48 protein-coding genes and 2 pseudogenes (1 of these 50 running past the window's edge) are annotated in these 57,671 nt (G+C 68.3%); 19 read left to right on the top strand and 31 right to left on the bottom strand.

Annotated features, from left to right (window positions below; genetic code table 11):
• Window positions 1-237: 237 nt before the first annotated feature.
• Window positions 238-693, bottom strand: coding sequence for a DUF6228 family protein (locus ACIQOE_RS07065; RefSeq protein ID WP_401410138.1), 456 nt, complete (start codon window positions 691-693; stop codon window positions 238-240).
• 745 nt (window positions 694-1,438) lie between these two features.
• Window positions 1,439-2,302, bottom strand: coding sequence for a helix-turn-helix transcriptional regulator (locus ACIQOE_RS07070; protein WP_401410140.1), 864 nt, complete (start codon window positions 2,300-2,302; stop codon window positions 1,439-1,441).
• 1,417 nt (window positions 2,303-3,719) lie between these two features.
• On the opposite strand from ACIQOE_RS07070, the gene ACIQOE_RS07075 reads away from it, so the two are divergent.
• The 6 genes from ACIQOE_RS07075 to ACIQOE_RS07100 all read left to right on the top strand — a co-directional run bounded on the left by ACIQOE_RS07075 (window position 3,720) and on the right by ACIQOE_RS07100 (window position 8,882).
• Window positions 3,720-4,616 (top strand): helix-turn-helix domain-containing protein, encoded by an 897-nt coding sequence (locus ACIQOE_RS07075; protein WP_351938801.1) that lies wholly within the window; start codon window positions 3,720-3,722, stop codon window positions 4,614-4,616.
• Window positions 4,617-4,618: 2 nt separating this feature from the next.
• Window positions 4,619-5,335, top strand: a complete 717-nt coding sequence (locus ACIQOE_RS07080) for a hypothetical protein (RefSeq protein ID WP_401410142.1) — start codon at window positions 4,619-4,621, stop codon at window positions 5,333-5,335.
• 162 nt (window positions 5,336-5,497) lie between these two features.
• Complete coding sequence (locus ACIQOE_RS07085; RefSeq protein WP_401410144.1) at window positions 5,498-6,139, top strand: WhiB family transcriptional regulator; 642 nt, start codon at window positions 5,498-5,500, stop codon at window positions 6,137-6,139.
• The gene (locus tag ACIQOE_RS07090; RefSeq protein ID WP_401410146.1) at window positions 6,136-7,743 is read left to right on the top strand and encodes a hypothetical protein; all 1,608 of its coding nucleotides are present in this window, start codon (window positions 6,136-6,138) and stop codon (window positions 7,741-7,743) included. The genes ACIQOE_RS07085 and ACIQOE_RS07090 overlap by 4 nt, the downstream gene beginning before the upstream one ends.
• A complete protein-coding gene (locus tag ACIQOE_RS07095; RefSeq protein WP_401410148.1) occupies window positions 7,740-7,931 on the top strand; it encodes a hypothetical protein in 192 nt (63 codons plus the stop codon). The genes ACIQOE_RS07090 and ACIQOE_RS07095 overlap by 4 nt, the downstream gene beginning before the upstream one ends.
• Before the next feature lie 480 nt (window positions 7,932-8,411).
• On the top strand, window positions 8,412-8,882 hold the full coding sequence (locus ACIQOE_RS07100) for a plasmid mobilization protein (protein WP_401410150.1): 471 nt from the start codon (window positions 8,412-8,414) through the stop codon (window positions 8,880-8,882).
• Window positions 8,883-8,891: 9 nt separating this feature from the next.
• Here ACIQOE_RS07100 and ACIQOE_RS07105 read toward each other — a convergent pair whose 3' ends face one another.
• Window positions 8,892-9,377: a hypothetical protein gene (locus ACIQOE_RS07105; RefSeq protein ID WP_401410152.1), complete on the bottom strand. Its 486-nt coding sequence runs from the start codon at window positions 9,375-9,377 to the stop codon at window positions 8,892-8,894.
• 84 nt (window positions 9,378-9,461) lie between these two features.
• Here ACIQOE_RS07105 and ACIQOE_RS07110 point away from each other — a divergent pair, with 84 nt between their 5' ends.
• Window positions 9,462-11,204 (top strand): mobilization protein, encoded by a 1,743-nt coding sequence (locus tag ACIQOE_RS07110; RefSeq protein WP_401410154.1) that lies wholly within the window; start codon window positions 9,462-9,464, stop codon window positions 11,202-11,204.
• Between the two features lie 279 nt (window positions 11,205-11,483).
• Here the strand turns inward: ACIQOE_RS07110 and ACIQOE_RS07115 are convergent, their stop codons facing one another.
• Window positions 11,484-11,684: a hypothetical protein gene (locus ACIQOE_RS07115; RefSeq protein WP_401410156.1), complete on the bottom strand. Its 201-nt coding sequence runs from the start codon at window positions 11,682-11,684 to the stop codon at window positions 11,484-11,486.
• Between the two features lie 435 nt (window positions 11,685-12,119).
• Here ACIQOE_RS07115 and ACIQOE_RS07120 point away from each other — a divergent pair, with 435 nt between their 5' ends.
• On the top strand, window positions 12,120-12,563 hold the full coding sequence (locus ACIQOE_RS07120; RefSeq protein ID WP_401410158.1) for a hypothetical protein: 444 nt from the start codon (window positions 12,120-12,122) through the stop codon (window positions 12,561-12,563).
• A gap of 79 nt (window positions 12,564-12,642) precedes the next feature.
• Window positions 12,643-13,338 (top strand): hypothetical protein, encoded by a 696-nt coding sequence (locus ACIQOE_RS07125; protein WP_401410160.1) that lies wholly within the window; start codon window positions 12,643-12,645, stop codon window positions 13,336-13,338.
• Between the two features lie 546 nt (window positions 13,339-13,884).
• Here ACIQOE_RS07125 and ACIQOE_RS07130 read toward each other — a convergent pair.
• The 4 genes from ACIQOE_RS07130 to ACIQOE_RS07145 all read right to left on the bottom strand — a co-directional run bounded on the left by ACIQOE_RS07130 (window position 13,885) and on the right by ACIQOE_RS07145 (window position 16,344).
• Complete coding sequence (locus tag ACIQOE_RS07130) at window positions 13,885-14,703, bottom strand: DUF317 domain-containing protein (RefSeq protein WP_399010146.1); 819 nt, start codon at window positions 14,701-14,703, stop codon at window positions 13,885-13,887.
• A 15-nt stretch (window positions 14,704-14,718) separates the two neighbouring features.
• Window positions 14,719-15,009 (bottom strand): hypothetical protein, encoded by a 291-nt coding sequence (locus ACIQOE_RS07135; RefSeq protein WP_401410162.1) that lies wholly within the window; start codon window positions 15,007-15,009, stop codon window positions 14,719-14,721.
• A 68-nt stretch (window positions 15,010-15,077) separates the two neighbouring features.
• Window positions 15,078-15,467, bottom strand: coding sequence for a DUF317 domain-containing protein (locus tag ACIQOE_RS07140; RefSeq protein ID WP_401410164.1), 390 nt, complete (start codon window positions 15,465-15,467; stop codon window positions 15,078-15,080).
• Window positions 15,468-16,017: 550 nt separating this feature from the next.
• On the bottom strand, window positions 16,018-16,344 hold the full coding sequence (locus ACIQOE_RS07145; protein WP_401410166.1) for a helix-turn-helix domain-containing protein: 327 nt from the start codon (window positions 16,342-16,344) through the stop codon (window positions 16,018-16,020).
• An 866-nt stretch (window positions 16,345-17,210) separates the two neighbouring features.
• On the opposite strand from ACIQOE_RS07145, the gene ACIQOE_RS07150 reads away from it, so the two are divergent.
• Together ACIQOE_RS07150 and ACIQOE_RS07155 are read left to right on the top strand one after the other, a co-directional pair.
• Complete coding sequence (locus ACIQOE_RS07150; RefSeq protein WP_401411513.1) at window positions 17,211-17,387, top strand: DUF397 domain-containing protein; 177 nt, start codon at window positions 17,211-17,213, stop codon at window positions 17,385-17,387.
• A gap of 247 nt (window positions 17,388-17,634) precedes the next feature.
• The gene (locus ACIQOE_RS07155) at window positions 17,635-18,477 is read left to right on the top strand and encodes an SAM-dependent methyltransferase (protein ID WP_401411515.1); all 843 of its coding nucleotides are present in this window, start codon (window positions 17,635-17,637) and stop codon (window positions 18,475-18,477) included.
• Window positions 18,478-18,499: 22 nt separating this feature from the next.
• Here the strand turns inward: ACIQOE_RS07155 and ACIQOE_RS07160 are convergent, their stop codons facing one another.
• The 6 genes from ACIQOE_RS07160 to ACIQOE_RS07185 all read right to left on the bottom strand — a co-directional run bounded on the left by ACIQOE_RS07160 (window position 18,500) and on the right by ACIQOE_RS07185 (window position 23,824).
• Window positions 18,500-19,447 (bottom strand): helix-turn-helix transcriptional regulator, encoded by a 948-nt coding sequence (locus ACIQOE_RS07160; protein WP_351940335.1) that lies wholly within the window; start codon window positions 19,445-19,447, stop codon window positions 18,500-18,502.
• Between the two features lie 269 nt (window positions 19,448-19,716).
• Complete coding sequence (locus ACIQOE_RS07165) at window positions 19,717-20,238, bottom strand: hypothetical protein (RefSeq protein ID WP_401410168.1); 522 nt, start codon at window positions 20,236-20,238, stop codon at window positions 19,717-19,719.
• A 471-nt stretch (window positions 20,239-20,709) separates the two neighbouring features.
• On the bottom strand, window positions 20,710-20,991 hold the full coding sequence (locus ACIQOE_RS07170; RefSeq protein WP_401410170.1) for a hypothetical protein: 282 nt from the start codon (window positions 20,989-20,991) through the stop codon (window positions 20,710-20,712).
• Window positions 20,988-21,677: an HNH endonuclease family protein gene (locus tag ACIQOE_RS07175; protein WP_401410172.1), complete on the bottom strand. Its 690-nt coding sequence runs from the start codon at window positions 21,675-21,677 to the stop codon at window positions 20,988-20,990. The genes ACIQOE_RS07170 and ACIQOE_RS07175 overlap by 4 nt, the downstream gene beginning before the upstream one ends.
• Window positions 21,678-21,945: 268 nt before the next feature.
• A complete protein-coding gene (locus ACIQOE_RS07180) occupies window positions 21,946-22,956 on the bottom strand; it encodes a SpaA isopeptide-forming pilin-related protein (RefSeq protein ID WP_401410174.1) in 1,011 nt (336 codons plus the stop codon).
• A gap of 37 nt (window positions 22,957-22,993) precedes the next feature.
• A complete protein-coding gene (locus ACIQOE_RS07185) occupies window positions 22,994-23,824 on the bottom strand; it encodes a DUF317 domain-containing protein (protein ID WP_401410176.1) in 831 nt (276 codons plus the stop codon).
• Between ACIQOE_RS07185 and ACIQOE_RS07190 the strand changes: the two genes are divergently transcribed.
• The 4 genes from ACIQOE_RS07190 (at window position 23,784) to ACIQOE_RS07205 (ending at window position 29,708) form a co-directional block, all read left to right on the top strand.
• On the top strand, window positions 23,784-25,244 hold the full coding sequence (locus ACIQOE_RS07190; RefSeq protein WP_401411590.1) for an integrase: 1,461 nt from the start codon (window positions 23,784-23,786) through the stop codon (window positions 25,242-25,244). The two genes, ACIQOE_RS07185 and ACIQOE_RS07190, sit on opposite strands and share 41 nt — an antisense overlap.
• A 140-nt stretch (window positions 25,245-25,384) precedes the next feature.
• The gene (locus ACIQOE_RS07195) at window positions 25,385-27,037 is read left to right on the top strand and encodes a hypothetical protein (protein WP_401410178.1); all 1,653 of its coding nucleotides are present in this window, start codon (window positions 25,385-25,387) and stop codon (window positions 27,035-27,037) included.
• Window positions 27,034-29,208, top strand: a complete 2,175-nt coding sequence (locus ACIQOE_RS07200; protein ID WP_401410180.1) for a hypothetical protein — start codon at window positions 27,034-27,036, stop codon at window positions 29,206-29,208. The genes ACIQOE_RS07195 and ACIQOE_RS07200 overlap by 4 nt, the downstream gene beginning before the upstream one ends.
• On the top strand, window positions 29,205-29,708 hold the full coding sequence (locus ACIQOE_RS07205; RefSeq protein ID WP_401410182.1) for a hypothetical protein: 504 nt from the start codon (window positions 29,205-29,207) through the stop codon (window positions 29,706-29,708). Before ACIQOE_RS07200 ends, ACIQOE_RS07205 begins: the two co-directional genes overlap by 4 nt.
• 419 nt (window positions 29,709-30,127) lie before the next feature.
• Here ACIQOE_RS07205 and ACIQOE_RS07210 read toward each other — a convergent pair whose 3' ends face one another.
• The 4 genes and pseudogenes from ACIQOE_RS07210 to ACIQOE_RS07225 form a co-directional block, all read right to left on the bottom strand.
• Window positions 30,128-30,520 (bottom strand): hypothetical protein, encoded by a 393-nt coding sequence (locus ACIQOE_RS07210; RefSeq protein ID WP_401410184.1) that lies wholly within the window; start codon window positions 30,518-30,520, stop codon window positions 30,128-30,130.
• A 51-nt stretch (window positions 30,521-30,571) separates the two neighbouring features.
• Window positions 30,572-38,293 carry a DUF6531 domain-containing protein gene (locus tag ACIQOE_RS07215; protein ID WP_401410186.1) on the bottom strand — a complete coding sequence of 2,574 codons (7,722 nt, stop codon included), beginning with the start codon at window positions 38,291-38,293 and terminating at the stop codon, window positions 30,572-30,574.
• Between the two features lie 842 nt (window positions 38,294-39,135).
• Window positions 39,136-39,624 carry a hypothetical protein gene (locus ACIQOE_RS07220; protein WP_401410188.1) on the bottom strand — a complete coding sequence of 163 codons (489 nt, stop codon included), beginning with the start codon at window positions 39,622-39,624 and terminating at the stop codon, window positions 39,136-39,138.
• A gap of 30 nt (window positions 39,625-39,654) precedes the next feature.
• Window positions 39,655-40,357, bottom strand: a pseudogene (locus tag ACIQOE_RS07225) (DUF317 domain-containing protein); the annotation flags it as partial.
• Between the two features lie 402 nt (window positions 40,358-40,759).
• On the opposite strand from ACIQOE_RS07225, the pseudogene ACIQOE_RS07230 reads away from it, so the two are divergent.
• Window positions 40,760-41,995, top strand: a pseudogene (locus tag ACIQOE_RS07230) (IS110 family transposase).
• A gap of 23 nt (window positions 41,996-42,018) precedes the next feature.
• On the opposite strand, the gene ACIQOE_RS07235 reads toward ACIQOE_RS07230, so the two are convergent.
• Window positions 42,019-42,741 carry an SMI1/KNR4 family protein gene (locus ACIQOE_RS07235; protein WP_401410190.1) on the bottom strand — a complete coding sequence of 241 codons (723 nt, stop codon included), beginning with the start codon at window positions 42,739-42,741 and terminating at the stop codon, window positions 42,019-42,021.
• A gap of 1,034 nt (window positions 42,742-43,775) precedes the next feature.
• Between ACIQOE_RS07235 and ACIQOE_RS07240 the strand changes: the two genes are divergently transcribed.
• The 3 genes from ACIQOE_RS07240 (at window position 43,776) to ACIQOE_RS07250 (ending at window position 48,234) form a co-directional block, all read left to right on the top strand.
• Window positions 43,776-47,030 (top strand): hypothetical protein, encoded by a 3,255-nt coding sequence (locus ACIQOE_RS07240; protein ID WP_401410192.1) that lies wholly within the window; start codon window positions 43,776-43,778, stop codon window positions 47,028-47,030.
• 205 nt (window positions 47,031-47,235) lie between these two features.
• On the top strand, window positions 47,236-47,652 hold the full coding sequence (locus tag ACIQOE_RS07245; RefSeq protein WP_401410194.1) for a hypothetical protein: 417 nt from the start codon (window positions 47,236-47,238) through the stop codon (window positions 47,650-47,652).
• A gap of 288 nt (window positions 47,653-47,940) precedes the next feature.
• Complete coding sequence (locus tag ACIQOE_RS07250; protein ID WP_401410196.1) at window positions 47,941-48,234, top strand: winged helix-turn-helix domain-containing protein; 294 nt, start codon at window positions 47,941-47,943, stop codon at window positions 48,232-48,234.
• Window position 48,235: 1 nt separating this feature from the next.
• On the opposite strand, the gene ACIQOE_RS07255 is transcribed toward ACIQOE_RS07250, so the two are convergent.
• From ACIQOE_RS07255 to ACIQOE_RS07310, 12 genes are all read right to left on the bottom strand, one after another.
• Window positions 48,236-48,781, bottom strand: a complete 546-nt coding sequence (locus ACIQOE_RS07255) for a hypothetical protein (RefSeq protein WP_401410198.1) — start codon at window positions 48,779-48,781, stop codon at window positions 48,236-48,238.
• A 14-nt stretch (window positions 48,782-48,795) separates the two neighbouring features.
• Window positions 48,796-49,305: a GNAT family N-acetyltransferase gene (locus tag ACIQOE_RS07260; RefSeq protein ID WP_365568545.1), complete on the bottom strand. Its 510-nt coding sequence runs from the start codon at window positions 49,303-49,305 to the stop codon at window positions 48,796-48,798.
• A gap of 25 nt (window positions 49,306-49,330) precedes the next feature.
• A complete protein-coding gene (locus ACIQOE_RS07265; protein ID WP_401410200.1) occupies window positions 49,331-50,218 on the bottom strand; it encodes a hypothetical protein in 888 nt (295 codons plus the stop codon).
• Window positions 50,215-51,213 carry a tyrosine-type recombinase/integrase gene (locus ACIQOE_RS07270; RefSeq protein WP_401410202.1) on the bottom strand — a complete coding sequence of 333 codons (999 nt, stop codon included), beginning with the start codon at window positions 51,211-51,213 and terminating at the stop codon, window positions 50,215-50,217. The genes ACIQOE_RS07265 and ACIQOE_RS07270 overlap by 4 nt, the downstream gene beginning before the upstream one ends.
• A 242-nt stretch (window positions 51,214-51,455) precedes the next feature.
• The gene (locus tag ACIQOE_RS07275) at window positions 51,456-52,097 is read right to left on the bottom strand and encodes an HAD-IA family hydrolase (protein WP_401410204.1); all 642 of its coding nucleotides are present in this window, start codon (window positions 52,095-52,097) and stop codon (window positions 51,456-51,458) included.
• Window positions 52,094-53,266, bottom strand: coding sequence for an MFS transporter (locus tag ACIQOE_RS07280; protein WP_401410206.1), 1,173 nt, complete (start codon window positions 53,264-53,266; stop codon window positions 52,094-52,096). Before ACIQOE_RS07280 ends, ACIQOE_RS07275 begins: the two co-directional genes overlap by 4 nt.
• A 470-nt stretch (window positions 53,267-53,736) precedes the next feature.
• Complete coding sequence (locus ACIQOE_RS07285; RefSeq protein ID WP_401410208.1) at window positions 53,737-54,951, bottom strand: acetyl-CoA carboxylase biotin carboxylase subunit family protein; 1,215 nt, start codon at window positions 54,949-54,951, stop codon at window positions 53,737-53,739.
• 60 nt (window positions 54,952-55,011) lie between these two features.
• Window positions 55,012-55,182, bottom strand: a complete 171-nt coding sequence (locus tag ACIQOE_RS07290) for a hypothetical protein (protein ID WP_401410210.1) — start codon at window positions 55,180-55,182, stop codon at window positions 55,012-55,014.
• Window positions 55,183-55,193: 11 nt separating this feature from the next.
• Window positions 55,194-55,496 carry a hypothetical protein gene (locus ACIQOE_RS07295; protein WP_401410212.1) on the bottom strand — a complete coding sequence of 101 codons (303 nt, stop codon included), beginning with the start codon at window positions 55,494-55,496 and terminating at the stop codon, window positions 55,194-55,196.
• Between the two features lie 32 nt (window positions 55,497-55,528).
• Complete coding sequence (locus tag ACIQOE_RS07300) at window positions 55,529-56,752, bottom strand: MFS transporter (RefSeq protein WP_401410214.1); 1,224 nt, start codon at window positions 56,750-56,752, stop codon at window positions 55,529-55,531.
• On the bottom strand, window positions 56,749-57,252 hold the full coding sequence (locus tag ACIQOE_RS07305) for a regulator (RefSeq protein WP_401410216.1): 504 nt from the start codon (window positions 57,250-57,252) through the stop codon (window positions 56,749-56,751). The genes ACIQOE_RS07300 and ACIQOE_RS07305 overlap by 4 nt, the downstream gene beginning before the upstream one ends.
• Window positions 57,249-57,671 carry the 3' portion of a winged helix-turn-helix transcriptional regulator gene (locus ACIQOE_RS07310; RefSeq protein WP_401410218.1) on the bottom strand. Its footprint extends 420 nt past the window's final position, so 423 of the gene's 843 nt are visible here — the last part of the coding sequence; its start codon lies off the right edge, out of view; its stop codon occupies window positions 57,249-57,251. The genes ACIQOE_RS07305 and ACIQOE_RS07310 overlap by 4 nt, the downstream gene beginning before the upstream one ends.

A 57,671-nucleotide genomic window follows, 5' to 3' on the forward strand; every position in this document is an offset into this window, starting at 1 on the left:
CACGCAAGCCGTCGCCCATGATCCAGGGCCACGCTCCCACGCTCCACCACGACAGGACTGCTGGGGCTGGGCTGCATGATCGTGTTACGAGCACTTAGTGGGGAGGGTGAAGGTGATGCGGGTGCCGGGGCCCGTGGTGGGCTGGTACCCGGGGGCGGCCTGGAAACCGATGTAGCCGACAAAGTGGTCTGCCGCTGCACACACATGCAGCGGCAGACCATCTGAGCTAGCGTTCATTCAGCCGATTTCAGCAGGCTTTCCGGAAAACAGAGCCTGAAACGCTTCGGAAAGTCCGCGCATTTCCCGCTCACCCTTGTGCGAAGTGACGGTCTCGAAGTACCAGGAAGTTCCGGACTCAGTCAGCTTTCCCCACACGCCCCACGTCAGGACGATACGTCCACCCGAGCGCTGTGCGGAAATTTTCAATTGCCGTTCACTGGACTGCCAGATACGGGGCTCGCTCCAATCGCTCGATTCGCCACCTAGCGATGAGACGAATTCCACCACCCCGTCACCATCCAGAGTCCGGATCAGCTCCCGGACGTCCACCCCGAACCCCTTGGCCTGTACGGGCATGTCGAGTGCAGGATCGTCTCCGTACGGCCGCTCCGGCGCGGAGAACAGCAGATGGATGCCCTGCCCCGGGTCTCCTATGCGGAGGACTTGTCCGCCGCGTGCGTCGTGAATGATCATTGCCTCATTCTATTATCTTTTCCTCCCTTCCTGAAGGGTGACGATGGCCACGCAAAGTCGCTGTGGGCGGTACCCCCTTGGGTAGTTGAACCTTCTCCCTTGACAGTGCGTGAACGGACGATTGCTGTCGTCCTGGCGGGAATATCGTCGAAGTCATGCCACATGCTTGCAAGTTGAATCCAGAGCGTAACCCTGGGGCCAGTCCCACATGCCGGGAGCGTGGGAGTTGGCACGCTCGATTTCAGAGAGGGTGGATAGCTTCACGGGCGCGGAAGAACGAGTGGATGTCGGCCGCGGGGGTCGGTCATGTCGTGCGCGGCCGGTTTAGATCCACCAGATACCTAGGGGTGGGGTCGAGGGCCTTGCCCTGGGCGGCGTGAAGCTCTGCGGACAATTCTCGGCAGATGTGGCCCGACTCACTGGTCCTGGTGCGAGCCCGTGCCCCGTTCGCGCCCCGAGCGCTACTGGCCGGCGCTCGGGTCGACACCACGCGGTCGACCTTCCGGGTGACCGAAATCAGCGGGGACGCCTCCAGGAAGCGGCCGCCCACCCGAACTCGTGGGCGAGAGACCTGTCGACGACTTCCCGCAGCGTCCGCGGCAAAGCAGTGGGGCGACCATGACCATCGCCACCAGAATCCGCTGGCGCTCGGGGAAGACCGGCACCGCGGGCCTCCTAGCGGCCGGCTGGCCGCAGCCGATTCGGGAGCCGCCCGAAGGGACATCCCCCATAGGCCGCGGGTGACCTAACTGCAGAGGGGCTCGTCACTCTGCCTGACCGGCCGCTCTCCCACTGAGCGCCGGGCGGCACGCTGAGTCAGGATCGTCAGGCGGCAACCAGGAAGGCCGGCGGGTTGCAGAACGTGGGTGACCAGTTCGGTCACTTCACCGTCGAAAAGCGGAAGCACCATCCGAAGCACGTGGCCGTCATAGTGGTCAGCGAAGTCGGCCGCACCACGGGACCACAGGTCGCGCACGGCGGGGTTCTGGCGGGTGTCTCTGATGAGCTGTTGAAGGTCTGGGTCATGGGGACGGTCAACGGCGGCGTCACGGAGCATGCGGACGCACACCTCCGCATCGGCCTCCCAGTTCAGGTGCTGATTCCGCGATTCATCGCTGAGGAGCAGCCACCGCATAAGGTTGGCCCCGGGCACGGTTGACCACGGGAACAGCGCGGCCATCGCCGTGTTGACCGCCAGAACGTTCCAGGTGGCATCGATGACGTAGGCGGGGAAAGGCTGCTGGTCCAGCAGGAGGCGCAGTTCGTCACTGATGCGCGGCGGCTCCTCGGCTTCCAGGCTGGACAGGCCCCCGCCGTTGCTGACGAGGAACAGCGCACGTCGCTGGACCCGGTCGAGTCCGAGCAATGAGCCGATGGTGTCGAGTTCGTGGCGGGTGAAGGTCCGGGTGATCATTCCGCTTTCGAGGTCCCGGTACCAGCGTTCACTCCTGTGCAGGGCGTCTGCCACTTCCCGCTGGAGGATCGGACGCCCGAGCCTGGCACTGGCAGCAGCCCTGAATGCGCGCAGCAGGGCACCGAGCCCGGTGAACCCTCCCTCACCGCCGCCATCCTTTATGACCCCGGGCATGCCACTTTCCTCGCAGTTCACGCATGAATGGTTCTGGTCCCGCCAGATTGTATCCGGGTCAGCTCACGCCCCCCGAGCAAATGCCAGTCAGGCACTGTTTCCTGCATCACACGGCAGATGGGTGGTCGCACTGCGCGACCGGCAGAAGATTGCCGGTCACCGATTTTTGACCGACTTGTCCCCGGGGAATACAGAGATCCCTTGGTAGCCGCGTCACCCAGGGCTCGCAAAGTCCAGCCATCTATAGGCAAGTTGAAAGGAGACGGCACGTATCGCGCCCTGCGCGAGCAGGCATCCCGTTACTTCTTCGTGATCGGTTGTGCGCGTTGACGGATGATCTGGGCTAAGCCCAAGATCTGCCCATCTGGACCGCAGGTCACGGGTGCCGGCGACGGGGGCCTGGTCGCGAACGGTGCCCCCGCTATACCAGCGCGGGGCCTCCTGGTCAGATGTGACTTGGATCGCTCTGGCCAAGTGGTCGAACAGGACGTTGTGGCGTACAGCACGAGGGAGGGTGAATTGAAGATCATCTGCGAGAGCGTTGAGGCGGTCATATCAGTGCCCGCATCCCGACTGGCCGTCTCCGCCGACAGCGGGACGTGCCGACAGACTCGACAACTTGGGGCGAGTTCATCAGCGAGGTCTGCAGGAAGAGTGACATGCGGGGTGGGTGATCTAACGGGCACCGTAGGCCCGCATAAACAGCGCCCACATTCCAGGCAGCTTCAATCCTTAGGCACCGAAAGCTAAATGACATTCCGGTCTTCGCAGGGCAGACGTTCCAACCGGACCGCGCCGGACCTTTCCTATGGGCATACGCGCACGGCTTTAGCAGAAGAGGCGCTCTACGCGAGTCCCGCCCTGGTAGAAGTCCCCGGCTGGCAGGGAAACCGTACCCGCCCCCCGTACCGCACTCCGCCGGCGTACCGCCCTCGCCCGGCCGCCGCGCCGCCGCTGCCACAACCTGAAGGAATGGCCGCGGTGCGCGATTAATAGGCTACTTTCTGCAACTACTACAGATTTCGAGAGCCAAGTCTGGATCTTGACACGGGTCCGTGCGTATGTTCGTCGTCCCCCGGGCAGTCCGCCTGCGGGGCGAACTTGAGGAGAGTACGGGCACGAACCGGGCCGCAAAGGCCCACCAAACAGCGGCGGCGTCCGGGAGCGGTAACTCACGGACGCCGAACGCTAAGCGGCATGCCCGCCCCGGCAAGGGCGGCGACTGCCCACCATCACCACGCTGAGTCCTTCCGAGGGGCGCTTCAGCGTGGCAACACTGCAAAGGGGAGTATCGCATGCCTCCTGCCCTGCGCAAAAGGCCCTTCCGCCTGGCCTGCGCGGCAGCCACCTCCGTCTCGGCGCCTCAGCGCCCCGAGCCGGACTGCACCATCCCGGCTCGGACCATCAGCCGGTCCCGCCCGTTCCTCGGGAGCGGCCGATGAGCAGCGAAGCCCGTGAGTGGGTATGGGAGCACAGCTCCAGCCGAGGGGCCGCGCGCCTGGTCCTGCTGTCGATCGCCGACCGGGTGGCCGACGAGCAGTGCATCTCATATGCCTCACTGTCCAGCCTGGCCAGGCGCACCCGCGCCTCGGTCTCCACGGTGCGCGAAGCCGTCGAGCGCCTGCTCATGGCCGGTGAGCTGGAGCAGCTCGACGACCTCGTCGGCCCGCAGCGCAGTTCGGTCTACCGCATGCCTCTCGCCGCCGAAGCGCTAGCCCAAGCCCACCGCGAGCAGCAGGAAGCCGATGGCGACACGGCGACGGCCCACGAGCCCGCAGGCCCCGCAACGATCCGGCTGTCGGCTCTGCGGAGGTACGGAATCCGCCCGCGTGAGGTGCCGGAATCCGCTGCGGGGGTCCGGAAACCGGCAGTACCGGAAACCGGCAGGTCACGACGGAAACCGGCACAGCGTCGTACCGGCCACCGGCACGTCGATGTACCGGCCACCGGCACACAGAACCGTAGTGAACCTGATTTGAACCGGAGGTACAGCAGTAGTGGTGCTGCCGTCCTTTCGGCTGCCGAGTGGCAGGTCGACCCCGCCACCCGCACCTGGGCCCGCCAGCAGGGGCATCTGAACCGCCTCGGCGAAGCGGGCCTGCGCGCCGCCGACGCGAAGTGGCGTGCCCACCGGGCGGGCCACGCCCCGAGGGCGGCGGATGCCTGGGCTGCCGACTGGTGCTCCTGGGTCGCCCGGGAGCATGCCCCCAGCCGGCCGAACCTCTACGCCGTGCCGGGCCAGAACACCGCCGCGCCGGGAGGCATGACGCGGACGGAGGCCCACACCGCCGCCCTCCTCGCCGCCCTCGACGAGCCGAACGGGACGGAGGGCTGACTGTGGACCGCCGCGAAATCGCCGCCCTGCTGGCCTACATCGGCAGGCTCGACCCCCGCACCATCCGTACCGACCAGGGCGAGGCGCGCGACCAACTCGCCCAGTGGCACGAACTGCTCGGCGACGTGCCGATGGCCACCCCGCGCGGCTGGGACGTCCGCGTCGCCGCCCGGAAGCACATCCGCACCTCGCCTTACCAGATCCTGCCCGCGGACCTGGCCCGGCCCTGGGAGAGCTACCGTCGCGACCGCCTGGCGAGGCACTCCGACCCGACGCCGTCCGCCGATCCGGATGACCAGGCCGCCTGGACCGCTGAGCTGGCCGGCACCCGCCGGGCCGTCGCCTCCGGCTTCGCGGAGCCCGCGCAGGCACGAGCGATCACCAGCGGTCGCGACGGAGTCGACCCCGGGCTGGAGGCAATGCTGGAGGAGGTCGGCTCGTGCATCCCTCCGGCTGCCCGAGCAGCCCTCGCCCCCTACCGGCCCGCCCGGGCAGCGCGCGAGGCTGCCGTCGCCCAGGGGCAGCCCGACGCCCTGATCGTGCGCTGCGAATGGTGCCTGGCCCAGCCCGGCGAGCCCTGCCGCCGCCGCCGGATCGGCCCCGACGACGGGGTACGGGCGACCGCCCCGCGGGCCACCCCGCACCCCGGCCGCCTCGACCTCGCCGTCGCCCAGCAGGCCCAGCACACCGAGCAGGCCGAGCAGCCCGCCTTCGTCTGACCGGCCCACTCGGCGCGTGCGCCCTGTGCGCTGCACCGCCACCCGAGATCACCGTCCCGCACCGTCTGCGGCGCACGCCCACGCGCCGCAGACGGATCCCGACGCCGCATCCGCCGCGCACCGCGCCCGCCGGTCGGCGCGGCAGCACATCGGAGACCCGCCTTGCGCCACATCACCACCCACGCTGCGCCGGCCACCGGCCTGCGCGGCATCGGAGACACCAGCTGGCATACCCGCGGAGCGTGCCACGGCATGGACGTCGAGGACGCCGACGCCGTGTTCTTCCCCGGGCCCCGGGACCACGCCGACATCGCGGAGGCGAAGGAGCTGTGCGGCTGGTGCCCCGTACGTCGCGAGTGCCTGGACTTCTCCCTGGAGAACGTCCTCAAGGAGGGCGTCTGGGGCGGCTTGACCGAAGCCGAGCGGCGCCCCCTGCACGACAACCTGCACCAGCGGCTGGACTACCGGCGCGTGACCGCCTTTTTCCAGGGCCGCGACGTACACCTGACGGAGGCCGAGCGGCAGGTCGTCGTCGACCACGCCTACGTCCGGGGCTGGCTGCCGGACCGGCTCGCCGTCGGACTGGGGATCAGCCACAAGCACGCGCGGGACCTGCTCCGGCAGGCCGCCAACAAGGTCTTCGACCGCGACCGGAACTACGGCGTGCCCCGGCCCAAGAAGAAGCGGAAGAAGACCTCCAAGGCCAAGCGAACCCCCGCGCCCTCGGCTCCCGGCACTCAGCAGCCGACGGGCCGCCCGACACCATCAGCCCCGGCGCAAGCCCCTGTCGGAAAGGCAGCATGACCCACCCCGTCCTCGCCTTCGGTGCCACTTCGGACCTCTCCCTCCTCCTGCTGGCCGCCGTCATGCCCGCCGCCCTCGCGCTCGTGCTGACCGCCTGGACCGTCCGGCGCCGGGGCACCCGCTCGCAGAAACGTCCCGGCGGCCCGGCGGTCAAGGTCGCCGCCGTCGCCGCCGTGGGCTGCACCGCCTACAGCGCGGACACAAGCTGGCGCTTCGCCGCCGACTTCCTCGACATGGCCGGCACCACCGAGCGCGCCGGCATGTTCGCCGCCGCCGAACTCGCCCTGTTCGCGACCGCGCTGATGGCACGGCAGAACCTTGCCGGCCAAGGCGCCCCTGGACTGCCAGGCACGCTGGTCTGGGTGATCACCACGGTGCAGGTGATCCCCGCCTATGCCGAGAGCGGCCCCATCGGCGGCACGGTCCGTGCCTTCGTCGGGCCGGTCATGGCGGCGATGCTGTGGCACCTGGCCATGGGCATCGAGCTGCGGCTGCGCACCCCAGGTGCCGCCTCGAACGGGCTGGTCGCCGTGTTGGGCCGGGAGACCCGCGAACGGTTGCTGTCCCGCCTGGGCGTCGCCGCTCGCGACCGCGACGCAGCGCAGATCACTCGGGACCGGGCCACCATCCGCGCGGTCACCCTGGCCGCCCGTCTTGCCGAGCGCACGCCCGAGCAGCAGCGGAACCGCCGCGGCCGGCGGCTGACCCGACGCCTGTCGAAGGCGGTCGGCAGAGCCTCGGTCGGCACCGACCCCCTCCAGCGGGCACAGCTGCTCGACCAGCTGGCCGCCAGGCGACACGCGCTCGCACTCGCCACGGTCCCACTGCCTTCTCCGTGGTCCCCGGCGCACAGCAGCACCTCGGCGGACATGGTCCCCGCACAACCGACACCAGATGTGCCGGTCCCCGGTCCCGACGAGTTGGACTCGAGCCCGGGGCCGGGCGACCGATGGGGACCGGTCCCCACTAGCGCGGACTCGAAGGCATCGGCAGAGGCGGGAACCGAAGAAGACGGGACGGGGACCGTCGCGGGGACCGAGGCACCGGTAGACGGCTCGGTCCCGGGGACCGGTCCCGTGACTCCGGAGCCCGCGGAAGGGACCGGCTACGGTCTGCGAGAAGCTCCTGCTCAGGGCCTCATTTCGCGGGGACCGGACACCGCCGAAACGGGGACCGACACCACCGGAGACCGGGGACCGGACACCGCCGAAACGGGGACCGACACCACCGGAGACCGGGGACCGGACACCGCCGAAACGGGGACCGACACCACCGGGGACCGGGGACACATGGTTCCTCTCCGCAGGAAGACAACCCCGAAGGCCCGGACGAAGAACAAGGGGAAGCGTGGCCGGCCCCGAACCCCTCAGGCACAGCGACCACCGCGTGAACCGGAGCAGTCGGTGGAACAGCTGATCCAGCAGGTCCGTCCGCACGTCCATGCCCTGCTCGAACGGGACGGCAACGAGGCGGTCACCCGTGTGCAGCTGCGGGAGATCCTCCGCCGCGAGGGCTTGAAGGGCGGCAGGAACGACCGGCTGAGCCTCGTCCTCAAGCAGCTGCGGAGCGAAGACACCACGCCGACCAGGAGAAACGCCCGATGAAGACCTGCCACCAGTTCGACACCGTCCGCGCGGAGTACGAGCGGGAGATCGGATTCATGCTCGCCCACTCCCAGCGGCACGCGGGCAGGCCGGCGGCGAAGTCCAGCGCGAAGCAAGCTGCCTCGGCGAAACAGCGGATGGCTCGCGCGCTCAACAGCCACGTCGGGCGCTGCCACGAGTGCGGTTGAACCGGCAAAACCCCAGCTCAAAGCCCATACCCGTAAAGGTGGCCCGGCTCCACGCCGGGCCACCGCCCCGCTTAGGAGGTACGCCGTGAATCCGCGTCCACCTCGTTCTTCCGAGCCCACCACCGCCGAGGCCGATGCCTGGGCGGACGTCTTGGTCCGCCGGCAACTCCTACACGCCGTCGTCCTCACTCCGACCGGGCAGTGGCTCGTCCAGGGCCGCCCCGACGGACCGGTCGGCGTCCTTGCCAGCCCAGCCGATGTCCTCGCGCTGGCCGCAACCATCCAGCAGCGCACCCGCTCCACGAGGACCGAATCCCGATGACGAACGCACGCAAGAACGGCACCTCCCCGGAACGTGATCCCGACTCCAACTCGGTCTCGGGGCGAGCAAGTTATCGGCCAAGCTACTCTTCCCCGTTGGGGAAGGCAGCTTGGCCATCTCCCGCTCCGGGGGTGGCGGGAGCGGTCCAGCACCGGGGGGTGCTGGACCGTCCGGCGGCGACCGAGGGCGGATCGCAGCCAGGGGCGGAGAAGCAGCAGCGAAGCCACGTCAGCGCCGCTCCAGCGCCCAACGCGCGTAAGCGCTCACCGCAGAAGAACAAGCGCGCGCGCATCTGCAACATCCGTCTCAACGACGACGAGTGGAGTCGGCTGACCACTGCAGCCTGCACGTCACGTACGAGCCTGCCGGCCTACCTTGTGCGCGCCGGCCTCGCCGCCGCCAACGACTCCGAAAACACCGCAGCGGTCATCGCGGGCCACCGAGACCTGATAGCCGAGCTGTTCGCTGCGCGCCGTCACCTCGGGCAAGTCGGCAACAACCTGAACCAAATAGCCCGTGCCATCAACAGCGGCGGACAACCCGCCGAACTCGACGCCGTGGTCTCGGCCGTCCAGCGAGCGGTCGCACGTGTACAGGCGGCCACCGACCGAATGCTCGAACAGGATTGACGGAGCGGCTCAAGCGGACCACGAGGCACTGCCGGCCAGCAGCCCGCGAACGTCGCGCCGAACAACCGCCTGAAACCCGTCGCGCAGGGCTCCGACCTCGTCCTTCATAGTGAGGAGCCCTGAGTTGTCCCGCTGATCCGCAGTCACAACGTAGTCGCGGGCACGTCGCAGAGCCCGAAAGACTTCGTCCGCCGCCAGGACGACGTCGAGCGGAGCCAGGACGTGGATCCGCTGACGTGTGCCGCCAAGGTTGAAGCCGGCGAACGCCACCTCAGCGGCTGTCGCGCGCTCCTCGCCGGTCGTGGTCTGCAGCACGCGCAGGAGGTCTCTTCCCGTTTCCTCCATCGCGATCAGGTAGTCGGCGTACAGCTGCGTGCGCAGCTCCAGCAGGCGAGTGACCGCCTCTCGACGCCAACGCCGCCGGTCAGCCAGCGCCGTGGCGCCAGCACCCAACAGAACTCCCAGTAGCGCGGACAGCGGCGATATCCAGCTCATCCGTGGCCACTTCCCGCCCAGCGCACAAAGAACGCCCCCTTCCCAGTGCCCACCCCCGTTGATCAGTAGATCGAGGACAGCAGCATGATTCCCCGGATCCAGAAGCGCGGACAGCGCACCATCGGCCTTCTCTACTACCTCTACGGACCGGGCAAGTTCGAGGAGCACTCCGATCCCCACCTCGTTGCCTCTTGGGATCACAACGCTCCCGACCCCGGCCGCGACGCCACCGCGACCCTCAAACAGCTCCAGCAGCTCCTAGACCAGCCCGTCGAGAACATCGACCCGTCGCAACTCCCGAAGAAGCACGTGTGGCATCTATCCGTGCGCAATGGCGGTGAGGACCGGATCCTGTCGGATGAGGAATGGGGAGACGTGGCCCGTCGGATGGTCGCCGCTGCAGGGATCGACGACCCCGAGGCTGGAGCGGGCTGCCGGTGGGCGGCCGTGCGGCACGCTGACGACCACATCCATATCGTCGCCACCCTCGTCCGTGAAGACGGGTACAAGCCTGATCTCGACAACGACGCCGTCCGTGTGCAGGCCCAAGCCCGGGTCCTCGAAGCGGAACTGGGTCTGCGGCGCCTCAACAAGGGTGACGGCACCGCAGCGAAGCGGCCCACCAGCGCCGAACGCCACAAGGCCGAACGCCAGGGCCGCGAGCGCACCGCCCGCGAGGAACTGCGCGAAATCGTACGACGGGCGGTGGCCGGCGCAAGGAGCGACGAGGAGTTCTTCGACCGGCTCGCCGCCGCCGGCCTCCTGATCCGCACGCGCGCCGCTCCCTCTGGCGACCTCCTCGGATACAAGGTCGCCCTGCCCGATGACCTGAACAAGGACGGCGCGCCGGTGTTCTATCCCGGCGCCCGCCTGGCCCCCGACCTGTCGCTGCCCCGCATCCGCGAGCGCTGGGCTGGTGACGCGCAGGGCGTTCCGGCTGCCCGGCGGGAGGACGCGATCCTTACGGGGCTGGGCAGTCCGGCCGCCGCACGCCGCGGGACGGCCTCGGCCGTGTGGCAGGCCGTGCTCGTCGTCGAGCACGGCGAGGACGCGATCGCCGCCGCCCACATCACAGCGGCCGGCGAGGTCCTGGATGCCCTCGCGAAGACCTCCGCCGCCCACACTCGCCGCGAACTGCGCGACGCTGCAACGGCTTTCGAACGGGCCTCGCGCTCTCACGTCCGCGCCGTGCGCGGGCACGATCGAGCCCTGCGGCAGGCCGCCCGCGACCTCGTCGAAGGCGGCCCCGCCCTCGGCCTCGGTGAAGACGGAGCCACCACAGCCATGGCCATCGACATGCTGTTCTTCCTCATCACCGCCGCCGCGCACTGGCACGCCCGCAAGGGACACGCCCAGCAGGCCGAGGCCGCCACCCGGGCCGCCGCGCACCTGCGCACCGCCTACCAGGCCGCCGCCGCACAACCCCTCGGTGTCCTCTACCAGCGCGGACGACGTCTGAGTCGGCCGATGCTCCAGCGACAAACCGCACTGCTGCGCGAGGCGCTGCCGGAGCTGGCCGAGCAGATCCTCGCCGAACCCGGCTGGTACGCCCTGGCGGCAACCATCGCGGAGGCCGAAGCCGCCGGCCAGGCCCCGGCCGCGCTCCTGTCCGACGTTGCCGCACGGCGCGAACTCGGCACCGCGGATTCCGTCAGCGATGTCCTCCTATGGCGGCTGCGGCGAGCCGCAGATCTGCCCGCCGACGCCTCCCACCTGCCCATAGCCGGCTCTGGCGGGACGCGGCCGGTGTCGCAGGAGGCGACCACCAGGGCGTCCGCTCCCGGCAGGCGAGGCAGCGGAGAGGAGTTTTCGCATCTGACCCGGTAGGCCCGCCGGATGGAGCACCGACGGAACTCACTGAGCTGCGTTGTCCCAATGCTCCGTGGAGATCACGTCCCACGCTGCTCCGCACCGTTCCCCGTGTCGAGCGAATAGGCGCCGATCGAGATCAAGCAGATGATGCCGGTCTGGGTTCCGGACCGACCCCGCCGTAGGAAGGATGCCGGGGACATCACCCGACTGGAGACAGGTCTGGGAGAGCATGACACCTGCCCGGCATGGGGGCTTAAAGACGCGAGCAGCCGCTGGCGTCTGCGCCTTGGTCGCCTACTGGTAGCACCCTCCGGAGCACAGCACGGTGACGGTGCCGCTGCCACCGGCTGCTGTGGAGGGAACGTGGTGGGTGGTGGTCGTGGGGGTCTTGCTGGTCTCCCAGGGCATGGGGGCGGCCATGGCCTGGGGGGCGATGGCGGTGAAGGCTGCGGTGGTCACGAACACGGCAGCAATCGCGCGCTTGCGCAGACGCATCTGGACTCCTCGATCGATGATGGGCCATTGAGGCTCGGCGGCCGACACTGCTTGGACAGGCCGCCACGGTCGGCTTCCAGTTTCACTGTTGCGCGACGCCTCAAGCCGGGTTCGTCGAAGGACTCCGGCACATCTGCATACGATCACCGCGAATGGCGGCCGCCGTTCCGGACAGGCCCGACAACGGGCGCGGTGCCCCCGAAGCCGCAGACAAACGATTCCCGCTCGCTCGCGCGTCCACAGCCAGCTGCCTGTTCTCGCGAACAGAGCCACACGCATCGTGGCCAACTCGTCATCACTGCAGCCGCGGAGCCGAGCACCCCCTGCTGACCAGGCTGAAGGGACTGTGGACTTTGCGAGTTGAAACCGCCGGGAACGTCCGGCACGATCATGAAACGCGCAGGACGAGGTGACGAGGCAGAGGAGAACGCCAGGGTGTTTCACCGGATACGCCGCCGGGCCAAGAACCCGAGCGAGACACAGGGACGGTTCGCCGAGATGCACGCGCGGATGCAGGGCCAGGTCCCGCCCGGCTCCGGAGTGCTGGCGACTGAACCGGAGCCCGCCGAGCCGGCCGCCATCGTGGACGACTTCCTCCCGCCGGAACTGCGGGTACCGAGCCACGACCAGGTGGACGGCAGGATGATGCCCTGGGCGCAGCCTCTCGTCCTCGACGGTGAGATGGTCGCCTGCGCCGAGTGCGGCGCGTACCGGGACTGGCTCATCCTCTCCACCCGCGGCGAGATGTGGCTGCGCTGCCGGGCAGGCCACCAGCAGCAGGAGACCCGCATCGACACCGCCTGGTACAACCGGCACGCAGGACCTGCAACCGGAACGTATGCCACGTTCGAGGACTGCCTGCACCACAACGGCTACTGACCACCCCTCCTTCAACCCCACCGGGCCCAGGAGCCCGCACTGACCACCCGTCGCCTAGCACCAAGGGGTCAGTACCGTCATGCGCGTTCGCGTCGCCACCACCGCACTCGGCATCACCGCCACCCTCCTCGCAATGCCCGCCTGCACCACCGACTCCACCGGAAACGAACGCCAGACTCTCTCCCCCGCCCGGACGGGGAAGCCGGCTGGTGCCGTCCAGGAGCCGGCATCGCTCTCCTCGGCCGCGCTCAAATCCCGACTGCTCAACCAGAGCGACCTGGGCAGCGGCTACCTGCTCACGCCGGAGCGTCCGGCCCGGCACGACGACGTCACCGTCATCGGCTGCCCGGCCCTGAGCGAGCTGGGCGGCGACGCGGCGACCGCCGGCACGCTCGCCTTCCCGCACAAGGCGAAGGCAGCCTTCACCCATCACAACAGTTCCGGGGAGATCTCCGAGGAGCTCTACAGCGACAGCGCGAAGAAGCTCTCCGACGGCATCGGCCGCATCTTCGACGCCATGACCGGCTGCCCGGCCTACCGTGTCGTCTCGGGCGGCACCCAGGTCGATGTCGCCTCGCAGAAGCTGCCCGCACCCCGCGTCGGAGGCGACGAGCAGTGGAGCCAGCTCATGACGTTCACCGCGGCAGGACGAAGCACCGTGGTCAAGCAGACCGCGATCCGAGAGGGCAGCCTGCTGCTGATCGTCTCCGGCCCTCCGGCCCTCGTCGACCGACATCTCGGCAAGGCACTCGCCAAGGCCACGGCTGCCAGCTGACCGGCACGCGACGCCCTGTTGCCCCCGTCCCAAACGGGCCGGGGGCAACAGCGTTGTACAGCTCGCCCCACGGAACGAGTCGGCAGATTCTCAACGGGATGCGAACCATGCGGCGAGCGGGCTCCACGTCGTGGTGACAAGAGCTGTGACGACTGCAGGCATCAGCCAGGGCGAGACGCGTTGAACGACGACGTGCACGCCACCGCAACGGACTTCAAGGGCCGGCTGCTGGTTATCCTCGAGTCGAGGCATAAAGCCATTTAGCCGCACGCGAAAGTGGCACCACTACGCCATACCTTGGCCACCTTGTCCCATATGAGGCGCTGGGAGCACCACGTTCGGAATCTGCACCGCTGCGACGCCCCGCCCCCGCTCCGCCCACTTAGCCCCGTAGAGCCGGGTAGGCCCGACAGCTTGTGCCTGTCTCAGGTCACCACCCGCCTCCGACTCGACGACTCGCCCGAGTAATGGTGGGAATGGCAGAAGCCCGGCCTCCATTCGGGAGGACCGGGCTTCTTCTGTCCGGATGAGGGGCGCCCTCGACTGCTAGGCGGGAACCCTCAGTAGCCGCTCCCGTGTGGCCACGGGCAGCACCCGGCGAAGGACCGGCACCGCAGAGCTGACGGAGGCGGCGAAGGCCGCCACGAGATCGTTCGGCACGCTGGACCCGAAGGAGGCCACCCAGAGACAGGGTGCGCCGAGCACGGGCTCCGCCCATGCCTGCCATCCAGCAGGTCCCGCCTCGTCGGCCTCGGCGGTCAGGGTCCGAAGGTCGGCGTCCTGGATGAGGGGCGGCACTTCCCCGAGGCTGATGTGCGAGGTGAACGTCGGGTCCGACGCGGCCGCGTGGGGCAGGTCGATGTCGCGGACCCATCCGTGAGCGGTGACAGCGTCAACGACCAGTTCGGATCCGGCGATCGGCACGGCAGGCTGGCCGTGGGCGTCGAGCGCGACGAGGAAGTCGACCACTGCCTCGCCGGGGACGTCGCGGGTGAAGTAGGCCGACCACTGAGCGAGCGGGCTGCTCGCCTCCGAGCGGGCGGAGACCTGCCAGGCGACCGGCAGCTCGCCCAGGTGGAACGGCTCGTCCGCCAGGCCCCACTGAGCCCAGCGCTGGGCGTCGGGGCTGATGTGCAGGACTGTGCTGCGCAGGACCTGGCGGTCCTCCGGTGCGTCGTCCGGCTCGTGCCGTCCGCGGACGATCGTCAGGCTCGTCCAGCCCAGGCCGGCGAGCGTGTCGGCGACGACGTCGTAGAGGCGCCCGTCGTCACCGGCCAGGTGCCGGGGGCCGACCCAGAATGCGGGCTGGCCGCGGAGCGGGGAGGACGAGTCGGGCGGGAAGTCGGGGTACAGGGGCGCCTCCAAGGGCTCGATGCGGATCTAGTTGCCGCCGGCGCGGCGGCGGGGGCGGCGCGGGGGCGCCTGGACGGGGCCCTGCCACGTCAGGGCGATGGCGACCTCCGGTGGCAGGTGGCCGAGCTGTGCGTTCGCGTCGCGCCCTTCGGCGAGGTAGACGACGGTCCGGCCGGTCTCGTCGACCGACTGCAGGACCTGGTCCAAGCGGTGGGCCATCGGGAAGAACGGGTTCATGGCCTGGCGGACCGGAGCATTCGGGTCGCAGGCGGATAGCAGGCCGATTAGATCGCTGACTGTCATCTCCGGGGACGTCACGAACAGCCTCCTGGGGTGCGGGGAAAGGGGTGCGTTAGAGCGGGCCGAGGTGCGGAAGCCTCAGCTCGCTAAGTGGAGCACAGCCTCTTGGTATCCGCGCTGTCAGAGGCGGTGCGAGACGTCTCCAGCACGCGCGCGACGGCGGCGGCGACTACGTCAGCCGGCGTCTCGGTGTCGAACGACAGGTGGTAGCCGCGGACCTTGGCGGTTCCGGTGACGGCAATCTTCCATCCCTCGCCGTCCGTGCCGGGGCGGCCGAGCGGGAACCAGCCGAGGTAGAACCTGCCGTCCTTGCTACTGACGTGCACGTCCGCGCGGTCGTCGACGATCAGGTGGAAGTCCTTGGCGGAGAACAGATCCATGACCACGGTCGGCTGGCCGGGGCCGAGCTGCCACTCACGCAGTCGCAGAGCGTCGACCGCAGTGGAGAAACCGGGGCCCGCAGGGGCTACGGTCACGGGCGATCACCTCTCTGACCTGGGGTTTCCTGCAAGGTCGTCTACGTTGACATGCCCTCACGGCCGTTGGCCAGTCTTTCCGCAATCTTTCCTGTCTGCCCCGGGCGAACTGATGTCCTTTGACAGTGAAGCCAGTCGCTTAGCCATCCAATCAAGGCTCCTAGCGGGCTTAGTCGAGCAGCCTGTCAAAGACAGACCATCTCGGAGGTTGGCCAGCGCACGCAGACTGCGCCCTGGCCATCCACATATCGCCGCCGACCTGCCCCCTTCCGCAACCGGTTGGGTAGCACGCTGTCTCGTGACCTCTGCCGAGGGACATCCGGTCCGTGATGACCTCAGCGAACCCACCTCTTTCGAAGCAGCGACGATCCGAGGCTCATCCAGGGTGCTGATCCAGGCTTCGGCGCATTCGCCCGACGGCGGGAGCGCCGGGGCAGACAGCCGTTACGAGGTGCTGCTTCAGCCGGCGAGCCGAAGAAAGAGGGGCGTTGCGTGGTCAGCCACTCAACGCCCCCAGGTGCTCACATCTCAGTTGGAGCAAGCGCATTCGTCACTCATTGCTTCGCCCGGCCGTCTCAGCAGACGAAGCATGCCCGCCGTCATGCGGGTTATCGGTGGATGGGAGGCGGCGCTCGCGCTCGTCTTCCCAGATTTTCATGAGGACTCGTGCGTCTGCGCCGCAGGATCGGGCGTACCGAAGGATGAAGCGGCGCGGCGGGAAACTGATCCCTTTGAGGACGCTGGCCATGTAAGCATCGTCGACCCCCATCACGTCTGCCAGGGCTGTGGGCTCGATGCCTGCTTGCTGACGAACTCGTTCGAGGACGAGGCCGATGTGCGTGACGTGTGGCGAGGGCCAGGTGCGCATGTCAGGCATGAAGGGCTCCGCTGTTCCACGGGGTGGTGGTCGGTGTCTGGTGCGGGTTGCGTGCGGGGCCCGGCCTGACGGTGGGAACAGCGGTGGCCGGCCAGTTGGAGGATGAGAATGCCGAGGCTGTACGCGATGTGGGATCCGGGGCCGGGGTGCTCCGGGAGAGGCAGGAGACCGGCGGGACCGAGGAGGCATTGTGCGAACTCGGCGAGGCACATCAGGCACGGCCGTAAGGACCGGGGGCGGGCGTGCCGCGGTTTATGGCGGCGGCGCCGTGGGGATGGGGTCAACGCGATCTCCTTGGGAGTCGTGAAACGGGCCCCGGCGGAGGACGCCAAATCGACTGCCGGGGCCTGTTGTCGCTCAGCTCTGACGGCTATGCGGCTATGACCGTAGGCGCTCAACGCCCCGTCGATTTCGCCGATTCGCCTGGCAGAGACCCTTAGCAGCCTCGCGGTAACACGCTCACGCCTGTCTGCTGCGGGCCATAGTTCGTTGGCCGTTCGAGGCGCGCTGTTGGCAGGGATACCCTTCTCGCCGCACGATTCCCCTGATCAGGACGCTGCGCTTCCGGTGCATCGCATGCAGGAACCGGGTCCCGTACGAATTGCATGCACTCGTCACAAAGTGCGGCAACCGCCAGTCCGACAGTGCGATGAACCGGTGGCCCCACGGGTTGCACTTGCATGGACCAACGGTTGAATCCAGACATTGTTGCCCCTAGCACGCATACATCGTCGGCAGGGGGGTGATCCTGACCTAGTCGGACGAGATGCAATTGCATCTCGACAACGGGGTGTTCGTTCACCGCAGGAGGTCGTCCGGTGAGGAAGCCGACGTACACGTCACGGGAAGGCGCCAACAGGGCCGGCGTGACCTGGCGTAAGAGTTCGCACAGCTTTCCAGAAGGAGAGTGCGTCGAGGTTGCGCAACCGCCTGGCGGGACAGTTCTCTTCGACGACTCCAAGCGGCATAACGGGGCCCTAGTGGAGGTTTCAGCCGCCGCCGTTCGGACTTTCGTGGCCGCCGTGAAGCAGGGCAGCCTCTGAAAGGTCCCGCGCCGCGCCGGACACATCGGGCGCTTCTGCAAACGGTGGGTCCGGCGCACGCACCTCTCACACGTCGCACGGTCTGCCGCCCGACAGGGCAGCCAGGCCGCGAAACCTTTCCGGCAGTCCGCCATCGATATCGAGCAGCTCTGGACATTGCTGGTAACCGGCCAGTATTGATAGAGATAATGCAAGTGCATCCGGCCCCTGACGTGGGCGGATAGTCAGCGGAGACCTGGGGGTGGCCGTGGGAGAGCAGCCTGCGCCTGAACAAGGACAGGGCGGTGCGAACACGGACTTAGGGCAGGACAAGGCTCATAGTGCGCGCATGTATGACTATTACCTCGGCGGGAAAACGAACTACGCCGTGGACCGGGAGGCCGCTCAACAGGTGATCCGGCTTTTCCCTGCGATCGAGACTGTGGCCAGGGTGAACCGGGCTTACATGCACCGGGCGGTGCGCCACCTCGCCGACAGGGGGATCCGGCAGTTCATCGATATAGGGACTGGCATCCCCACAGCGCCAAACGTTCACGACGTGGCGCAGGATGTCGCACCCGAGTGCAAGGTCGTCTACGTGGACAACGACCCCATCGTCCTTGTCTACGCAGATGAACTCCTCGACGGATCACCGCAGGGACAGACCGACTACGTCCAGGCTGACGCCACCGCCCCGGAGGCCGTCTGGGAAGCCGTCAAGGAACGGGGCATCCTTGACCTTAAGAGCCCGGTCGCTCTCAGCCTGCACGCCCTCCTGCACTTCGTCACAGACGCGCAAGAGCCGTACGACATCGTCGGGCGCCTGCTGGATCCTCTGCCGCAGGGCTCCTACTTGAGCATGACTCATTGCACAGGGGACTTCGATCCCGACGTATGGCAGGCCATCACCGACACGTACATGCAGCGCGGGACCCCGGTCCGGGTACGAAGCCTGCCGGAGGTCCAACGTTTCTTCGACCAGCACGGTCTCGAATTGGAGGAGCCGGGTGTGACTCTGGCTCACCAGTGGCGCCCGGAGGTCGGCAGTGGCCCCAGCGTGCTGACCGAACGGCAGGTGTCCCTGTACGCAGGAGTCGCACGCAAGCCGTGAAGAACGGGGGTACGCCAATCGGTCAGCGAGGCTTGGACGAGCGGTACTTGTTCGCCAGGTGCTGAAGCTTGCGCCGCGTCGCCTCCGGCCTCAACGAGAGAGCCCGCAGCCGGTCGAAGACCTTGTCCCGGTGGTCCACTAGATCGTCGTCCTGGATGAACAGCCCGCCGTCCAGGCTCTCCTGGTAGGCGACCGCAGGCACACGGCCTTCGAAGTCGAAGATGGTCGTGGTGCCCAGTTCGACCGGCAGGTCATAGCGGCCCTGCTCCGCCAGGCGGAGCTGGTAGTTGCGCCTCTTGGACAGCTCGACCAGATGCTCCATCTGCTCAGCCATGATCTCCGGGCTCCCGACGGGATACAGCAGGGCCGCCTCGAAGATCACAGCGATGAGAGACTTGTCCGGTGCTGCGGCGAACCTCGCCTGCCGCTCGCTGCGCAACTCGATCAGAGCATCGTGCGCACTGCTCCCGCCTCGCCCGCGCCGGATGGACGCCGCGGAGTACGCGGGAGTCTGGAGCAGACCGTGCAGCAGCTGGGCACTGCTCGTCTTGGTGCGCACCGCCATGTCCTCGAAGCTGATCACCGCCTGCAGGTAGGGCTGGGCCACAGCCGACCACTTCTGCCACCACGTCGGCTGGTTGGCGATCTCAGCCAGCCCCAGGAGGGTCTCGCGCTGGTGGCGGTCATGGACCTCGTAGACAGCGAAGAGCTGGAGAAGGTCCTTCTCCTTGAAAGCGTGATGCCCGTTCTCGATCCGGCTGAGCTTCGAGCTGGAGCAGCCCATCCGGGCCGCCACGTCCTGGAGCTTGAGACCCAGCGTCGTACGCCTGCTCCGTAGGGCGTATCCCAGCAGCATCCGCGGCGCAGACGGAACGGCATCGTCCTTCAGGTACCGCACCGTCCCCCGGCGTCCCGGCTTCTCGCCTCCGCCGTCGCCGGCCGCCAGGGTCCTCACTATCTGCCTGCTCAACGTGCGCTCCTAGAATCCGCTGCCGGGACTTTCCGTGACCTCCAGCGAACACATAGTGCACAGGATTACGCGCCCCGGAGGCCGAATCGCAAGAAAGTCCAAATTGGAGCATATGTCCGCCCCTGGCTTGACTCGGGAAGTCCACCACTAGGAGTAGGTGAGAATCGCCAGACCTTCAACCTGGCGCCCCGTGGCGAGAGTTGGCGGAGAGTCCCCACCGCAGGCAGCCGTCGAGGGTCGATCCCCCCTCCAGCCGGTGGAGTGGCCGATCACAAGGTGTCGGATCGCCAGAAGGTACCAAGTCCGGCAAGGTGCCTGCGGAGTGCGCCGCGCTGCTCCTCAAGGTCCTGCGAGGTGGGAGACAGGAGATAGACGTTGTCCCGGTAGAGGCGGAAGCCCAGGTTTTCCCACCCGCTGGCGATCCTGGCGTTCACCCGGTCCCACTCGGCCAGCCGGTCACTGCTGAGGTCGGTGATGCCGGGCGAGCAGACGATCGCCCGACAGCCGGCCGTCAGCCTAGTGATCGCCTCACACGCGAGTACGGCCGCCAAGCCGTGCCCGCGCCAGGGGGGATCGAGTGTCACCCGATTCATGACGAGCAACGCGGAGCCGACGTACTCCAGCCGCTCGCTGACTTCATCGGTGAACGAGCCCGTCCCGGGATCGAGAAGGACCCGGGCAGTCTCGTACAGTTCCTCGGATTCCTCCTCCATGGCCCAGAAGGCGTTACGGCCCCGATCGAGATGGACCCGGTAAAAGGTCATCGACCCGACACTCACCTCCTTCACCATGCTCGACGTGCAGTCTGTCCCGGCGTAGGTAGCGGCCCCCGGAGTCGGCCCCCCGGCATGCGTGAGCTGGCGATGCAGGATCGCCACATCCCATCGCTCCAGCGTGTCGGTCTGCGGGGTGTCCCACAGAACAGACCATCGGCGTAGCAGATACGCAGGTGCAGTTCGGAAGGATCACCGGGCAGCAGACGGGGCTCAATCACTGCGGCAGCCTAGTGCGACAGATGTACCCACACGCGAGCCGCCTCTTGGACCAGGGAGCGCATTGCCGGCGGCCAAGACCAAACGGGGCGACGGAGGAGACCAGGTCGGGCGGTGCAGACCGGCGGGCGCTGGAACAGGCTGGGCGGCCAGGACGAGGGAATGATCTTTGGTCGAAGCACCGGGGAGAACTTCCTCGTGCTGGATGGACGGCCCGCGGTGTTGTGCCGTGTAAGACGGTGGAGCGGGTGCCGTGGGCCGTCGCGAGTGTCAGCTGGCCTGGGCGGCTTGGCCGCGGCGAACTCGGCCGAGCAGGTCGAGGTGATAGGCGGCGAGGTCTCCGCCCGGAACGGGGGCAGGGCTGCCGGTCATGGTGTACCACTCCTCTGAGCCGGTGTACTGCACGGTCACGCGGGCCGTGCGCCCGTCGTCTTCGAGAGTGGTCTGTACGGTGACATCGCCGGTGACGATGCCGACGTCGTCGGTCATCACCCCGCCGGGCCCCGCCGTGACCGTGTCCTGGTACCAGGTGGCATCCGGCTGCTGAGTCATGCGGAGCAGGTGTCCACCATCTCGGCCAGCATGTTCTTCTCCGCCTCGGTGATATTGAGGCCGTAGACGTATTTCACATGGGTCCAGGCTCGCCCGTAGGTGCACCAGAAGGAGCGCAGCGGAGGCACCCACTGGTCGGGGCTCTGATCGCCTTTCTGCCGGTTCGACGATGCCGACACCGCGATGAGCTGGGGGCTGTCGAGGTCATTGGCGAACTTGCGGCGGATGGCGGTGTCCCACTGGTCGGCGCCGGAGCGCCAGGCGTTGGCCAAGGGCACGACATGGTCGATGTCGACCTCGCCGGACGGCCTCGTGGATACCTTGCCGTCGTATGCGCTGACCCACACGCCGGCAGCGGCCCGGCACTGGTCGTCCTGAACGACGTCCTGACCGTCACGGGCGAGAACAACCTCCCGGGTGTCGCAGGTGCCGTACTGGGTGACCCAGTGCGGGAACTTCGACCGCGAATAGCCGGTCATCGAGTGCGGGGCAGCGACGGTGAGTTCGTCGAGTTCCTTGCGGACCACGTCCGCTGGCGGCGGCTGGGGCAGGTCCCGCCGCGCGAGCGCGGCGCTCGCCGTGGGGCCAAGAGGCCCAGCGACCGCAGGGGTGGTGGCAGTAACGGGGGTCAGCAGCGCGGCAACTGCTGCCGCCACCAGGGCGAACCTCGCGTAGGTCCTGCGCATGCGCTCATCTCTCTCGGTGGATAGGGATGCTGATCAGGGAGATAGCGGCCTTATGTGGCGTTACGTCGGAGTGCCTTGGATTTCTCACCCGAATGGCGGGCGGGAGTTCACCGGAGAAACGAGCCTCCAGCAGGTACGCCGGCTTCAATCGTTTATCGCGTCGGGGACAGGCCATCCCTCCGAGTGCATTCCTGGTTCGCTTGACGGCCGGGTATGCGAATGCCCCCGAAACCCGTCGTGGATTTCGGGGGCCGAGGGCAACGCCGTATCAGACCTGAGCGTTGAGGCTGTCGTTTCTGCCGCGGCGACGGCGTGCGGCGAGGACGGCTGTACCGCCGGCAGCGAGAAGGATGCCGCTGCCGCCGAGGAGCCATGGGGTGGAGTCGGAGCCTGTGTGGGCGAGTTCTCCGTTGCCAAGGGGATCTGTGGTGCTTGGCACGGTCTCCGGGGCAATGGGGTCGTTGGACGACGCAGAAGGTGACGAGGTCCCCGCAGCCTGATCCGATGTCGAGGTGCCCGGCGCAGACGTACCGGTGGCCGGCTTGCCCGACGGCCTCGTTGGGGAGGTGGACTCCGGGGTCGTGGCGCCAGTCTTCTTGGCGTCGGTGACGGTGACGTAGACCGGCTCCCCGGGCTTCGCAGTGAAGGACCTCGTGGATCTGTGCAGGAGGTACCCGGCGGGTGCCTTGGTCTGCGCGGCCCAGTAACGGACGCCAGTTCGGCTGGTGACGGACAGCTTCGCGGAAACAGTGCCGTTGGGCCCGGTGGTGAGGGTGTGCAGGGTGGCGTCGCCGGTGCCGACGTTGAATGTTGCTCCGGGCAGCGGCCGACCACTCCTACTGTCCTTGGCGGTGAGTGTGAGCGTGGCCGGCGTGAAGGGGGCGGTGATCGTCAGCCGTGTGTCCGCTCCTGGGGTGACGATGACGTCCTGGTCGGCGACGGCCTCATGGATCGGGCTGCCGGATGCTGTCTCCTTGAGCCGGTAGACGCCCGGTGCGAGGTCGGGGAAGGTCAACTTCCCCTGGGCGTCGCTCTGTCCGCGTCCGACTTCCCGCCCGGCGGAGTCGAGCAGCAGAAACACGGCACCGGGGAGGACCCCTCCGGCCGTGTCGTTCGCGGTGATTTCGACGCTGCCCGCACCCGGGGCGGGCGTCCCGGCGGAGGCGGCTGGAGCCGAGGGGGCGGGTTCGGAGGGCTGGGCGCTTGCGGCCGGCGCCCAGATGAGGGTACCGGCCAGCGCGACGGTGACGGCGGCAGTTCGGAGCAAGCACAGATGCACGGGGAAGAGAACTCCTTGGGTCAGGAAACGGGACAGGTCAGCGGGTCCTGCCGGGGGCCGGGACAGGAGGCGGCGGGACGGCGGGCGTCCTACCGTGTGCGGGCTTCGTGGTCGTGGTGGCGATGTAGAGGGCGCGTCGGGTCTGGACGGGGACGTCCTGGACGGTACGGTGCACTGGCTCGGTGGAGATGAGCGAGGCGGTGAAGGCAGCGACGAACGTGGTGGGCGTCCGGAAGGAGAAGTCCGCCTTCCAGTGCGGTTCGTCTGGGTGGCCGCCCCAGGCTCGCCAGGCCGGCCCGCTGGAGCCGCTGATGTTGTAACGGTGGCGCACGCCGCCGAGTCCGTCCGGGCTGAGGAAGGTCTGCGTGCCGTCGGTCCTGACATCGTGGCTCCAGCCGCGGGTGAGCAGCGGCGTGTACGCCTCCTGCGGAGCCGTCTCGGCGTGGAACAGCCAGTCCTTGTCGCTGTGCCGGTCTTCGAGGTAGAGGTCGAGCAGTTCGCTGTGGACGTCGTGGATCAGCTCGACGGGGGTGGTGACGTCGAAGGCGATCCGCCACTCCGGACCAAGGAACGGGGCCCGGTGCGCGGTGATCATCCACGTGCCCTTGCCTCGCTTGTCGGGCTGGGGGTCGTAGGTGGTCTGCAGTCGCAGGCACGGGCTGAACGCGGCAGCCGGACCGTGATCGGTCTGGGCGAACGCCCAGCCCTCGTCATACGGAAAGTTCCACGCGGTGCGAGGGTCGACGGCACCGGGACCGGCAAGCTGCCGTTCTGTGTACGGTCCGCGTGTTGCTGCACGTTGTGTTGCCGTATGAAGGGTGTCCGTTGTGGCCGAGTGGCGGCTGTTCTGGGTAGGTGATGGCGGCACACCGGATGCCGGGGCGGAGAGTCCGCTCGGTCATTGGGGCGATCTGGCCGCGCGGGAGCGAGCGTTGGGGCTGCAGGAAGGTCTGCCGATTCTGGTTTCTCCGGACGGTCGGGTTGATCCGAGGTTGAGCGCGGTGTTGCGGCACCGAGAGTTCGCTGGCAAGGCGGAGGGGACTTGGGCGACCTACGCGCCATGCTTTCGGGTGTTCTTCACCTTCTTGTGGCGCCGGGGGCGGAACTGGGATCGGGCGACAAGCGTGGACCTGGAGGACTGGGAGGACTGGCGGCTGCGGGGTGAGGGGAACCCGGCTCTGATCGCCGGCTCTACGTGGAAGAAGGAGCTCGCCGCGCTGCAACTGTTGTACGGAATCGCGAGGAAGCTGCAGTTCGTGGCCGTGTCGCCCGTAGTGACCCGCCCGGTGGTCTTGCCGGGCAGGGGCGTCGTCGAATCGCCCGAGCTTGCTCCCGGGGATGTGCGGACGTCGTGTGTGAAGTGGCTGACGCCGCGGGCGTTTCGGCTGTGGCGTGATGTGGGACTGGGCGGGCTCGGGCCGGATGGTCTGGAGCGACCGGACTGGCCGGGGCGTAACGATGGCCGGGACATGGCGTTCGCGGACTTCGTGTACTCGTGCGGTCTGCGGCGGCGCGAGGCCGGGACCGTGCTCCTGGTCGAGTTGCCGGAGACCGGCGTGAGCTCGTACTACGCGGGATGGGTGGGCAGGGCGGTGGCGAAGCGGGCGGGCCGTTTTTATTACGTGAGTCATTCCGCTTTGAGGGGGACGGAGGTGTACCGGGCTTCCACCCGTCGGGTCTCGGTGCGGCGGGCGCAGCAGGCCGGTTTGTACGAACGGATGGTGGGCCGGAGGGTCGTTGAGGAGGTCGGGCGTGGGCGGCGGGTGCGGTGGAGTGAGGCGGACGGGCGGGTGCGGGAGGGGTCGCTGGACGAGCTGACGGCAGGGCAGCGGATGCGGATGTTCGTGCGGGGACCGGAGGGTCTGGAGCCGGCGATGTTGTGGCTGACCGAGGCGGGGATGCCGATGGCGTACCGAAGTTGGACGAAGACGTTCGAGAGAGCAAGCGAGCGGTGCGCGAGGGTCGGGGTGAAGGTGTTCGCGACGCCGAAGATGTTGCGGCATTCGATGGCGCTTCGTGTTCTGGTGTCGTTGCACCATGCCCTGGACCAGCGTCTTGGGCTGAGTCCGTCTCAGCGGCGGCTGTACGAGGACGCGTACGGGTCGGTGTGGACGGTGGTGAAGGACCTGCTGGGGCATCGGTCGGAGGAAACGACACGGGAAATTTATCTGGAGCCGGTGCGGGGGCTGCAGATCGAGACGCTGCTGGAGGACGTGGACAACCCGGGCAGCAGTGAGGTTCTGGCGCGGCTGGCGGAGCGGACCGGCCTGGTCCTGGATGTCGCGTGAGCCGGGGCAGGCCGGCGGTACAGCCCCCGGCGGGGTACCGGCGGCCGGAGGTGGTGGACGGGTCCGGGCTGGTGGTGAGAGCGGTGGGCCAGGACGGCCGGGACCTGGGGACATACGACTTCACCGGGTGCCCTGGCCCGGTGCAGCTGCGGCAGGCGCTGGTGTCGGCGTTCGCGCGATGCACGCGGGTGCGGTGGACGAGCGCGCTGAGCTGCCGGACGCATGCCAACGATCTGAAGCTGTTCCTCAAGGAGATCGCGGTCCGGGAGCGTCCGGTCCGGAGGGTCGGGCAGCTCACGCCGGTGGTGTGGGAGGAGTGGCTGGCGCCGAGCCTGGGACGGCGGCGGCTGTCGTCGTTGCTGTTGGAGCTGGACGGGCTGCCGTCTGAAACTCGGTATGCGGTGACCATGCGCCGGCTGGGGAGCGGGCGCAGGGCAGCGGTGAAAGAGGGGTACTCGAAGGAGACGGTCCATCAGGTGCGGAACGCCGCCGCGCGGACGGTGCGGGCGGCCCGGCTGCGCATCGAGGGCAACGCCCGGCTCCTGGAGCGATGGCGGTCTGGTGAGCTGGATGCCGGCCACGCGGAGGAGGGTTGGGCGCAGGTGCTGGACTTCGTGATCCGCCACGGCGATCTGCCACGCCAGCCGTGCGGACGGGCGAGGTCCTGGGCGGATCGGGTGCTGCGTGAGCGGTTCGGTACGGGAGGTGTACCGCAGGGTCTGCTGGCGCTGTTCCCGAGCCAGGCCGAGATCGGGGCCGCGGCGGTGCTGCTGGTCTGTCACGAGGCGTGGAACTTGTCGGTGCTGCAGGAGATGAAGGTTCCCGGTCAGTGGCCGAACGCCGACCAGGACAGCGGTACTCCGGCGATCTACCGGGTGGACACCGACAAGCCGAGGCGCGGGGCGCGCCGGCGGCACAACAGCAACAACCTGGTCGATGCTGGGGAGCACACGCCTGGCTGGGCCATGCAGCAGGTCCTGGTGATGACCGGACCCGCCCGGGCCAGCGCCGCTCATCTGGGCCGGCCCACCGATCTGCTGCTGGTCACCCGGCGCCGGGGGCCTGGTAATGGAGGGCCGAAGACCGCGGACGGGTCGGTCTATCTCGGCGATCGGATCTCCTCCTGGGCGGCGCAGTCGCGGGCGGCTGGCGCGGCTGTGCCAACCGACCTGACGGCGAGACGGCTGCGGCATGCGGTGCAGGTGTTCGCCGGAGCGCGCAACAACACGCAGCGGGTCCACGAGGACTTCTACCTGCGGCGCGACAAGTCGGTCATCGACACGGGCAGGGACGTCGTCGCGGCCGGCCTGGACAAGGCTGTGGCCGCCGCTCACGAGCAGGTCCGCATGCGGTTCCTCACAGGCACAGACGCCGGGGCCGTGACCGCAGAGGTGCTGGCCGCCGAGACCGGGATCCCGCAGCAGCGTGCCGAGGAGGTTCTGGCAGGTCTGCTGGACACCGCGGTGGGGGCGTGCGCGGACTTCGAGCACAGTCCTCTGTCCGCCGGCGGCCGGTGCGCGGTGTCGTTCCTGCTGTGCTTCGCCTGCCCGAACGCGATCGCCACTGCCCGGCATCTGCCGCGGATCGTCTACCTGTTCAAGGCCCTGGATCAGCTGCGGACCGCTGTCAGCCCCGCGGTGTGGAGCGCCGACTGGGCTGCCCATCACGCCCGGGTCGGTGACCTCCTCGGCCGCCACGCCGACAGCTCCCGCTGGGCGGCGCTGCTGGGCGCGCTCGGCGCACGCGAGCGGGACCTGATCGACCGGATGCTTGCTCGGAGGCTCGACCCATGACCACTGCCCCGCACCGTGCCTACCGGCTCGTCGACCCGCCACCGGACGCGCTGGTCCTCCCCGCGCAGCGGGTCCGGCCCGGCACCCCGGCCAGTGTGCTGCCGAGGTTGAGCGACAAGGTGTGGCAACTGTCCTTCCTCGACCACCTCGACACCGCTGCCAGCCGGACGTTCTCGTGGTGGGACGTCCCCGAGCCACTGCGGGCACCGCTCAAACGGACCGCCTACGCGGTGCTGCATCTGCCCGCCCCGGCCATCCTCATGGAACGGGGTTACACCGCGACTCGGCCTGTCCTGTCGGCCTCCTCGTTCCACAAGACGCTGCGGGCCTGGCGGGACATTGCCCGCTGGCTCGCCGAGCACAACATCGTCCGGCTCCAGGACGCGGATGCGCAGGTACTGGAGGCGTACGCGCGGAAGGTCGTTACGGCGGCCGGCGGGGTGAGGCAGAAGCGGCGCCAACTGTTCGAGCTCACCCGGGCCTGGGCCTACGCCCCGTTCCTCCCGGCCGGCGACCGCCTGGTGATCCCTCCGTGGGAGGACGACGGCGCCGCAATCCGCGACTTTTTCGACACACAGGACCTGGAGGAAGGCGAGTGTGACACTCCGGTGATCCACCCGGCGACGATGTCGCCGCTGCTGGTGTGGTCGCTGCGGATGGTCACCGACCTGGCCCCTGACATCACCACCGGCCTGCGCGAGTGGCGGCGCCTCGCGGCGAACACGGCTGCCACCTCCACACCGGAGGGCAGCGAACGGCTGCGCACTTTCTGCCACGCTCTGCGCGCGACGGGCGGCGCGTTCCCCACCTACGCGGGAGTGCAGCGGGCCACCTACGACCGGCACACAAACCGACGCCCTCCCCTGGCCCGCGCCTACCTCGCGGGGCTGCTGGCGATCACCCCGGCCACCATCGACAACCTACTGATGCGCGAGCCAGCCCTCCTGGACGGCATCCGCTTCTCCCCCGGTGCCCCACTCGACATCCGGCTCACCGGCCGGATCGACGGCAAACCGTGGCGCGAGTCGATCGACCACGCCGATGCCGTCCAGTTCGCCGTCCACCTCGCCACCGCAGCGATGATCACCATCGCGTACCTGTCGGGCATGCGGCCGGCCGAAGCCCTCCACCTGCGACGCGGCTGCGCCGTGCGCGAGGAACGGGCCGACGGCACCGTCCGCCACACCCTGACCGGCCGGCACTTCAAGAACGTCCTCGACGCCAACGGCGCCACAAAACCCGCGGGTGAGATCCGCCCCGAACCGTGGACGGTGATCGAACTCGTCCACCGCGCCGTCACCGTCCTCGAAGACCTCTCGACCGAGGACCTCCTGTTCCCCCGCAGCCTGTCGGCCAATCCCCACGCGCGCCAGCAGGCCCACGGCGGGGCGGCCATCTCCACGCACACGGCGAACAACCGCATCACCTACTTCTCCGCGTTCGCCAACTCCCTGGCCGAAAGCCTGGGAAGGGCTCACGAGATGATCCCGGACGATCCGGCCGGCCCCATCAGCATGCGTCGATTCCGCCGCACCGTGGCCTGGTTCATCTACCGCCAGCCCGGCGGCCCCGTCGCGCTCGGCCTCCAGTACGGCCACCTCCGTCAGACCCTGGCCGCCGCGTACGGCGGCCGGACCAAGCAGGACATGCTCACCGTCCTCGACTTCGAACGACAACTCACCCTGGCCGACACCCTCGCCGAAGCCAGCGACCGCCTCGCCGCCGGCGAGGGCGTTAGCGGCCCCGCCGCCGACCGGTACATCACCGCAACCCGCACCTTCGAGACCCACTACGCCGGCGGATTCGCCACCCGGACCCAGCTCCGCGCCCTCGGCAACGACCTCCAACTCCAGCTCTACGAAACCCCAGACTCCCTGCTGACCTGCAACTACGACCCCTACAAAGCACTGTGCGATCCCGGCCGAGGCCGGGACACCCCGCAGCGCACTCCCAGTGTCGACCGGTGCGATTCGGCCTGCGGCAACATCTCCCGCACCGACACCCACATCGCCCGCGCCCGACGAGAGGTGGACGAACTGCGGGACGAACTCGGGGACGGCCTGAACCCGGGGCCGATCGCCAGCCGGCAAGCCCAGCGCATCCAGACCCTGGAGAAGACGATCCGCCAGCACGAGAACTCCCGGCACACCCCCGGCCAGGCCACGTCATGACCGGCCCGGCCGACTCCGGCCACGATGCCGCTGCCGTCACGGCGCGCATGGCATCAGTGATCAGCACCGTGGCCGAAGCAGCCACCTGCACAACGGCCCACTCCCCCGCGGACGCCGGCGAGGTCCGGTGCATCACCGACGCCATGACCCGCCTCCTGCTCGGCGTCCCACTGCGCTCCGACGGAAAGCTCACCGTAAAAGCCCTCGCCGAGGAGGCCGGACTCAAACGCAACAAGCTGACCCACAAACACACGAACCTCAAAGACCTCTTCTATGCCCTCATCCGCATGCAGGACCACCAGCCACATGCCCTGCATGCTCTCCAGAAACAGCGCGACGTCCTGCGGAACCAGGCAGCCAAAGTCCGCCGCGAGCGCGACAGCCTCATCACGCAAGTACAGCAGCTCGTCCGGATCACCCAGGTCCTGGAACTGGAGAACGAGCAGCTACGGCAAGCAGACCGCAGACCCGCGGTACGAGTCCTGCCGCACCAGCCATAAACGTCTTCACCGTGGCCTGCACGCAGAATTCAAGATTTTCGCCGGAGTCACATGGCGTCGCGGCTCCCTAAAAAATAGGAACACGACGAGAGCACGTAGCTTGCGTCAAACTTGGCCAACCAACCTGGTAGACGCAGCATTCGGGCACCATCTCCATGGTCTCGCCTCTCTCCCCGCTGACGGCCGGGTGGTAGCAGTTCCAGGAAGGCGAGGGTCAGCATGCTGACCTGTGAGCTCACTGGCATCACAGAAAGCCTCAGTTTTGGTTGGAACGAACCTCTCCAATGTTCTGGACCGGTTCAAGCTCACGTCGGGGCAGACAGAAGTGCCTCCAGTACACGCCACGGGATTCACCACGCCCCGGAGTACACGAAGGCACGCTAAATCACCGACGTGTCAATACTGAGAGTTAAAGAGGTTCAACGAGTGGAGGGAAGTTCCACATACACAGTGAAGGGCGAGAGATCAGAGTCATCGCTAGTGCTGGCACTGAAACCCGAAGACAGGAGAATCTCCAGAATCGCGTCCCGCATGGCACTGTTCACGACACCATAGTGCTGAACGAGAGGGGAACTCGATTCACCTTGCTGAATGAGGGCCCAAACATTATCACGGAGGTGCTTGGATGTCTTCCAGGAGACGTGTACACCACCAGGGCCGTCTTCGTCTACATCAACCTCGACGGTTGCGCCGCCCGCCCCGTCGCCTCCATTGAGAGATGAGGGGATTCCAGCGTCTTGGAGTTGCCGGGTGATGGATTCTGCCAATTGATCGAGCTCGGGGGGGCGAGGGTAGGGGCGGATCTCATCCATGCCCCTACCCTAACATTGACTGCGAGAAGTACGCGCCTCGCTCTGCGGGAACTAACGGCGCCGGTGCTGGCTGATCATTTCTGAGAGCATGTCATCCGAAACGCGATTCGCTGAAGGATTACTCCCCCACGGTACCGCCCAGGTGATATCCACTTTGGAGTTCAGGGCACTCATCAGCTTGGGCGCGCATACCTGGCACGGTTGCCGATCACTGTAGAGGGCGACGACTTCGGATGGATCGATGTTATCCCTCTCCAGTTTCGCGAGAATGTCATCCTCCGAGTGGAATCCTTTCCCCTTGCTTACGCCATACACCTTCTTGCCCGACTTGAGCAAGGCTACCGCCACATTTCGGAGGTCGCTGACGCCTGTGCCAACCCGGACCTGGAAGGCGTAGTTGCTGAGATCTTCGCTATTATAGGGGATTTGACGGCCGAGAAGTACGTCGGCGCTGGCCTTGCCGGCGCCTCCGCCTGCGGACCCCTTGCCGCTCCTCCGTGCGGTGCCGGCGGATGTGTCGGACGGCCCGTCGGCGCAGGCGTATTTGCCGCGGAGTGCTGCGGGGAGGTGGCCGACGGTGTTCTTGGCGAGCCAGGCTTTGGCTCGGGCGATGGCGGGGTCGATGAGTGGGCGGAACCCGCGGAGGGTGTTGGCGGTGACGCGGGCTGCGCCGCTGAAGGCTGCGCCGGTGGCGAAGTCGCGGGCGCCCTGGGAGAAGCTGTAGTTGCCGCCGCTGGTGGCCCAGCCGTAGGCGAGGTTGCCGAAGCCTTCGAGGGCGGCGTCGGCGGCGATGGTGGCGCCGACTCCCCATCCGGCGCCTGCGATCCAGCCGGCGCCTGCGCCGACGGCTGCGCCGATGACGGCTCCGGTGCCGACCTTGCCCCAGAAGCTGCCGCCGTTGATGGCGTAGTCGACGCCGCCGACTACGGCACCTACGACCGCGCCGATGGCCATGCTGCAGAGGATGGCGCACTGGCCGGAGGGGTCGGTGAGGGTGGTCGGGCGGTTGTAACCGTAGTGGTAGGTGTCGGTGAAGGCGCTGCCTGCCGCTGCGGGCTGGGGGTCGGGGGTGGTGAAGCGGCCGGTGGCGCTGGTGTAGTCGCGTGCGCGGATGTCGTACAGGCCGGTGGTGGTGTCGAGGTACTGGCCGTGGAAGCGCAGGGGGTTGGCGGTGAAGGTGCCGGTGGGGGTGGTGAGGGGGTCGCCGTAGGGGTCGTAGGTGGCGGTGCCGGTCAGGCCGGTGGTGCCAGCGGTGTCGGTGATCGTGCCCTGGTAGTCGCCCAGCAGCCAGGTGGGGCTGGTGGTGCCGGCAGTGTCGAGGGTGGCGGTGCCGAGGGAGTCGGTCGGGTCGGTCCACCACTGGTGGGTGGTGGTGCCGGCCGCGCCGGTCTCGTCGAGGCGGGTGGCCAGGCCGCCGAAGGTGTCCCAGGTCCAAGTGGCGTCTTGGGCGCCGGCGAGGGTTCGGCTGGTGCGGTTGCCGGACTCGTCGTAGGTGTAGCCGACGGCGCGGCCGTCTTCGAGGGTGGCGGCGGTGAGGTTGCCGTCGAGGCGGTAGGTGAAGGAACGGGTGCCTGCCGCGGAGACCTGCCGGGCGAGGTTGCCGTTGTCGTCGTAGGTGTAGGTGGTGGTAGCGCTTCCGGTGGTTTCGGTGGTGGGGCGGTCGTCCTTGTCGTAGAGGTAGGTGGTGGTCTTGTCGCCGCCGCCCTGGTTGGCGGTGATGGTGGTGGAGCGGTTGCCGTCCTCGTCGTAGCTGTAGGTAGTGGACGGGGAGTCCGCGGTGCAGGTGGTGCCCGAGGCCGGCAGGCAGATGCCGGCGACGGCTCCGGTGCCGTCGTAGCTGTACAGGGCGGTGGTCGTTTTGTCGCCGCGGGTCGTGGTGACGCGTTCGGGGGCGCCGGTCCGGTTCCAGGCGACGCTCTGCTCGACCAGCGTGGTGCTGCCCAGGCTGTGGGTGAGTCTGGTGAGTTCGCCGGCCGGGTCGTAGTCGCGGCTGGTGGTGGGTCCGTCGCTGCGGCTGGTGGTCTTTAGCTCGCCTGCCGCGTCGTAGCCGTAGGTGAGGGTGGTGTCGGAGGCGAGTGAGCCGCCGTGCAGCGTGGTCGTGTCTAGTCGGGCGTCGTCGTCGTAGGTGTACGCCTCGGTGCGGCCGTCGGGCAGGGTGCGTTTGGTCAGGCGGCCGTCGGTGTCCCAGTCGTAGACGAAGTCGTCGTTGCCGCGGGTGATGCCCGTGGTGCGGCCGGCCTTGTCGTAGGTGTACTCGGCAGTTGTGGTGCCGTCGCTGACCTGGGTGGGGCGGCCGGCCTTGTCGTAGGTGTAGGTGGTGTCGGGGGTGGCGGTGTCGCTGTAGTCGGTCTTGGTGGTGCGGCCGAGGGTGTCGTAGTGGTAGCTGATGCTGCCCTGGGGCAGGGTGACGGTGTCGGGCTGGCCGTTGGCGGTGTAGGTGTAGGAGGTGGTGCGGCCCTCGGGGGTGGTGCTGGTCTTGATCCGTCCGGCCGGATCGTAGGTGTAGCCGTACTGATGTCCGCGGGGGGTGGTGACCGTCTCCAGCTGGCCGCGGATGTTGTAGTGGTACTTGGTCACCGCGTTCGTGGCGGTGGTGACCTGGTCGACGTTGCCGGCGTCGTCGTGGCCGTAGACGGTGGCGTTGGAGTCCGGGTCGGTGACCTTGACGCTCTGCCCGGCACCGTCGTAGTCGGTGTGGACGGTCCGCTGGAGCGGGTCGGTGACGTCGGTGCGGTTGCCGTCGGCGTCGTAGCCGTAGGTGGTGGTGTAGTCGGCCGGGTCCGCGCCCTCGACATTGCCGCGCGGGTCGGTGACTGTCTTCAGGCGCCCGTCGGTGTCGTAACCGTAGGTGGTCAGGGCGCCGGAGGCGGTCTTCGTGGACTTCAGCTGGCCTGTTTTGGTGTATTCGGAGGTGATGGTGGTGCCGCCGGCCGTCTGGCTGTGGGTGCGGCCCATGTCGTCGTAGTCGGTGGTGGTGACCGTGCCGGTGGGGCCGGTGGTCTTCACGGCCCGGCCGAGGACGTCGTAGCTGGTGCGGGTGATGGAGCCGTCCGGGCCGGTGACCGAGGTGGCCCGGCCCTGGGCGTCGTAGGCGGTGACCGTGGCCAGGTAGCGGGTGGGGGCGTTGGGGTCGACGACGCGGGTCTGTGTCTGGCGGCCGGCGGCGTCGTAGACGTAGGTGGTGGTGTTGCGGCGCTTGGTCTCGGCGTCCGCACCGTCTACGTTGCCCGCGGGGACGGTGGTGGCGGTCAGGTAGCCGGTGACCGGGTCGTAGTCGCTGGTGGTCTTCGCGCCGTCGGGGGCGGTGACGGCGGTCTCCCGGCCCGCGGAGTCGTACTCGTAGTGGGTGACGCGGTCGCCGGGGGCGGTCTCGTCGGTGACGTTGCCGTCGCCGTCGTACGCGTACTCGGTGACTCCGCCGTCCGGTGCGGTGATCGACTTCAGGTTCCCGAGGCTGTCGTAGATGTTGGTGGTGGTGCGGTCCAGCGGGTCCGTGGTGGTCAGGACGCGGCCGAAGTCGTCGTACGTCCAGTGGGTGGTGTACTTCTCCCGCTCCGCCGCGCTCGCCCCCTCGACGTTGCCGCGCGGGCTGGTCTCGCTGAGCTTGTTGTGCGAGGCGTCGTAGGTGTAGGTCGTCACCGCGCCGCCGGGGCTGGTCGCCCGGGTCAGGTCGCCTGCGGCGTTGTACTCGAACCGGGTGGTGCGCTCCAGCTGGTCGGTGCTGGTCTCCACCTGGCCGAGGGCGGTGTAGGTGAGCTTGGTGGTGGTGTCGTCGGGATAGGTGGTCGTGGTCAGACGGCCCTGGGAGTCGTAGGCGTAGGAGGTGGTGTGGTCGAGGGCGTCGGTGTGGGAAAGGACGCGGTTGTCGTCGTCGTAGGTCCAGGACTCGGACGGCGGGTCGGTGTCGTCGGCCGTGGTGGGCAGGTAGCTGCGGGTGAGGTTGCCGCGGTCGTCGTACTCGTTCCTGGTGAGCTGCTGGCCGGTGGTGTTCTCGGCGATGACCTGGTTGTCGTCGTCGTAGTAGACGTCCGTGGAGCGGCCGTTGGCGTCGATCTGGGAGACCAGCACGTTGCCCTGGTAGATGTCCTGGGTGACGGTGCCGGCCGGGTCGGTGATCGTGGCGGTCTCGGTGTCCGGGTCCCAGGCGAACTTCCACACCCCGCCGGCCGCGTCGGTCTGCTGGGTGACCCGCCCGGTGTCGGGGTCGTAGACCGTCTGCGCGCTGACGTGGCCCTCGGGATCGGTGATGCCGTTCAGGTAGCCGGTGGCCTGGTCGTAGGAGTAGCGGGTGGTCTTGCCGTCGACGCCGCGCACGGCCATCAGCCGGTTCGCGCCCGCAGACAGGTCGTAGATGTAGGAGACCGTGTGACCGTCGGAGGCGGTGACCCCGGTGATGTGCCCGGACTCCGCGCCGGTGGTGCCCCAGGTGACGGTGAAGGTCTGGCCGAGGGTGTCGGTCAGCGTGTCCAGGCGGCCACCGGCGTAGGTGAGGGTGACGCCGTGGTCCTGGTCGTCGACGTCCTTGACCAGACGGCCGGCGCTGTCGAAGAGCAGCCGGTCGCCCGCGAGGTTGGTCAGCTGCCAGCCGCCTCCGCTGCGGTCGGCCATGGTCGCGGTGACGCCCGGGTCCTGCGGGGTGTAGGTGCCGTCGGCGTTCTTCGTGAAGTTGGTCTGACCGCCGGTGCCGTTGCGGAACGTGTACGTGCCGCCGTCCTCGACCATCGAGACGGTCGCGTTGTAGGCGAACGTCCAGCCCTGTCCGAACGGCCCGTCGGTCGAATCGAGGCTGTTGTAGGTACGGTCCCAGCTCAGCGACCGGCCGGGGCCGGCCAGGGACAGGTCGGTGAAGTTCTCGGTCAGCGTGCCGGTGCCGGTGTTGACGGGGTCGGCGGCCAGACGGGTGTTGACCATGCCCCGCCCGTCCCAGCACGAGCAGCCCCAGGTGCGCTTGAGCGGCTGGGGGTGCGGGCCGCCGTAGCCGGTGAGGCTGATGGACTTGAGGAAGACCGAGCGGCCGGTGAAGGTCTTGGAGTCGTCGACTCCGTGCCCGCCGGTGTAGTCCTTCTCCTCGTTGTGCGCCCAGTCGGCGATCGCAGTGCCGCCCTGGTCGAGGTGGTGGAAGTCGTCCCCGCCGGAGCCGAAACGGTAGACCTTGGTACGGCTGCTGTACGGCTTGTACTCGGTATACAGCTGGGTGTCGTCGCCGAGCTGTTTACGCAGATGGTTGTTGTGGAAAGTGTTGCCGGGCCCGGAGGACCCGGACCACTTCACCGCCTTCTTGCCCGCGGCCCACCAGATCGGATACCAGTCGGAGTCGTCCGGATCGCTCCCACCCTCATCCCCGCAGTTCGTGTCGCAGTTGGAGGAGCGGTGGGCGTAGGGGACGGACACCTCGTTCAGTTCGAAAAGGTTGTTGCGCTCGTAGCCGCCGTGCAGGTTGAGGTCGGAGTCGAAGCTGTTGCCGATCGCGACGTTACCGGACGCGGACCACTGGAAGGTGAAGTGCCGCAGGTTACGGGTGGTGTTGCCGGCATACAGGGAGTCCCAGACGCGGGAGCCGCGGAAGTAGCCGTTGCCGCCCTTGCCCTTGTTCCACGAGCCGTCGAGGGTGTTGTCGACGATGGACAGGTTGGAGGCGACCTCGGTGACGATCGGGTGCGACCCGGTCATCTCCGCCTTGACGCCCTTGACCCAGGAGTTCGCGGCCCACTTGAAGACGATGCCGTGCATCGCCGCGGACGGGTCCATGTTGCCGTAGTTGTGCGAAGCCTGCGCCTTGTCCAGGTTCGGCATGTCCTGGGTGAACGACAGGTTCTCGATCCCCACCCCGACCACGGCGTCGACCAGCGGGGTGACCTTCGAGTCGAAGACCTTGCCGTCGATCGGATCGGAGCCGTCCGAGGTGGAGTTCAGCGGGAGGTCGTACTCCAGCGGCTTGTCCAGCTTGATCGTCTTCTCCAGCGGATCGCCGGAGGTGACCATGAACACCTGCTGCCGCATGTGCTCGTTCTCAAGGTCGAAGTCGGTGGGGACCGCCTTCATCTCCTCGTAGAACTTCATCGAGTTCGCGGCCATCACATTGACCAGGCCGCCGACCTTCAGGTTGTCGAACGACGCGTCGGAGGCCAGGTAGATCGTCTTGTCGCCCTTGCGGGCCGCATAGCCGGTGTCCCCGGGCTTGGAGCGCAGGGTGAGGCCGTTGATCCAGTGGTCGTTGACCGTGCCCTCGAACAGGTCCTTGCGGTTCGCGGGCGCCGCCGCGTACTGGGCGGCGTACTTGTCGGCCACCGCCCGGGACTGCACCCGGAACATGCCCCGGCCCGGCCAGATCCAGCCGCCGGAGGCATCCCCCGACGTCATCGCGTCCTGGTCCCACCGCGTGTGGTCCGCGGTGATGGTGTCGTAGCGGGTGTCGGCGTTAGGACGGTAGACCAGGTGCGTGCCCTTGGTCCCCGAACCCGCGCCACGCAGGATCAGGTAGTCGGCATCCAGGCTCAGCTCGTGCGTGATGTTCAGGGTGCCGGCCGGCAGCAGGATCCGGCTCTCCTTGGTGTAGTCACCGTCCGGAGAACACGCCGACTTGATGTGGTCGACGGCGCGCTGCAGGCCGTCGGTGTCATCGGCGCCGTCGTCCGGCACCACCCCGTAGTCGTCCCTCAGTTCGGCGGCGGAGATCCGGCAGGTGTCCTCGGGACGGACGTTGGCGTCGGTGGGCAGGATCGTTCCGCCACCGAACCCCGCCTTCGACCAGTCGTACAGACCGTCCACCGGGGCACGCCGGTTGTCCGCCGTCGTCCACAGACTCTTCAACGCCGGAGCCGGCTCCTCGTACACCGGCTTCGGCGGCGACCATGCCACCGGCGTACCGACCGTGAACACCGCGAGCGTCTCCGCGGTCGCCCCCGTCGACGTGTTGGTGACCCAGCGGGCCTTCAGCTTGTGCGACCCATCTGTCGTCGTCACCGCCCACTGATACGGCGCCGCCGTGTCCTTGCCCGCGTACGCGTCATCCAGCAGCCACGTCACATCACCACTGACCGTGCTCGCGTTGGCCACCTCAGCGGTGAACGGCGACGTCACCGACGCACCGTCCAGCGCCGCACCACCCGAGGTCAGATACGGACTCGCAGTGACGGTGAAGTCCGCGGTCACCGACGCTGTCGCCCCGGTGGAAGCGTCGGTGACCCAGCGGGCCTTGAGCTTGTGCGAACCGGCGGTCGCCGTCACCGTCCACTGGTACGGCGCGGTGCTGTCCTTACCCGCGTAGGCGTCGTCCAGCAACCAGGTGACCTCACCGGTCACCACGTCCGCGTCCGAGATGTCCGCCGTGAACGGCGAAGTGAGCGTCGCCCCGTCCAGCTTCGTACCGTTCGACGACAGATACGGCACCGGCGCCGCCGTACCCACCGTGAACGTCGCCGTCACCGAGGTCGTCGTGGAGCCGGTCACCCAGCGGGCCTTCAGCTTGTGCGAACCGGCGGTCGTCGTCACCGTCCACTGGTACGGCGCGGTGCTGTCCTTACCCGCGTAGGCGTCGTCCAGCAGCCATGTCACGTCACCACTGACACCGTCAGCGTCGGACAGATCCGCGGTGAACGGCGAACTCACCGTCGCACCGTCCAGCGCCACACCGCCAGAGGTGATGTGCGGCGACGCAGCCCACACGGGCGGAGCCGTCAGTACCCCCAACCCCAGCGCAAGCGCCAGGACACCGACAAGTACCGTCACCCAACGCGATCTCCATGACCACCATCGAGACGCTCTGCCAGACATCCTGACGCCCCCTCCGAAGCAGCGGAGGCCGTGCCGCCTCCCCCAACGCGAGCAACAGGAAGATTCTTACTACACCCTTACTTGTTCACAGAAGACCCAAAGGGCATCCACGCAACAACCATGAACTGACGGGTTTTCAATTGAAGAGGTCATACATTAACAAAGTGACGCTAAAGGCGATCGCGAGTCGACACCTCCGGACTCCGCGAGTGGCGCACGTCACTCGATCCTGATTCTGTAACCCTTCTCACAAACGGTCGGTGCTATCGCCAGTACAGGCAGCCACGTGATCTGGCGGTGGACTTGGCCGCGATGCTGGTGAGCAGCTTGTCGCGAACGGCAGGCAGCTCGTCCGTGACGCACCCCGCATTACAGCGAGTTACGGCGAGTGCCGTCCTGAAATGACGATCGCCGCTGGCACGTCGCACGTCGGTGCACCCTCCTGCCCTCCCGCGCCTTCAGGGTTCACCCTGCTCGACCTGGCGCAGAGGGACACGACGAGCACCATCGAGCGCACCAGAACTCCTCCTCAAGCGTCCTGCTGGTCCCGTCTGCACAGGTTCTTCCGATGCCGCGGCAGAACAGGGCCCCCCAAGGGCAGGCAGGCTCAGATCTCAGACAGTGAGCGCTGAGCGACAACGTCGGCTCGCCGTCGAGTCGGCTGAACACCAACGCATCACCGCAGTTCGCGCAGTGAAAGCAACACGGGCGGAGTTGACACAGAAATGGCGGGGCAGAACCTGCACGCGCTGAGCCGGGTCGAGGTTCTCGAAGGGGTGGGTCGTCACGGCAGGGCTCCTGCTGAAGGGTGCGGAACGGCTGGGTTTGCGGTGGGGCCCGGCTTAGCGGGCACGGGTGCCGTTGCAGGTGGCCGGCGCGGTGGGCGCCGGTTGCGCAGTGGGACCTGCGGCGCGGCCCGGGGTGGATGTGTTCCAGGCGCCGGGGAACCAGACGGCGGTGTACCGCTCGATGGCGTCACGCAGTCCGGTGGTGACGGCTCCAGCCCACGGTGGCTCGTCCGGAGGGTGATACTTGTGGATCACGCCGTAACCGTGCGTGTTCGGAGAGGTGTTGGTGGCTTCGTCCCTGCGGTGGAAGGTTCCGTGGTCAAGGAAGCTGAGCGCCACCGCGTCGATCTCGCCGCGGTCCGGATGGACCACCGCCACGCGCAACCCGCCGTAGGTGTCGGCTTGGATGGTGCCGGTGAAATCGATCCGCAGCCGCAACTGCCCGCCGGTGGCTGGGAGGGCGAAGTAGGTGTTGCCCACCACCGTGTGGTCGGGGAAGGGGAGGCACAGCTCGGCGAAGAACTCCGGGGCCTGCAGAAGCAAGAAGGATCTCCGGTAAGGGGGTGGGCACTGTCAGCGGCGGGGGCCGGGCAGGGCCGGTCGGCTGGAGGTGCTCCAGCGCGGGACGCTGACAGCGGGCAGCGCGGCAGGGCGGCGGGATACGACGGGGCGCTGCACGTCAAGCGGTGTCGGGGCTGGCGGGCCGGGCGCAATAATCGGGGTGAGATGGGCCATGCCTTTGATGTAGCTGCAGGTGTCGTCGCGCCACCGGGGCAGCGGAGCCGGATCGGCGACGCACTGGGTGACGGCGATGAGCAGTGCGACGGGGGTGTCGGTGCTGGCCGTGGCGTACCAGACGGGCCGTTCAGAGGACTTACCCGCCCACAGTTGCCAACGGGCATCGAGTGTCGTGAGTTCAGTTCCCGGGTCGAGGTCGCCGGTGGTGAACTCAAGGCCGGCGAGGTTGTCCGGGGCCTGGGTGGCGAAGACGCCCCAGCGGGGGCGGTCGATCTCCCATCCTTGTTTCAGCAGGGGTACGACCGCGAGGAAGGGGTCATGGGTCATGGTCGTCGATCCCGGAGACCGGCCGGGCGAGGTAGGCATCCGGCCCCTGCTCGTAGACCGTGGCGAGAGCGGTGGTGAACGCCTGGACGAACTCAGTGGGGACGCGGTCGTTGAAGCAGACGCCCCAGGCCGGCGACCCGAACGGATCGCGGTAGGCGCTGATGCGATAGAGCCCGTCGTCCTCGCCTTCGGGGAGGTAGCCCAGGCGGATCTAATAGCTCGGCAGTGAGCCCGAGCACGGAAGCGCAAGGGCCTGCTGTGTGAGGTGGAAGCCCGCCCCCGTTCCGGGACTGTGATCCCTCGGGTCAGACCGGCTCCTCCTCACGACGACGCCAGGCGGAGGCCCAAGGTGGATCCGGGGATGCGATCCCTTCAGCAAGACCGCGCCCCGCCCGGCGGTAGTCAGCCCGGTTTCACGTCCTCAGCCCGCCGACAGGGGCCGACCTCTCAGAAGTTCGCGAGCCCTGAGCTCTCCAGCAGACCGAGGTCCCTGCCGGTCGCTGGAGACACGAACGGCTCATGAGATGGCGTGCCCCGAGCACTTCTATTAGAGCGCCGCGTGCTCCGCACGGAGCCGACCAGCACAACGACGCAACGCGCAAGGAGAACGAGGTTGAGCAGGATCTTCTGCGGCATCGACTGGGCCGAGAACCACCACGACATCGCGCTGGTGGACCAGGACGGCGCCCAACTGGCCAAGCTGAGGATCAGCGACGACAGCGCCGGCTTCAACGCCCTGCTGGAGCTGCTGGCCCGCCACGGCGACAGCTCCGAAGAGCCCATACCGGTAGCGATCGAGACTCCGCGTGGCCTGCTGGTGGTCGGTCTGCGGGCCACCGGGCGGAAGGTCTACGCGATCAACCCGCTGGCCGCCGCGCGCTACCGCGACCGCAGCAGCGTCGCCCGGGCCAAGTCGGATGCCGCCGATGCCCGCGTGCTGGCCAACATCCTCCGTACGGACATGGCCGCCCACCGGCCGCTGCCCGCCGACAGTGAACTCGTCCAAGCCGTGGCAGCCCTGGCCCGAGCCCACCAGGACGCGATCTGGGACAAGACCCAGATGGTCAACAGACTCCGCTCCCACCTGCGCGAGTACTTCCCCGCCGCCCTCCACGCCTTCCACGGTGCCGGCACGCTGGGCCTCGACTCCAACCACGCCCGGGTAGTCCTGGCCGCGGCGCCCACTCCGGCTGCTGCCGCCCGGCTCACCCGCAGCCAGTTGCGTGCACTGCTCAACCGCGCCGGACGGCTCCGACGCGGGATCGACACCGAGGTCGAACGACTCCGGGAGATCTTCCGCAGGGACTGCCTGCACCACCTGCCGCAGGTCGAACAGGCCATGGGCAGGCAGGCCCGGGCCCTCATCCAGCAGCTCGACGCGACCTGCCGGAGCGTCGACGACCTCGCAACGGCTGTCGAGGAGGCGTTCCTTGCCCACCCGGACTCGGAGATCATCACCAGCTTCCCAGGGCTGTCGGTGACGTCCGGGGCCCGGGTCCTTGCCGAGATCGGCGACGACCGGGAGCGGTTCGCCGACGCCCGGGCATTGAAGGCATACGTCGGCGCCGCCCCGGTGACCCGTGCCTCCGGCCGCAGCCGAGTCGTGGTCGCCAGGGCCGTCAAGAACCAACGCCTGGCCTCAGCCGGCTACATGTGGGCCTTCGCCGCCCTGCGCTCGCACGAACCCCGTGAGCACTACGACGGCCGACGCGCCACCGGCGAACGGCACACCGCAGCCCTGCGGAACCTGTTCAACAAGCTCCTCGGGTGACTCTACCACTGCCTGAAGACCCGTACCCTCTACGATCCCGCACTGGCGTTCGCGCACTCCCTCGCGCTCGCCGCATGACCCGCGCCGGTAGCGGCGTGACTTCAGCCGACCCAGGGGCCTGGGAGCTCTTCACGGACGGTCTCAAGATCGGAAATCGTGCGCCCACGCGCATGGATCCACGACTGGTCCTGAAGGCCGTCCCGGCGCACCAACCGGCCAGGAGCCGCGTACCAGCGGACCGGCGAGCCGTCCTCGCTCGCCCACATCGGATGGTCGGGCAGGCCGACCCGGGCATAGCGGGCGTAAAGATCCGGCATCAGTGTGTCGGGCAGCTCGCAGGCGTCATAGAGGTTGTCCGGCGCAAAGAGCGACTCGCCCAGCACCAGCTCCACCCACGCCAGGGACATTTGGTCGAGAAAGGGAATCCACCCCTGATGCGATTCCACCACCACCGGGGGATCGTCCTGCTCGATCTGAGCCAGCGGGATTCCCCAGGAAGCGCAGTCCTGGTTCTCACGCCGGTAGACGAGGACGCCGCCCAGGGCGTCATTGACATAGAGGCCGGATGGCTTGACCAGAGGGTCCTGCTGCCGGGTCATGTCGTCCCGGCGGCCGAAGAGCGCGTACCCCTCACTCAAGGCGGCAGGCAGCTCGAATCCCAGATCGGCCTCTACGACCGCCAACTCGTGTGCGGTGACGCCGTCTTCCGGATCCAGTGGACGGCCCATCCAGGCGTCGGCGAACCAGCGCAGGAACTCCCACGCATCGGAGCGGGTACGCACCCCGCTTCGCAGAGCCACAGCTACATCAGGACCGTCCAGCATGTCGAGGACGCTACCGCCTTCTGTAACCGCGCGGCGAGCCGCTGGAGGCCCCACCCCCAATCGCCGACGGCTCAACTTGACCCGCCAACGACATGAGATGTCTTGCTGTCGGGAGCGCTGACGTAGCCGTTGCCGATTATGTGGAATCAAAATTGTCAAGGCTGCGACGAGTAGGGCGGGACGGCCACGTCGACGGACGTCCTGCTCCGCGCGGGCGTCCGCGCCCGATCCCCCCAGTCGTTTCTCGGAGTCAACTGTCCGTAACGACCTCGTGACGCATGTTAACCAATCTGATCTTGTGAGGTTGTTGTGAACAGTGCGAAGATCCCTTCTCGTTCGTCTGCTCAAGATCAGAAGGGATTCTTTGTATGATGCAAGGTTTGTTAAGTCGGTGGAGAACCTGGGTAGTTGCTGGAGTCGCGGGTGGGCTCCTAGCGTGCGTGGGCGCAGCGCCGCCGTCCGAGGCTGCATCCGTGTCACCGGCAACGACAAAGGCAAGTGACCAGTCCCGCTCCTCGGCGCGTCGACCTTTTCACGAGGTAAAGCCGAGCAAGGCGCAGATACGGGCGGCCAGGAAGGCGGCATCCCGTGTCCCGGACTTCGGTTCGCGAGAGAAGGTCGTCCGTGGCTGGCGCAAGCATCAGCTCACGGTGGACCAGATGGTGCGTTATGGCATCAACTCGGTTTTCGACCCGACTGCCGTCCCGAAAACGTGGCGTACGTCGGCATCGTTCCAGGAGATCGCGCCCCTGTACCTGACGTACCTGTTTCAGCAGGCCCGTAACGCGTCTCCCAAAACTCGATTGTGGGCCAAGCGGATCCAGGCGTCACTGCAGCGTCCCGTCCGTGTCACCAACGTACACCCCAACTATGCGCCCATCACGCCGCGCTCCACGGCGAAGAAGAGTTCCCTCAACTCGGCCGCTGCTTCGTCGGCCGGCTCGCGCGTGTTGCTGTCGTCCGTCTCCGGGACGAGCACGAGCAGTGATCCTGGGTGCAGCAGCCAGTCCTACTTCGACACGGGCACCTTGTTCGTGTCGCACCCCTACTACTGCCTCTACGCCACCGAGCACTTCGCCCTTCTCTACAACCACAATCAGGGACTGCCGGAGTCCAGTGGCGCCAACGGCGTGCCGACCGCGATCGTGGAAATGGCGAATGCCGCAGAGGAGGCGTACGCCATCTACACATCCGGCGAGCAGGTCGGCTCGGTCACCATCCCCGGCCTGGGATACCGAGAGCCGGACGGTCGCGTCACCATCTTCGTGGGCGATGTGGCCCACGACACCAGCAGCGACGCGGCCGGCTTCACTCTCCCGGTCGGCCCGGGGGAGCAGCCCTCGATCTGGATGCCGCAGGACCCGAGACACTACGACGCTCTCGTGCGGCATGAGCTGTTCCACGCGTTCCAGTACCAGTACCTCTCGACGAGCGGCTTCATATGGGATGCGGCCACCCAGTGGTTCCAGGGAGACTTCGCCTCGCTGAACTGGTGGATGGAGTCCACCGCCCAGTGGGCCACCGGACAGACCTACACGCGAGACCCGTACTGGCCGCTGTCCTACGACCCGGGCTGGTCGTCGAACGGCTTCTGGAGTTCCGAGAGCCAGTACCAGGCAGCGCAGCGGTCCTACTACCTCGGTGCCCTCGATGACTTCCTCGAAGCACCAGGGCGCGCGCTCAATGCCTGGGACGGGCTGTCGGCCTCCCGGCAGTACGGCGAGTTCCCCCTCGCGGAGTATCTGAGCGAGCGGGCGGGGACGCCGGACGCAGTCCGCAAGACGTGGGAGACCATCAGCGAGCACGACGTCTTGCCACTCGATGCGGTCAGCACGGTCTTTGCCGGATATGGCCTTGATCTGCACGAGGAATTGATGGGTTTCGCCATCGCGAACTACCGGCTCTCCGCCCCTGGCACGACGTGGTCGCAGCAGGCCAACTCGGGCAAGGGCGCCAATGTGACGGTGGGCGGCTACACGACTGCCGAAGCGGGCACCGCCTGGCGGGACGCGCTGAACAGCGCAGGCTCGGACACCTACGGCCCGGCACGGCCCGCGCACGAGACGTACGATCTGGCGTGGTCCGGCTCGGCGGCGAGTACCGGTACCCAGACCGCGAGCCTGCAGCCGGGCGGAACGCTGTACGCGGATCTCGTCCCGAAGGACACGGGTGCCTCGGGCCAGCTGGGTCTGCTGACGGTCCAGGTGCCCGCGGAGGTGAGCGCAGCGCTCATCAAGTGGCCCCGCGCGTCCTTTTCCGGCGGGATCCAGTACCCGACCGTCACCCAGCTCGACAGGCCCGACAGCGGCACCATCTCCGTGCCTGTCGACGACGCCCGGTTCATCGAGACGCTCGTCCTGACCCGCACGGACTTCAACGCGGACTCCACTGCGGCCAAGGGTGACACGGAGACGGTCTCCTGGCAGGCCAAGCTCACCTCCTTCAACCAGTTGGACCTGTCCACCGCCAACCGGCGCGGCGCTGTTGCGGGCCTGTACGACTGGTCCAAGGCGGGCTACCGCAGCGGGGCGGGTTTGCCGACGGCTGCGGACATGAACTCGGACGCCAGCTGTGAGATCACCGCGGACGAGCTCGCCACGCAGTACGGGGTGGTCCCCGACGACGGCGTCGACGACACCGCCGGGCTGCAGAACGCCATCGACTCCATCAAGGCCAACTGCTCGCCCTCGGCCTCTTACACCAAGCTCAGCCGGATCACGCTGCCCGTCGGCGTCATCAACGTCTCCCACCAGATCTACGTCGACGCGGACTACCTGGTCATCCGCGGGTCTGGAGCGGACCCGAACACCGGCACGGCCATCCACTTCGCGCCGGACGCCAACACCCGCTACGACACGATCACCGCCGACGGCACCGACTGGGACCAGGACGCCATGACCTCCGGTTCTGCCTCCGGCGGCTGGATCTGGCCCGGCCGCGCCCTGTTCCGCGTCCAGTCCCGCGCGATCAACTCCGCCTACGCCACCGAGTACGCGGCAGCCCCCGCCAACCGCAAGGACCTCTTCGAAGGCACCGTCAACGTGCACTGGAAGGTCGGCGTGAAACTGCGGGACAAGCCCGGCGACACCGGCTTCGCCGCCCGCACCGGCGACACCAAGGTCTACCTCGCCACCAACGCCAGCCTGACCAACCTCAAGGTCGGCGGGTACGTCAACATCCGCGCGGCCAACAGCGTCAAGTTCTACGAGAGCATGAACGCCACCGGCACCCAGTGGCCGCTGCTCAACCTGCATATGCGCCAGCAGATCTTCGCCATCACCGCGGTCGACTCCACCAACAAGATCATCACGGTGGACAAGCCCCTGGAGTACGACGTCCCCGTCACCTCCATCTCCGACGGCTCCGCCCAGATCGGCGGCACGACCTTCGACTCCAAAGCCTCCCCGCTGGTCGATCCCGTCCTGGGCGTGGGCTTCGAGAACTTCTACCTCACTCAGGACGAGCCGAACCTGAAGCGCGGCGACGCCACCCACAACTACGGCAACATGGACCCGGCCGGCGCGATGAACGGCATCCTGTTCAAGTGGGCCGTCAACGGCTGGGTGCACGGCATCCACACCGAGATGACCGGCTCCCACCCCATCGTCACCGAAGAGGCCAAGAACCTCACCGTCACCGGCAACTACCTCGACGGCGCCTGGAACAAGGGCAAGGGCGGCCGGGGCTACTTCCGAGGCTCCCGCGTCTGGGACTCCGTCTACGCCGGAAACATCTCCCGCAACCTGCGCCACTTCACCTTCCAGTGGTCCGCCAGCGGAAACGTCGCCATCGGTAACGACCTCGACTCCGACCTCAACCTGCACGGCGGGTACGAACGCAACAACCTCTTCGAACTCAACACCGTCCACGTGCCCTACGCCCACCGCTCCGCGAACTGCACCGTCAACTGCGGTGAGGAAGGCGGCGGAGGCACCGACGACTCCGACTGGTACCCGATCTGGTGGGCCGCCGGCCAGAAGGCCGTCAAATGGTCCGGGTCCTCCGGCTACCGCAACGTCTTCTTCAACAACACCATGACCAAACGCCTCGACAACGACGTCGCCGGACCCATCGTCACCTTCTACAGCGAGCCACACCGCATCTTCGAGTTCGGCTGGGACGGCACCGCCTTCCACCATCTCGACGTCGGCGGCACGCCCATCAGCGACTGGGCCCACAACGAAACCAACAACTACTCACCCGACATCACCGGCACCAGCCACGGCGTCGACAACACCATGACCGACTCCGGATCGTCCCTCTTCCTCACCACCGTTCCCGCACCCTGAGAACGCACCGCCAGCCCTAAGACTGGCACTCCGGCTGGCCGGGTGCCGTACGTTTTACCCCCCACGGCACCCCGGCCGGTCGGTAGCCCCATCACACACCCTCCCCGGAACCGGATCCGGCAGCTCCGCCCAGGGCCGGGCGAGCAGCGTGAACCAACGCGCGGACATGCAGATCAGACGCACACTATCTATTCAAGGAGTTGAAATGAAAACGCCGGAAACCAAGTCGGACTCGCGTGGCCACCCTAGATGGCGCCGGACGCTGCTCGCTATTAGCGGCACTGCCGTCGTCCTGCTCGGCGCCACGGGATGCCAGCCAGGAGCAGTATTCACCGTCGACAACAAGACATCCGAAGCACTCAGACTTTATACGAGCGTCTCCTCGCCCACCGGTTCCAAACCTGACGTGCGTCAGCTGATGGGTGTCGGACCGGGAAAGGATTCCGGCCCCGACATCAACAATATCCCCGGCCTGTACAGCAACAACTGCAGTAAAGGCGTCAGCCTCATCGCCATCGGAGCCACCTCAGGCAAGCGGTACGACTACGGCCCGCCCGTGTGCAAGGGCAAGACCTGGACCATCGACGACTCCACCCCCACCGACCCGAGCACCGGTGAGTAATCAGGTTGAACTCGTAGAGCCGGTGACCCGTGGCGCTTCTTGATCGCTGCGGTACCACGCCGTCATGCGTTACGCGCATGAGGGAGGGCTGACACCCAGAGAGCAGGAGAAGTGGGAGCGGGTGCGTCTTGAGGCGGCCGAGCGGTTTGCTCGTGCTGCGAAATCCGAGGCGGTCGCGAGGGAGCCTCGGGTGACGCCACAGCCGGTGCGGCGCTGGCGGCGGGAGTGGGAGGAGAACTGTGCAGTCGCTCCCCCCTGCGCTCGAAGGGGCCGGCCTCGGTGGAATGGGTGAGCCCTGAGCAGTGGGAGCGGCTGGAGCGGGGTCCGCTCGCGCACGGCTGGGACGACGAGTTTCAGGGCGGGGCGCTGAAGCGGGTCACGCTGCTGATCGAGCGGATGTTCCGCGTCGGGTACTTGGTCCAGGGCGTGTGGAAGCTGTTGCGGCGGCACGGCTGGCCCGCGCAGGTGCCCGTGCAGCAAGCGATCGAACGCGACGACGAGGCGATCGAGGTGTGGAACGCCGAGGTGTGGCCGCGGGTAAAGGGCCGCTGCGGGCGGAATCCATGCCGGCGAGGAGGGTAGGTCACGGTTGATTCCCGTTACCCTGGCGGACTTCCACGATCGGCAGCATGGTGACGGTGGCGGGGATGCCCAGTTCACGTGGCGTCGGCCCTGCGGGCGTGGGGGTGTCGGTGAGTCGGTCGAGGAGCGCGTCAATGGCGGCATGGCCGTCGTCGACGGCGGCCCGTTCGTCCTCCGTCAGCGGGATTGAGGCAAGCATGCGCTGCAGGTTCTCTCTGGCTTCGAGAAGTTGCGCCTTGCTCGATCCCTTGGGGGTGTAGAAGTCGCAACGGGCGCAGGCCATGCGGTGTTGGCACTGTTCGAAGAAGGAGTAGGTGCACCAGCCGTGGCCCAGGTCGTAGTACTGCCAGGGTTCTCCGGTGGCCGCCCGGCCGGAGGCGACGGCGTCGCGGTCGACGCGGACCTCGATGGTGCGTACGTTCCGGGCGAAGTAGCCGGCTTCGCTGTACGCCGTGGCCAGTGTCTTGGGGGAGATCTTTAATGGTGGAGTCGGGTATTGGAACTCTCTGAATGCCCTGCCGCCGGGACTCCGTGTGGGCCCCGGCATGCTGCGGACCTGTTTCAGGTCAGGTCGGTGCGAGGGTCGATAGCCCAGTGGTTGGTGTGCAGGACTCGACCGGCGAAGGGCACGTCTTGCTTGCCCAGGAATCGGAAGCCGAGGGTGCGACAGATGCCGTTGGACGCAGCGTTGGTTGTTGCGGGGAATGCGTGTATCAGCCCCCACCGGCCGTCGTCGCGGGCCAGCTCAAGCAGCGTGCGGACGCCCTGCTTCCCGAGTCCCCGTCCCTGGTACTCCGGCAGCACCATCCAGCCGATTTCGGAGATGCGCTCGCCGTCTGCGTCATGGGCCCACAAGGTCACGGTTCCCGCGACCACGTCCAGCTCGGCCTCATCGGGCACGATCATCTTTGTCCAGTCGGTGTCCGCTGCCACCCGTTGAACATCACGTTGGACCTTCGCCTCCATGCCCTCGCGAGGCAGCGGCCCACCCAGCTCAGCCATCATGACCGGGTCGCATCGCATCCGGACGTAGGCGTCGACGTCGCCGTACTCAACATCACGTAGCAGCATCTGTGTTGCTCCCTTGCCTTTGGATTCAGACGTCATGGTGGCGGCTGACCTCAGCCGCATAGGCGCCCCAGTCCCCGGCGGCGGCTCGCTGCCATTTGACGGCGACGGTGATGTCTATGCCGAGGGTGCGGGCGAGGACGGCGGCGGGCAGCTCGGTGGCGAGCTGGAAGAGCGCGGTCGAGCGGGCTTCCGCGAGCCGGATGCCGAGTTTGCGGAGTCGTTCGCCCATGGCCCAGGCACTGATCGGACGGCCGGGCTGGCCGCCGGGGAAGAGCCAGGGTGACTCTGTTCGGCCGAGGACGGCATGGCTGCGGCGAACCGCGACCTGCTGTCGGGCCAGGTCAGCGACGGGTGCGGGAAGCTCGACCGGAACGGCGTCGAGGCGGATGCGCACGGCTCCGTCCATCTCCTCGATGTGGTCGACGGTGAGCCGGGAGATCGCCGCGGGCCACTGGGCATAGAGGAGCAACAGCAGTCCTGCCAGGCGGTCTTCGGGCTTGAGAGTGCCGTCGTGCAGCAGACGGCGGGCGGTGTCCCAGCGGGCCTCGTCGTCCATCGCCTGGGAGGGGCCGTTCCACCGCTCGGCCGGGAAGCTGAGATCGCGGGCGGTCTTCCGGGCCAGGGCCCAGCGCACGAAGTGGCCTGCCTCCCGGCGATGGCGGACGTCGTCGCTGGTCATCCAGCGTTCAAGGTCGGCCTGGCGGCAGGTGGCCAGGGTCAGGTTCTGTTCCTCGAGCCAGTCCAGGAGATGGACGGCCGCCCGCAGATGCTGGCGGGCGACCGTGAGCTGGTAGTGCGTGATCTCCTTGCCGCGGCTGCGCTGGCGGAGCCGGCGCAGGAGATGCCATGTTGCGTACCGGTGCAGGATTTTCCGTCCCTCGGTCGTCGCGTGGGAGGTGACGAGGTCCTTCACGACCAGGCCACCTGCAGTTTCTCGCCCGCCTGATGCAATTCCCGAGGGTTGATGTAGCGCATGGTGGAGTCGGTGTGCCGGTGCCCGGCGAAGGTGGCGATTGCGTGCACCTCCCAGCCCATCCGCGCCAGGTCGGTCAGGCACAAGTGCCGTGTGGTGTGCGTAGAGAAGCGCTCCACCGCAGCCGCCAAGGCGATCCGGCGTACCACCTTCGACCACGTCCACAGGCTCAGCGGCTGGGCGAAGTTGCGCCGCGACTCGGACAGAAATAGCCCACCGCGCGCCCGGCTGACCATGACCCTGTGCATCAGGTATTGCGACAGCAGCACTCCGGTCGTCGCCGAGTAGGGCACTACTCGTTCCCGCCGGCTCTTGGTTGTCTCCGCCCGCACCCGCACCAGCCGCCGCCCCGGGTCCAGGTCGTCAGTGCGCAGCGAGCACAACTCCTCCCGCCGTAGCGCGGCATCGTAGGCCAGAGCCAGCATCAACCGGGTGCGCACCGGCTCGGCGGCGGCTACCGTCAGGACGGCCCGCCACTGCTCGTCGCTGGGGATCCAGGGAAGTTTCTCCAGCCTGCGCACTAACCCACGCTGTCGCCCACCGCCTCGGGGCCCAGCGATATAACGGCCCCGGCCGACAGGATTGTCTTGGCGCAGTCCTTCCTCGACCAGGAAGTCGTAGAACAACCGCACTGACACCAGACGCTGCTGGAGCGTCGCGTTCGACAACCCAGCACCCGAGTCCAGAGCTACGACGTTGACGCCCCGATGGCTCGGCCGTGACTCCAGCTCTCGAACATGCAGAGCGATATGGGCACGCGTGGCACGCGCCGGGTCCACGCTCTCCCGCTCGCACAACTCCAGGTACTCCGCCAGCCCCCGGGCGTAGGCATCGATCGTCCTCGGCGCCCGTCCCAAGTCCTGCCACACCTGTAGCCAGGCCGCCGCCTGCTGGTGCCGCCCAAGTATCGGCCACTTCTCCCTCAGCTCGACCATCTAATACCGCTGATCCCTTCGGTGCGTGGGCCCCCGTTTGCTCCCACCAGCCTCGCAAGTGATTCCACGTAACTTCTAGGTCGTCGTGGCGGAGGTCCCAGCCCAGATCGGTGAGCGGGGCGAGGGCCAGGTCGCCGATTGCGGTGCTTGAGGCCAGGTGGCGCGGAAAGACGTATACGTCTCCGTCGATCTCGCGCAGGTCGGCGTTGAGGGTCACGGGTTCCTGAGGAGTCGAAGGCGGGTCAAGCAGCGAGTGCCAGAGCTTCCCGGAGGGCGTCGGCGGAGCCTGTGTAGTGCAGCGTCCTCAGACCCAAGCGGGCGGCGGCCTGGCAGTTGTCGGCACGGTCGTCGACGAACAGAACGCGTCGCGGATCGGGAACCCCGGTGGCGGCCAACGCCTGTTCGTACGCGGCGGGATCGGGCTTGCACCGGCCTAGGCGGGCGGAGTACAGGGCGTCGGTCATCAGCTCGCGCCGCCATGCGGTGGCGTCCAGCGTGTCGCTGAGGTGGGCCGGGGCGTTGGAGAGCAGCACCATGGGCAGCCTCGCCCTTGCCCTCCGGGCGCGGTGCAGGATGTCGAGGACGCGCGGGTCGGTGCGCAGCCACATCGCGGTGTCGGCGGCCCGCAGGGTGCGCAGCCACCGCGGACCGGGGTGGTGGCCGAGCACCTTCGCCCAGTAGGCGAGATCGCTCAGTTCGCCTGCGTCGTAGGCGTTGCGGGGAGCCCAGAAGGCGTCCTGGAAGGAGGGCAGGTGCCGGCCGGGCCATTCGGCGAGGTCGGCGAGGCGGGTCCACATGCTGGTGGTGGGCTGCGTGCCGAGGACGCCGTTGTAGTCGAGGATCAGGGCGGACACGCCGGTCGGGGAGTCGGAGGTGTGGGTCAAGGGGCGGGTGTCTCCAGGGTTTTGGGGGCGAGGGCTGCGACGGTGGCGGCGAGGAGGGCGGGCAGGAGCAGTGCGTGCGGCAGGGTGGTAGCGCTGGCGAGGGCGCCGATGAGGGCGGGGCCGGCGAGCAGGCCGACGTAGCCGGTGACCGCGACGGTGGCGACCGCGCGGGGGCCGCCGATACCGGCGGCGGTGATCAGGCTGGGGATGGTGACGGACAGGCCCAGGCCGAAGGCTGCCCAGCCGAGCAGGGCGGTGGCGATGGTCGAGGCCGCGAGTCCGGTGGTGAGGCCGAGCGCGGCCAGGGCGGCGCCGGTGCGGACGACGGCGGGGGCACCGTAGCGAGCGGTGAGCCGGTCTCCGGCGAGGCGGCCCGCGGCCATGGCCGCGCTGTAGGCGGCGTACGCTGCGGCGCCGGTCGCGGCCGTGGCGCCGAGGTCGTGCAGGTGGACGGCGGCCCAGTCAGCGGCGGCCCCCTCGCCCAGCAGGGTGGCGGCAGCCAGCAGGCCCAGCAGCCACACCCGGGACCGCGAAAGACGGCCGTGCTCGTCCAGGCCCCCGGTCTGACGGCGGGGTTCGCGCCGGAGTCCGGGTGCGGCAACACGGCGGGTGAGCCGGGTCGCCGCACCGGCCGCTGTGGCGGCGACGGCTCCGACGACGGCGAACAGAGCGGTGTGGGACGTGGATGTGGTCGCCGCGGCCAGCGCCGCGCCGGCGAGAGCGCCGAGGCTGTAGCTCGCGTGCAGCCCGGCCATGATCGGGCGCCCGTGGGCGTCCTGGCAGCGGACCGCCGAGGCGTTGGCCGCGACGTCGAGGACGCCGTGCGCGGCGCCGAAGACGAACGCGACCACCAGGAGGTTCACCAGGGTGTCGCAGAATCCGAGGGCGGCGAGACCGGCACCCAGGCCGATGGCCCCGCCGGTCAGCAGCGCAGGCAGGCGGGCCGGGCGGGCGAGGCGGCCGCCTGCCTGGAGTCCCGCGACCATGCCCAGGGCCGCGGATAGCAGGACCAGGGCGAGCCCTGGGGTGTTCACGTCGGCGCTGGTCTGAACAGCGGGGATGCGCGCTCCCCAGACGGCCATCACGATCCCCAGGCAGGCGAAGTACCCGGTCAGCAGACGGCGGCTGTGGCGGGGCAGGGCATCGGTGCCTGCCTCAATATCGGTCATGGATGCTTTCGGTAGGTCGGGACTCGCCACGGAATCAGGACGTGCGTGAGCGTGGCGTGGAGGGGCCGGGCGGCAACGGCGGGATCTGTGCGGCGGCCAGGGCCAGGGCGAGGGGCTTCGGTGGCTGAGCCTCTTGGCCGGATTGCGGACGCTGGAGCGAGCGGAGGGCCGCGTCGACGGCGGTCCACACGGACCGCTGTATCCGTTGAGCGTGCGTGGTGATCTGAAGGGTCGCGGCGTGCTGCAGACGGGGAGGCAGTTGTCCCCAGGTGGGTGCCGGGCCGTCCAGTGTGAACTGGCTGGCGATCGGATCGCCCACGATCCAGCAGTGCCTCTCCCGCGCCCGATGGGTGGTCAAGGCCGTGGGGAACTCGTGCGCACGCGTACGCGGAGCCTGGCGAACGTCTTCGGGTGTGTAGGGAGTCAGGTCGGCCGCACGGCGGGTGCGAAAGAAGTTCGTGGTGCGGCGGTCACGACGCCGCAACCGCGTCCTCTGCCTCCGCCGCGACCTCGATGGTCAGGGACCGGTACGCCTCGGCGGCGTGCGCATACGCCTCTGCGGCATCGATGCCTGTGGTGATCAGGTAGCCGATCCGGGCGGTCCACATGTTGCCGCCGTCGGCCGGGAGGAGCAGCTGGTCGCCAACCTGGTGCTGGAATCTGACGCGCTCCAGCCAGTCCGGGCTGGCGCCGTCGAAGCCGAGGCGGAGCAGGGTGCCGGAGGTCTCTGGGTAGAGCAGCTGGATCGCGGCGGCCGAGGACCTGGTCGGGGTGAGATCGGGGGCACGACCGCAGGCGATGTCGGCGGCGGCGCGCGGCAAGTCGACGCCCGTGGCGAGGTGGACGAGGTGGCCGATCATGTCGCCGCCGATCCGGCCGTTGACCTCGACGAGCCGCGGCCGACCGTCGACCAGGCGCATCTCCACATGGCTGACGCCGCCGGTGATCCCCAGTGCGCGGATCGCGGCCTGTGCCACGGGAGTCACGACGTCGAGCAGAGGGTCCGCGGCGTCCACGCAGTGGGCCAGTTCCTCGAAGAAGGGCGGAGCGCTGACTGTCTTGCGGGTGACCGCGACCACGCTGGTCTCGCCGCGGTAGGTGACGCACTCGACCGACACCTCGGGTCCGTCGAGGTACTCCTCCACCAGCACGCTGGTGGACTCGCGCCCCAGCCCGGCCGCCTGGTCGGCGAACGCGAAGGCGACAGTGAGCTGTTCGGGGGTGTCGGCGCGGATCACGCCGATGCTGGCCGCGTGCGCGGCAGGCTTCAGCACGAGCGGGTAGCCGATCCGCTGGGCCGCCGCCTCTGCCTCGCCAAGGGTCCGCACGCTCACCGAAGCCGCCGACGGAACGCCGTGCCGCGCGAACAGCGCACGGGAGGTGGCCTTGTTCCGGCACGCCTGCATGGCCTCCGGGGCGGTGGTGGACAGGCCGAGCCGGCGCGCGAGTCGGGCCACCGGGACGAGGTACCACTCGGTCCAGGTGAACACCCCCGCCAGGTCGTGGCGTTCGGCGAGCTGGCGGCCTGCGGCGGACAGCGCGGCCTGGTCGGCCGGGTCGGAGACGACGACGCAGTCCCGCAGGTACGGCACCTCCCACGTGGGCTCTTCGCTGGTGATCAGGACGACGTCATAGGCGGCGGCCACGGACTGAAGGCAGTACGCGCGATACGCCTCAGCCTGCATGTCAGCTGCGGCAACAACGAGAACGACAGGGCGGTCGGACAAGAACAGGCTCCATGGATTTCAGAAAGTGGAAGGTGAGCGGACCGCGGAGGTACCGGGCAGCTGCTCGACCGGCTCGGAGGGGGCTGCGGTCCAAGGCCCCTCACGCAGCCGGCGCACCGACGGGACCGCGTAGACGAGGCTGCCCGCCAGGCGGGCCTGCGGCAGGCAGAGGGTGCGAAGGCTGGCCACCGGGAGGGATGTCAGGCAGCGCGGCGACGGCGCAGCTCGAACACCCGCGCCCAGGTGGGGTGGTTGTCGATCAGACGGCGGGCGTAGAGCGCGGTGTAGTTGTTGTTCAGTCCGGCGACTCCGTGAGGGAGCTGGCGGCGGAGGTCCTCGAAGAGGTCCTTCAAGCTGACGCGGGTGGCGCCGGCGGCGAGGCGGCGGGCTGTCATGCGTCCAAGGGCTCGGTAGACGTGTGGGTTGCGGGCGTCGAAGGCGTGGAATTGCTCGGTGATGGTGCGGCCGGTCGCGTGGTGCGACCCGAGGACGGCGAGGGACATGACGTTCTCCACAGGCTGTGGGCGCGGCAAGGTCAGGTGCGCAGGGCAGGATCCGTGCGCAGGCGGGCGAAGGCGCAGAGCAGGCCGAGGGCCTGCAGGACCGCGCAGGTGGTGATGACGGGGCCCAGCGCGTCGGGTGGGGTGAGCGCGGTGAGTACGCCGGCGGCGGGAAAGGGCAGTAGGAGGATGAGGATCGTCACTGACAGGGTGCTGCCGAACCTGTCCGCCGGGATCAGGCGGGAGCGCAGGGTGCGCAGGACGACCGCCAGGCCGCCGTCGGCCGCCATGAGGACCGTGACCAGGACCAGGTAGGACCGGTAGTCGGGGGCCTGGGCGGCGGCGAGGCAGCCGAGCGAGGCGAAGGCAGCGCAGGTGGCGCCGACCGGCCACAGGCCGAAGCGGTCCAGGGCGAACCGGCAGAGTGTGACGCTCAGGAGCGTCGCTGCGGCAGCAGCGGACCAGACCAGGCCGACAGCGGTCGTGGACTGCCCGAAGTGCTGGACGACGATCACCGGGCCGGCGGCTTGGAGGAGGCCGGTGGCCAGGTTGGACAGGGTCAGCCCGGTCACGAGCCACCCGAGCGCAGGCAGCGAACGGATGGTGCGCCACCCGGTGAGCAGCCCGGCACCGGACCGGCCGTCCGGCGCCCGGGCCGAGGGCGGGGTGCGCAGGGCGAGCCACGCGGCAGTCAACGAGAGCACGGTGATCACCGCGAGCATCGACGGCGGACCGGCAAGCAACAGCACCCCTGCGAGCGCCGGACCGGCCAGAGTCGCCGTCTGGTCGATGCCGAGCAGGACGGCCTGGACACGGTGCGCCCGCGGTCCCGCCCGGCGACCGGCGGCGGCACCCGCCGTCTCGACCGCGATATAGCTGAACTCGGTGAGCACGCCGGTCGTCGCCGCCAGCACCATCACGGTCACGCTCGCCGCGGTGCCCCCCGGGTGGAGGTGGAGCAGGATCGCGCCGGCGGCCAGAGCCAGCGCCCGGCCCAGGGCGGCCCGGTGGAAGACCACCGCGGCACCGTGACGGTCGACAACCGACCCGGCCCACCCGAACGCGGCCAGCCGAGGGATCCACTCCAGGGTGAACGCCACGCCTGTCAGTGCCGCGGAGCGCGTGGTGGCCAGGACGAGCAGCGGGATGCCGTACGTGGACATCGCGAATGCCAACGCGTCGGCTGTGCGCGGCAGGTAGATGTCGCGCACGAGCCCGCCAGTGTGCCGTGCGAGCCGCGGTGGGGCCGCTGTGTTCACGCGACCGGCTCGCGTTCGGGCCCTCTGGTCACCTGGGAGTTGTCGGCCAGCCACTGGATCAAGAGCACGCGGAGACGGGCCAGACCCGCCTCGCCTGCGCCGCCGTCCAGCGGGCAGGAGCTGTCGGCGCGCTCACCGGTGAATGTCGGCGCCAACAGACCCAAAACGTGCCGGATGCGGCTGCTGAAGTCGCAGACGGGGGCGGGGATGGCGTGCCGTCGTGCCCAGCGGGCCATCGCGTCGTACAGGTCGGCCAACTCAAGACCGGACTGGGTGAGTTCCAGCCCGGCGCCGGGCGCGAGCTGGACGAGACCGTGGGCGCGGGCCGTGTCTGAGGCGGTGCGCAGTTGGAGCGTGGAGAGGTCGGGCAGCGTGGCGGCCAGCCGTCGCGGCGGGATGGGGCCGTTGCCGTCGATCTCGGTGACCAGGCGGACCAGGGGTCGCGAGGCGAGCAGTTCGCCAGCGCGCAGCGCTTCTGCGGAGGTGATGGCGGTGCTCATCGGCGCGGGCCTCCCGCGGGGACGGCTGCCTTTGGGCGGGCGGTCCCGGCGTGCGAGAAGAGGTCCTGGTTGTGCCAGGCCGGAGGGGACTGGGGTGTCCGAGCGGGTGGGAGTGCCGTGGGGGCCGTCCTCGCCTGGCTGCTGATCCACGGCCTCGGCGCGGGCCTCGCCTGCGGGTGCCCCCAGACCGGGTGCTGGGCGGCTGCGTCGAGGGGCTGCCCCACCGACCAGGCGGACAGGGCGCCGAGTACCGGGCCCAGGCCATCGCCCGCCGCGGACAGCCGGTAGGGCTGGCCCGTGCCGTCGGTGTCGGCCAGGCCGTCGGCGACGAGCTGTCGCAGCGGCGGGTAGATGTTGGTCCAGTCGCTGCTGGGCATCACGATCCGGGCCAGGGCCCGCCCGCTGACCTCCTCGCGGGA

Origin of the sequence: Streptomyces sp. NPDC091282 (assembly GCF_044757385.1) — a bacterium.
GTDB classification, from domain to species: Bacteria; Actinomycetota; Actinomycetes; order Streptomycetales; family Streptomycetaceae; genus Streptomyces; species Streptomyces gramineus.

Coding starts and splice junctions, on each gene's coding strand:
- ACIQOE_RS07065 (WP_401410138.1), bottom strand. CDS start 693: ATGATCATTCACGACGCACGCGGCGGACAAGTCCTCCGCATAGGAGAC.
- ACIQOE_RS07075 (WP_351938801.1), top strand. CDS start 3,720: ATGAGCAGCGAAGCCCGTGAGTGGGTATGGGAGCACAGCTCCAGCCGA.
- ACIQOE_RS07090 (WP_401410146.1), top strand. CDS start 6,136: ATGACCCACCCCGTCCTCGCCTTCGGTGCCACTTCGGACCTCTCCCTC.
- ACIQOE_RS07095 (WP_401410148.1), top strand. CDS start 7,740: ATGAAGACCTGCCACCAGTTCGACACCGTCCGCGCGGAGTACGAGCGG.
- ACIQOE_RS07105 (WP_401410152.1), bottom strand. CDS start 9,377: ATGAGCTGGATATCGCCGCTGTCCGCGCTACTGGGAGTTCTGTTGGGT.
- ACIQOE_RS07110 (WP_401410154.1), top strand. CDS start 9,462: ATGATTCCCCGGATCCAGAAGCGCGGACAGCGCACCATCGGCCTTCTC.
- ACIQOE_RS07115 (WP_401410156.1), bottom strand. CDS start 11,684: ATGCGTCTGCGCAAGCGCGCGATTGCTGCCGTGTTCGTGACCACCGCA.
- ACIQOE_RS07125 (WP_401410160.1), top strand. CDS start 12,643: ATGCGCGTTCGCGTCGCCACCACCGCACTCGGCATCACCGCCACCCTC.
- ACIQOE_RS07145 (WP_401410166.1), bottom strand. CDS start 16,344: ATGCCTGACATGCGCACCTGGCCCTCGCCACACGTCACGCACATCGGC.
- ACIQOE_RS07165 (WP_401410168.1), bottom strand. CDS start 20,238: ATGGTGAAGGAGGTGAGTGTCGGGTCGATGACCTTTTACCGGGTCCAT.
- ACIQOE_RS07170 (WP_401410170.1), bottom strand. CDS start 20,991: ATGACTCAGCAGCCGGATGCCACCTGGTACCAGGACACGGTCACGGCG.
- ACIQOE_RS07175 (WP_401410172.1), bottom strand. CDS start 21,677: ATGCGCAGGACCTACGCGAGGTTCGCCCTGGTGGCGGCAGCAGTTGCC.
- ACIQOE_RS07200 (WP_401410180.1), top strand. CDS start 27,034: ATGACCACTGCCCCGCACCGTGCCTACCGGCTCGTCGACCCGCCACCG.
- ACIQOE_RS07205 (WP_401410182.1), top strand. CDS start 29,205: ATGACCGGCCCGGCCGACTCCGGCCACGATGCCGCTGCCGTCACGGCG.
- ACIQOE_RS07210 (WP_401410184.1), bottom strand. CDS start 30,520: ATGGATGAGATCCGCCCCTACCCTCGCCCCCCCGAGCTCGATCAATTG.
- ACIQOE_RS07215 (WP_401410186.1), bottom strand. CDS start 38,293: ATGTCTGGCAGAGCGTCTCGATGGTGGTCATGGAGATCGCGTTGGGTG.
- ACIQOE_RS07235 (WP_401410190.1), bottom strand. CDS start 42,741: ATGCTGGACGGTCCTGATGTAGCTGTGGCTCTGCGAAGCGGGGTGCGT.
- ACIQOE_RS07245 (WP_401410194.1), top strand. CDS start 47,236: ATGAAAACGCCGGAAACCAAGTCGGACTCGCGTGGCCACCCTAGATGG.
- ACIQOE_RS07255 (WP_401410198.1), bottom strand. CDS start 48,781: ATGCCGGGGCCCACACGGAGTCCCGGCGGCAGGGCATTCAGAGAGTTC.
- ACIQOE_RS07260 (WP_365568545.1), bottom strand. CDS start 49,305: ATGCTGCTACGTGATGTTGAGTACGGCGACGTCGACGCCTACGTCCGG.
- ACIQOE_RS07270 (WP_401410202.1), bottom strand. CDS start 51,213: ATGGTCGAGCTGAGGGAGAAGTGGCCGATACTTGGGCGGCACCAGCAG.
- ACIQOE_RS07280 (WP_401410206.1), bottom strand. CDS start 53,266: ATGACCGATATTGAGGCAGGCACCGATGCCCTGCCCCGCCACAGCCGC.
- ACIQOE_RS07285 (WP_401410208.1), bottom strand. CDS start 54,951: ATGCAGGCTGAGGCGTATCGCGCGTACTGCCTTCAGTCCGTGGCCGCC.
- ACIQOE_RS07295 (WP_401410212.1), bottom strand. CDS start 55,496: ATGTCCCTCGCCGTCCTCGGGTCGCACCACGCGACCGGCCGCACCATC.
- ACIQOE_RS07305 (WP_401410216.1), bottom strand. CDS start 57,252: ATGAGCACCGCCATCACCTCCGCAGAAGCGCTGCGCGCTGGCGAACTG.